Consider the following 57,671-nt stretch of genomic DNA (forward strand, 5'->3'; position numbering starts at 1 on the left):
ATCGTCAGGCTAGTTATATGAAAAACCCCACCAGTGATCTGGTGGGGTTTTTTGCATTGGGCTTCGTGAACGGTTCGCCGCATCAAACACTGGCTGAACGCGTCGGCGGCGAAGCCGCCATCCTACAAGAGAAAATGCACAGGCCGGTCAAACTGTTTATCGTTCATTTCGACAGCTCATCGGTTCCTGCTTCCACTCGTCGCTGGCATGACGACAAGCCGCTGACCAGCCGCTAAGCTCGGTGTAATCAATCTGGCCAGGAGCCGCTCGATGACACCGATTCAGGCGATGTGCAATGCAGGCTTTGTCACGAAATTTCTGCTGATTTCGCTGCTGTTCACACTGAATGCGCAAGCCACTCCGTCGATCGACGGCTTATTTGGGGAAGCGCTGCGCAAGGAAGGTCTCAGTGGCGCGCTATGGTCGATTGTCACCCCTGAACACGGCATCGAGACTGGCGCCATCGGCATCAAGAATGCCGCTACAGGCGAACGCATGATGAATGCCACCCGCACGCAAACCGGTTCGGTGACCAAGGTCGTGCTCGCAATTGGCGTGCTGCACCTGATCACGACCGGCAAACTGTCGCTCGATGCCGACGTTGCTGCGCTGTTGCCGCAGCTAGCGATCGATAACCCATGGGCCGCTAGCGATCCGGTCACGGTGCGGCATCTGATGATGCATACCGCCGGCCTCGAGAACTTTCGCCTGTCGCAGCTTTTCAGCCAGTGCGCACGGCCGACTGCGCCACTCGCCCAGGACATCATGACGCACAACGGCCTGTTGCGCGTACGCACGCGTCCCGGGCGCAATTACGCGTATTCGAATACCGGCTACATCCTGCTGGCGATGGTGATCGAAGCCGTCACCAAGCAGCCCTATGAGCGCTATATGGACCGATCCATTCTGGCGCCACTCAGCATGCGCGACAGTACTTTCGTTTTCCGCACCCAGCAGGGTGCGGATGCCGACCCGAAACTAGCCATGGGCCACCTTGACCGCATGCAGCCGTATCCAGTGACCGCCAGCTTCATGCGCCCGGTCGAACAATTTGCCACTACGGCCCATGACATGGGCCGCTTCATGCAGTTCCTGCTGAGTGATGGCAAGGTTGATGGAGACGTATTTGTCGCACCCGAGCTGCTGGCTGCGCTTGCGCCACCCAAGGGTACCGAAGCAGCCAATCATGGTCTCGATACCGGCCACGGCCTAGCCCTGGCGGTACGTGACCGCAACAGGGTAGTCGGCGCCTGCCACCCCGGCGGCACGGTGGGCTTTCGCAGCATGCTGTGCATCTTTCCCGAGCATGCCAAAGGTTTCTTTGTCGCGTTCAACACCAATAGCGAGACCGCCGATTACGAACGCTTCAACCGCTTGCTGACCGAACGGCTCGCCATGCCGCCCGAGTCTCCCGTTCCCACGATTGCCAACGCTGTCGATCTGGCGCCATGGCGCGGGATATATGTGCCCACGACCAGCGGTATTGCCTCACTGGCCTGGATCGATGTCGTGTTCAACGCCACGCACGTCGGTACGGCCGGCGATGGCCTATTGCTGCGCACGCTCTAGGCAAATCCGGTCACGCTCAGCCCAGTGGGACCAGCCCTGTTCCGCGCCGTAGACCGCATGCGTCCGTCACACGTCCTGTACATCTCGGAAGACGGCCGCCGCATGTTCAGCAACGGCATTCGCAGTCACCGACAGATGCCGCTGATTGCATTCGCCGCGCTGTGGATCAGTTTATTGCTGGGCCTGGCGGGCTTGTCGTACGTGCTGCTGGTCGGCGCCTGGCGCCTGATCGCGAAAGGGCCACGCAGGCCAGCGCCGCTCATGATTGGCAGCGCGCCCTTGTTGCTCATTGTCGCAGCGCTGCCTTTCCTGTCCGCTCAATCATTCATGCAACTTGGCGACCCGACGATCGGCAACATCCTGCTGGCAGTAGCGACTCACCTGATGCCATTCGCCATGCTGGCCGGCATCCTGCTGTGGTTCAGGCAAGCACGACTGGCACGGTCAATCGCCGATCTGCTTGCGCTGGCAGCAGCACTGCAACTGCTGCTGGTCCTGACCTGGTGGGGCGTGCTGCCTTATGTCGCCTGGCACTAAGCCATCAATGAACGAGCGCTACGGCGACGTCGTCACCGGCTCCGCCGCCTGCTGTGCCTTGATCTGCCCGCGGCTGATGCTGTCGCCATCGTTGCGGCGCAGGCGCCAGAAGATCAGCGACGAGATCAGCGTCAGCCCCGCCAGTACGCTGAAGCCATGGTGCAGCGCCTGCGTCACCTGGCCCTGGTTGGTCTGCGACACGCCGCCCAGGAACCAGGCGGTGACGATCGAGCCGGCCGCCAGCCCGAAGCTCATCGACAATTGCTGGAACGAGCTCGAGATGGTGCTGGCCATGCTGGAATCGGGCCCCTCGATGTCGGCATAGGCCAGCGTGTTCATGCTCGAAAATTGCAGCGAGTTGAACAGTCCCTGCATCAGGCTGATCGCGACGACCAGCGGCAGCGGCGTGCTCGCGCTGACCAGGGTGAACAGGGCGATCGTGATGCCGATGCAGACCGTGTTCATCACCAGCACCTGACGGTAGCCGAAGCGGTTCAGCAGCTTGGGCGCGAACATCTTCATGCCCATCGCGCCCAGCGCCGACGGCATCATCAGCAGGCCCGACTGCCATGCCGGCAAGCCCATGCCCAGCTGATACAGCAGCGGCAGCAGGAAGGGCAGGCCGCCGACGCCGAGCCGGGTTACGAAGCCGCCCAGCACTGAGATGCGGAAGGTGCGCACTTTGAGCAGTGTCAGGCGCAGCAGCGGGAATTTGGTGCGGCAGGCATGCCAGGCATAGGTCGCCAGCAGGCCGAACGACAGCAACAGCAGCAGGCCGGCGGTCATGCCGTCCAGCGTGTGCTCGCCGAACACTTCCAGCACCCACGACAGCAGGGCGGTGCCGCTGCTGAACAGGATCAGACCGAGCACGTCGAGCGGACGGCGCTCGTCCGAGCGGTAGTCCGGCATATGGCGCCAGACAAAGTACATCGCGGCCAGTCCGAACGGGATATTGACGAAGAAGATGACGCGCCACGACGCCCAGTGCACGATCAGGCCGCCGATCGTCGGACCCAGCAGCGGGCCGATCAGGGCCGGGATGATCACGAAGTTCATCGCCCCCAGCAACTCGTTCTTGGGGAAGGTGCGTACGATGGCCAGCCGTCCGACCGGCATCATCATCGCGCCTCCCAGCCCCTGCAGCAGGCGCGCCGCCGTCATCATCTGGGCATTCAGCGACAGTCCGCACAGCACCGAAGCCGTGGTAAAGATCGCGATCGCGATGAAGAACACGCGCTTGGTGCCGTAGCGGTCGGCCATCCAGCCGCTGACCGGGATCCCGACCGCCAGGCCGAGGATGTAGCTGGTAACCACCGACTTCAGGCTCAGCGGGGTGACGCCGAGGCTGGCGGCGATGCTGGGAATGGCGGTATTGACGATGGTCGCGTCCAACTGCTCCATGAACAGGGCAGTGGCAACCAGCCAGGGAAGGTAGCGCTTGAGGGTAGGGGACGGGGTCAATCGGGCCTCTTCAAAACAGCGCGCGCAAGCGCGGCGCGAGGCCCGATTGTGTCATACATTGCAAGATGCCCGCGCCAGTGACCGCACCGGCGCACTGCGGCATCAACAGCGGCATCAGACGCGGTATCAGAAGCGGTAGGCCGCTTATCAGAAGCGGTAGGCCGCTTTCGCGATCAGCCAGTTGGCGCCCGCGTTCGGGCTCTTGATGCTGGCGTTCGAGTAGTGCTGGTACTTCAGGCCGAAGTCCCATTTTGCGGTGGTGTAGCCGATGCCCAGGTGGTCGCCGAATTGGAAGGCGGTCGACAGTTCCTTGTCTTCGTTCTTGTACAGGGTCGAGAACAGGTTGACGCCGATGCCGATCTCGCCGTAGAAGCCGAGTTTGTTGTCGTTCTGGTAGCGGAACACCGGGGTGAAGCCGATGACGCCGATGTTCTTGTTACGGCCGCGCACGTTCTCGTACGAGTTCAGGCGCCACAGGGCCAGGTTGCCTTCCCAGTAGCCCGACAGGTGACGGCCATTGCCGGCGAACCATTGCTTGTCCCAGTCGGACTGGAAGGCGATGCGGCCCATGCGCTGCTGCGGGCCCGAGCCGTACTCGACCGAGAACGAATCGATGTAGCCGTTGGCGAAGTTGGATTGGGCGAAAGCCGATGGCGCGCACAGTGCGGCGCACAGCGCGGCCAGCGCGCTCATTTTTTTCGTAGTAATCATGGTTGACCTTGGGATGAGGTTGCAGCAGTCTTGTCAAAACTTCTTGTGCAATGCGCCATTGTACAAGTGTGAACAAACCTTCGCTGACGGCCCTCCAACTGTGCGGGACAGGTATCATAACGCCCGCCGCAACCGACTTTCATCAATGACAATGGCCGAACCAACCATCACCCCGCTGTACCCGCTCACCGCCCCCATGCAGCGCGAAGCCGCGCCCGCCGTGCTGCCGCACGACCCGGTCGCCGACCACATCGCCGCCCACCTGGGCAAGCCGGCGCTGGTGTTCCACGAAACCGCCAAGGACGAGATCCAGGTCGATATCCATGTAATCGAGCCGAGCCCGGCGTATCCCTTCATGCGCCTGGTGACTTCGGGCATGAGCCAGAAGGCGATGACGACTCCCGAAGGCGCGCCGCCGTATGCCGAACTGATGATGAGCTTGCCGGCCAGCTGGAAGCTGGATGAGACCTCGGTGCAGGACGAGCGCTGGTACTGGCCGGTGGCCCTGCTGTGCCATCTGGCGCACTATCCGCACAAGCAGGCGACCTGGCTCGGCCTCGGCCACTCGGTGCCGAACGGCCACCCGGCCAAGCCGTACACGGCGAGTGTGGCTTTTAGCGGCGCCATCGTGCTGCCGCCGGTGTCGGCGCCGGAACCGTTCCACTCGCTGACGGTCGACGGCAAGGACATTTATTTCCACTGCGTGGTGCCGCTGTTCCAGCAAGAACTGGATCTGGCGCGCCGGCGCGGCTTCGCCGAGCTGCTCGATTGCTTCAATGAGAAGGACGTGACCGACGTGGCCAACCCGGCACGCAAGAACACGGTCAAGAAGAAATTCCTCGGCCTGTTCTGAGCCGAAACAATAAAGCCGGGCCGCAGGCCCGGCTGCCCATGATACGAGCTCAGCCCGCAGGCAGGCTCATCTCCACCAGACGCACCCAATAGCTGGCCCCGATCGGCAGCAGGTTGTCGTTGAAGTCATAGCTGGCATTGTGCAGCTGGCACGGCCCCAGTCCGTGGCCGCCGGCGCGGTGCTCGCCTTCGCCATTGCCGATGAACACATAGCAGCCCGGCTTGGCCTGCAGCATGAAGGCGAAGTCCTCGGCGCCCATGGTCGGCTCTACATCGGTATCGACCCGCGCCGCGCCCACGACCGCGCGCATCGCCTCGATCGCGAACGCGGTCTGCTCCGGATGATTCACCAGCGGCGGATAGTTGCGCTTGAAGCCGAACTCGACACTAGCGCCGAAGCCGGTCGCGATTCCCTCAGCCATTTCCTGCATGCGGCGCTGGATCAGGTCCAGCACCCCGGTCGAGAAGGTGCGCACAGTGCCGACCAGCTCGGCTTCGTCGGGAATGATGTTGGTGGCGCTGCCGGCGTGGATCTGGGTGATCGACAACACCGCCGTCTCGAGCGGATTCTTTTCGCGCGAGACGATGGTCTGCCAGGCTTGCGCGATCTGCACCGCCACCATCACCGGATCGATGCCGCGGTGCGGCTGGGCCGCATGCGCGCCCTTGCCGCGCACCGTCACGCGGAACTCGTTACTGGACGCCATCATCGGCCCAGCCACCACGCCGAAGCTGCCCTCGGCGATGCCGGGCCAGTTGTGCATGCCGTACACCGCGTCCATCGGGAAACGCTCGAACAGACCGTCGTCGATCATGCGTTTGGCGCCGCCGCCACCTTCCTCGGCCGGCTGGAAGATCAGGTACACGGTGCCGTCGAAGTTGCGGTGTTGCGACAGATAGTGGGCGGCGCCGAGCAGCATCGCCGTGTGGCCGTCATGACCGCAGGCGTGCATCTTGCCGGCGTGGGTGGAGGCGTGGGCGAAGCCGTTCAGTTCCTGCATCGGCAGCGCATCCATGTCGGCGCGCAGGCCGATCGCGCGCTCGGACGTCCCGTTCTTGACGATGCCGACCACGCCGGTAACGCCCAGGCCGCGCACCACGGGAATGCCCCATGCGGTCAGGCGCTCGGCCACGATCTCGGCGGTGCGGTGTTCTTCGTAGCACAGCTCGGGATGGGCGTGCAGGTCGCGCCGGATGGATTGAATTTCGGCTTGTGTTGCCAGGATAGGTTCCACTAGTTTCATCGCATTCTCCTCGATGTCGACGATTGTCTTGCCACGCTTACATGGCTTGTTTTTAACTATTGTAGCCTTCCTCAAACAGTCTTAACAGAGGAGGGTACGGACCCCGTCGTAATCGTATAAAGTATTGGTTTCACGAAGTTTTTCTCGCAGCTTTTCCCCTGTTTCATAAGAAGATGACCACTACTCTCGTCCGTGCGACCTGCCCCCATGATTGCCCCGATACCTGCGCGCTGCTCGTCAAAGTCGAAGACGGCGTCGCGACCGAAGTCAAAGGCGATCCGGAGCATCCGACCACGGCGGGCGTGCTGTGCACCAAGGTGTCGCGCTACATCGACCGCACCTATCACCCGGACCGCGTGCTGTACCCGATGCGCCGCGTCGGTCGCAAGGGAGAAGGCAAGTTCGAGCGCATCAGCTGGGATGAGGCGCTGGACGAGATCGCCGCGCGCCTGAGCGCCATTGCCGTGCGCGATCCGCAGGCGATCTTGCCTTACAGCTATTGCGGCACCATGGGCCTGGTGCAGGGCGAGTCGATGTCGCTGCGCTTCTTCAACAAGCTGGGCGCCTCGCTGCTGGACCGCACCATCTGCGCCACCGCCGGTGCCACCGGCTACCGCTACACCATCGGAGGTTCGATCGGCACCGACCTGGAAGAGTTCCAGAACGCCAAGCTGATCATCATCTGGGGCGGCAATCCGATCGCCTCCAATCTGCACTTCTGGATGCGCGCCCAGGAAGCCAAGCGCCGCGGCGCCAAGCTGATCGCGATCGATCCGTACCGTTCGCTGACGGCCGAGAAATGCCACCAGCACATCGCGCTGCTGCCGGGCACCGACGCCGCGCTGGCGCTGGGCATGATGCACGTGCTGATCGCGGAAGACCTGATCGACCACGACTACATCGAGAAATACACGCTCGGCTTCGAGCCGCTCAAGGAACGCGTGCGCGAATGGACGCCGGAAAAGACCGCCGAGACTTGCGGCATCACGGTGCAGGAAGTGGTGGAGCTGGCGCGCCTGTACGGCCAGACCGCGAAGAACGGCGAACCGGCCGCGATCCGCGTCAACTACGGCATGCAGCGCGTGCGCGGCGGCGGCATGGGCGTGCGCAACATTACTTGCCTGCCGGCGCTGGTGGGCGCCTGGCGCCATCCTGCCGGCGGCGTGCAGCTGTCGACCTCGGCCTCGTTCCCGACCAACCGCCCGGCGCTGCAGCGTCCGGACCTGCTCGACGGCCGCACCCCGCGCACGATCAACATGACCACCATCGGCGACGATCTGCTCACCGAAGCATCGCCCGAGTTCGGCCCCAAGATCGAAGCCGTGATCGTGTACAACGCCAACCCGCTGGCGATCGCCCCCGATTCGGCCAAGGTGCAGCGCGGCTTCGAGCGCGAAGACCTGTTCACCGTGGTGCTGGAACACTTCCACACCGACAGCGCCGACTACGCCGACATCCTGCTGCCGGCCACCACCCAGCTCGAGCACGTCGATGCGCACCTGGCCTACGGCCACCTGTACATGATGGCGAACAACGCCGCCGTCGCTCCGGTCGGCGAATCGAAACCGAACACCGAATTCTTCCGCCTGCTGGCCGCGCGCATGGGCTACACCGAGCCCTGCTTCAGCGAGAGCGACGACGAGATCGCGGCCCAGGCCTTCAATACCAAGGACACGCGCGCCATCCACTTCGACTGGGAGTCGCTCAAGCGCAGCGGCTGGAAAAAGCTGAACATGCCGGCCGCGCCGTTCGCCGAAGGCGGCTTCACGACCCCATCGGGCAAGTGCGAGTTCTTCTCGGAGCAGATGCTGGCCGACGGCCTCGATCCGGTGCCGGCCTATATCGCCCCGTACGAATCGGTGGCATCGAATCCCGAATTGGCAAAGAAATATCCGCTGGCGATGATTTCTCCGCCGGCACGGAACTTCCTCAACTCAACGTTTGTCAATGTACAGAGCTTGCGTGCAACTGAGGGCGAACCGCACCTCGACATCCACCCAGACGATGCCGCCGCGCGCGGCATCGCCCACGGTGACATGGCGCGCATTTATAACGACCGCGGTTCGTTCCTCGCCCGCGCACGCGTGACCGACAAGGCGCGTGCTGGATTGGTGGTGGGATTGTCGATCTGGTGGAAGAAACTCGCCAGCGACGGCAAGAACGCCAATGAAGTCACCAGCCAGCGTTTGACCGACATGGGCCGGGCGCCCACTTTCTACGACACCCTGGTGCAGGTCGAAAGAGCCGCACCCTTGACGCGAGATGAAACCCTCTAGATTTTCCCAAGCCTTCCGGCCAGTCATGGCCGCCGCAGCTGCGGCCCTGATGTTGTCAAGCTGCTCATCCCTTTCCTACTACACCCAAGCCGCCCAAGGCCAGCTCGAATTGCTGGCCGATGCGCGCCCGATCGACGACTGGATCGCCGATTCGAATACCAACGTCAAGCTGCGCCACCGCCTCGAGGCGGCGCGCCAGATCCGGCGCTACGCGATCCAGGAAATGAAGCTGCCGAACAATGGCAGCTACACCAACTACACCAACCTGAAACGCCCCTACGTGCTGTGGAACGTGGTCGCCACGCCCGAACTGTCATTGAAGCCGATGCAATGGTGCTTCCCGGTCGCCGGCTGCGTGAATTACCGCGGCTACTACAGCAAGGACGCGGCCCAGGCCTACGCCAGACAATTGCGCGCCCAGGGTCACGATGTCGAAGTGGGCGGCGTCAGCGCCTATTCGACGCTGGGCTGGTTCAGCGATCCGCTGGTCTCGACCTTCATCAATTACCCGGACGCCGAACTGGCGCGCCTGATCTTCCACGAACTGGCGCACCAGGTGGTCTACGTGGCCGGCGACTCGCAATTCAACGAATCGTTCGCCAGCGCGGTGGAGCAGGCCGGCGTCGAAGCCTGGCTGGAGCGCTTCGGCAACCCGGCGATGAGCGACGCCTATGAACGCTACAAGACCCGCAAGACCGACTTCCTGGCGCTGCTGGTGCGCTATCGTGGCGAACTGGACCGTACCTACAAGAGCATGATGCCGGATGAGCAGAAGCGCGCGACCAAGGCGCGCCTGTTCATCGCGCTGAAGGACGACTACCAGGTGCTGAAGGCGAACTGGGGCGGCTACGCCGGCTACGACCGCTTCTTCGCCGAGCCGCTCTCGAACGCGCACCTGGCCTCGATCGCGACGTACAACGATTTCGTCCCCGCGTTCCGCAATTTGCTGCGCCGCGAAAAGAGCTGGAACGGCTTCTATGATGCGGTGAATCGCCTCGCCAAGCTTGACAAAGAGGCGAGGCATGACGCCCTCAGGCGCCTCGGTGCCACCACCCTGCCGGGAGCGCTTGTGGTGCAGCGCAGCATCGGAGGTGCCCCATAGCAGCTTCGTAGAGTCCACGTTCCAATCGCCGCGAAAGCGCTTGCGTGCAACAGCGCTGCCCGATAGCATCACACCCAGCGATAGCAAAGGCATAAGCTTCGCGCGCGCGGCGATAACGAAACCCAGGCCGCTCGACGATAACGAAACCGATGCATGGCAACGTGCATCGGCCACAGCGACAGCGAATTCGAGACAGAGGCGAGCGATGGACAAAACTTGGCTGCAGTCGTATCCCCCGGGCGTGCCTGCGGAGATCAACCCGGATCAATACTGCTCCCTGGTGCACCTGCTGGAAGAATCCTTCGGCAAGTATGCGGACCGCAATGCCTATGTGTGCATGGACAAGTTCCTCACCTACGGCGAACTCGACACCTATTCGAAGCGCCTGGCGGCCTGGCTGCAAAGCCGCGGCATGGCGCCCGGCGCGCGCGTCGCGATCATGATGCCGAACGTGCTGCAGTACCCGGTGGCGCTGGCCGCCGTGCTGCGCGCCGGCTACACGGTAGTCAACGTCAACCCGCTGTACACCGCGCGCGAGCTGGAACACCAGCTGAAGGACTCCGGCGCCGAAGCCATCGTCGTGCTGGAAAACTTCGCCCATACGGTGCAGCAGGTGATGGGCAAGACCCCGCTGCGCCACGTGGTGGTGGCGAGCATGGGCGAGATGCTGGGTGCGGTGAAGGGCATGGTGGTCAACTTCGTGGTCCGCAACGTCAAGAAGATGGTGCCCGAGTTCTCGCTGCAGAACATGGTCACCTTCAAGGATGCGCTGGCGCAGGGCGCGCGCATGCCTTTCAAGCCGGCCGGGATCAAGGCCGATGACGTCGCCTTTTTGCAGTACACCGGCGGCACCACCGGCGTGTCGAAAGGCGCCACGCTCACCCATCGCAACGTGATCGCCAATGCGCTGCAGACCGAGGAGTGGTCCAAGCCGGCGCTGGGCGAGGCCGGCGGCGAGCAAGTCACCATCATCTGCGCGCTGCCGCTGTACCACATCTTCGCGCTGACCGCGTGCGCCATGTTCGGCATGCGCACCGGCGCGCTGAACGTCCTGATCGTCAATCCGCGCGACATCCCGGGCTTCGTCAAGGAACTGGCCAAGTACCGCTTCAACATGCTGCCGGCGGTGAACACGCTGTATAACGCGCTGCTCAACAACCCCGACTTCGCCCACCTCGATTTTTCCGCGCTGCGCGTCTGCAATGGCGGCGGCATGGCGGTGCAAAAGCCGGTGGCCGACAAGTGGCGGCAAGTCACGGGGACGGCTATCATCGAGGGTTACGGCCTGTCGGAAACCGCGCCGGTGGCCACCTGCAACCGCTGCGACGTGCAGGACTTCACCGGCAGCATCGGCCTGCCGCTGCCGTCCACCGAGATCGCCATCGTCGACGACGAAGGCCGCCAGCTGGGCATTGGCCAGGTGGGCGAGATCGCGATCCGCGGCCCGCAGGTGATGGCCGGCTACTGGAACCGGCCGGACGAAACGGCCAAGGTGATGACCGCCGACGGCTACTTCCGCTCGGGCGACGTCGGCATCATGGACGCGCAAGGCTACGTGAAGATCGTCGACCGCAAGAAGGACATGATCCTGGTCTCGGGCTTCAACGTCTATCCGAACGAACTGGAAGGCGTGATCGCCGGCCACCCGGGCGTGCTCGAATGCGCGGTGGTGGGCGTGCCGGACGAGCACTCGGGCGAGGCGGTCAAGGTCTTCGTGGTCAGGAAGGACCCGAACCTCACCGCCGAACAGCTGATGGGCTACTGCAAGGAGCAGTTCACCGGCTACAAGAAACCGAAGTACATCGAATTCCGCGACGAGCTGCCGAAGACCAACGTCGGCAAGATCCTGCGGCGCGCGCTGCGCGACGAGAAGCAGGCGGCGGCGCAGGCAAGTTAAGGGGCGCGGTGGCTTCGACGGCGAAAGCCGCCCGCCGGGCGGCTTTCTCGTTTTATTGGAACCAACAAGGAAGGCAATGGAACAGATGGATAAATTTTGGCTCTCGTCGTACGAGAATGGCGTGGCAGCCGACATCGACCCGACCCAGTACCGCTCGCTGACGCATCTGCTGGAAGAGGCGTTCCGCAAGTACGCCGACCGCAAGGCCTACGCCTGCATGGGCAAGTCCATCACGTTCGCCGAACTGGATGCGATGTCGCAGCGCATGGCCGCCTGGCTGCAGGCGCGCGGCCTGCAACCGGGCGCGCGCGTGGCGATCATGCTGCCCAACGTGCTGCAGTATCCGGTGGCGCTGGCCGCCGTGCTGCGCGCCGGCTACGTGATCGTCAACGTCAATCCGCTGTACACGCCGCGCGAACTGCAGCACCAGCTGGTCGATTCGGGCGCCGAGGCGATCGTGGTGCTGGAGAACTTTGCGCACACGCTGGAGCAGGTGATTGGCCAGACGCAGGTGAAGCATACTGTGGTCGCGACCATGGGCGACCTGCTCGGCACCGTGAAAGGCACGCTGGTCAACCTGGTGGTGCGCAAGATCAAGAAGCTGGTGCCGGCGTGGTCGCTGCCCGGTGCGATCGGCTTCAACCAGGTGCTGTCCGAGGGCGCGCGCGAGACCCTCAAACCCGTCATTATCGGCCACGACGACATCGCCTTCCTGCAGTACACCGGCGGCACCACCGGCGTGTCGAAAGGCGCGGTGCTGCTGCACCGCCACGTGATCGCCAACGTGCTGCAGAACGAAGCCTGGTTCGCCCCGACCCTGAGCCGCATGAAGGCCGGCGAGCAGGCGCAGTTCGCGTGCGCGCTGCCGCTGTACCACATCTATGCGCTGACGGTGTGCGCGCTGCTCGGCCTGCGCGTGGGCGGCATGAACCTGTTGATCCCGAACCCGCGCGACATTCCGGGCTTCGTCAAGGAATTGGGTAACTACCGCATCAACATCTTCCCGGCGGTGAACACGCTGTACAACGGCCTGCTGAACAACCTTGACTTCGCCAAGCTCGATTTCTCGGGCCTGATGGTGTGCCCGGGCGGCGGCATGGCGGTGCAGAAGGCGGTGGCCGACAAATGGCTGGCCACCACCGGCATCCCGATCGTCGAGGGTTATGGCTTGTCCGAAACCTCGCCGGTGGTCACCGCCAACCGCTGCGACATCTCCGAATTCACCGGCACCATCGGCTTGCCGCTGCCGTCGACCGAGATCCGCATCCTGGACGAAGCCGGCAACGGCGTCCCGTTCGGCACCGCCGGCGAGATCGCGGTGCGCGGCCCGCAGGTGATGGCGGGCTACTGGCAGCGTGACGACGAGACGGCCAAGGTCATGACCGCGGACGGCTTCTTCAAGACCGGCGACATCGGCATCATGGATGAACGTGGCTATACCAGGATCGTGGACCGCAAGAAGGACATGATCCTGGTGTCGGGCTTCAATGTGTATCCGAACGAGGTCGAGAACGTGGTGGCGGGGCTGCCGGGCGTGCTCGAAGTGGCGTGCGTCGGTGTGCCGGACCAGAACTCGGGCGAGGCGGTGAAGCTGTATATCGTCAAGAAGGATGCGGCGCTGACGGCGGATCAGGTGAAAGCATTCTGCAAGGAGCAGCTGACCGGTTATAAACGGCCGAAGTTCGTGGAGTTCCGCGAGACGCTGCCGAAGACGAATGTGGGCAAGATCCTGCGGCGCGAGCTGCGCGACGAGAAGAAGCCTGCTTGACGCAGGCGTGATGGTTCCGGGGCCGCTTCGACAGCGGCCTTTTTCTCATATGCGCTGCGGGCCGGCCTTGCCGTCGGTGACCCTGAACGAGGCCAGCGTCGCGATCTTCGAGCCGGCATTGCGCACATCGTCCAGCCCCAGGAACCGCGCCGTGGTCTGCTGCGGCGTCACCTCCAGCAGCATGTAGCCGCGCTTGTCGCTGCGTCCGTACAGCATGTGCGGATTGTTGGCCACGTGCGCCAGCGTGCGTTGCTGCGGGCGTGAGCTCGACGTGATCGAGGTGCCGCAAAACTCGCTCGCCACCACCGGATTCCTGTTCGACACGGGACGCACGAAATCGGGCCGCAGTTCGCAGGCATAGAAGGTGTGCACGTCGCCGCCCAGCACCACCGGATTGCGCGCTTTTGAAGCTTGCAGCGACGCCAGCAGGCGCTTGCGCGCCAGCGGATAGCCATCCCAGCCATCGCTCCACACGCGGTTATCGCCTTCCTTGCGCACGGGCGAACTGCTCGACTGCGCCATCAGCGTCTGCTGCGCCAGGATGTTCCACTGCGCGCGCGACGAACGCAGGCCGGCGTCGAGCCATGCTTCCTGCTCCCCGCCCAGCATGCTGCGCTTGGGATCGCGCAGCGCCGCGCACTCGCGCGCATAGAACGCGTTCGAGCCGCCGCGATTGGTCTTGCTGCAGGCCTGCACCGCGCGGTACTGGCGGTCGTCCAGCACGTGGATGCGCGCCAGCCGTCCCCAGTCGTAGCGCTGGTGCAGGCGCATCGCCGCGAAGCTGTCGCGCCGCACGTTCGGCAGCCGCAGCGGCATGTGTTCGTAGAAGGCCTGGTACGCCGCCGCGCGCCGCGCCGCGAAGTCGTCCGCCAGCCGTTCGTCGCGCAGGCTGGCGTAGTCGTTGGCGACTTCGTGGTCGTCCCAGGTCACGATCCACGGCGCGGCGCGGTGCGCGGCCTGCAGGTCGGAGTCGCTCTTGTACTGGGCGTAGCGGCGCCGGTAGTCGCCCAGCGTGAAAGATTCGTGGCTGCGCACCGCGCGCGCCGGATGGCGCAGCTGGTACGGTCCCCATTCGTAGATGTAGTCGCCGAGGAAGGCGACCAGGTCGGGCGCGCTGGCGGCGATGTGGCGGTGCGCGCCATAGCTGCCGAATTCCCAGTGCTGGCACGAGGCCACCGCCACGCGCAGGCGCGCAACCTCGGCGCCCGCCGCGGGCGCGGTGCGCGTGCGGCCGACCGGACTGACCGCGTCGCCCAGCATGAAGCGGTACCAGTACCAGCGGTCCGGCCGCAATCCCTTGACGTCGACGTGCACGCTGTGCGCCAGCGCGGGCACGGCGCTGGCGGTGCCTTGCGCGGCGATGCGGCGGAAGGCTTCATCCTCGGCCACTTCCCAGCGCACCGCCAGCGCCAGGGCTGACGGCGGCGCGGCGTCGAGCGGATCGGCGAGGACGCGCGTCCACAGGATCACCGAATCGGGCAGGGGAGAGCCGGACGCCACGCCCAGGCTGAACGGATAGGCGGGGCCGGCGACGGCGTGGTGCGCCAGCGTGGCGCCGCCCAGCGCAGCCGAGAAACGCGCGCCCTGCAGCAGGAACAGCCGGCGCGACGCGTCGGTCATGAGGTGAGGCTTTAGCGGTGCGCGACCAGCGACTCCAGCGGCGGCAGCTGGCGCGGCTTGCGGTCCGGGCCGGTGGCGACATAGGTCAGCGTCGCTTCGGTCACCTTGACCACGTCGGCGGCCAGGCGGTTGCGCTCGGCGTAGACCTCGACGAATACGGTGATCGAGGTGTTGCCGACCTTGGTGATGTCGGCGTAGAACGACAGCAGGTCGCCGACGAACACCGGGTTCTTGAACAGGAAAGAGTTGACGGCGATGGTGGCCACGCGGCCGTTCGCGCGGCGGGTGGCCGGCAGCGAGCCGGCCAGGTCGACCTGGGCCATGATCCAGCCGCCGAACACGTCGCCGTAGACATTCGCATCGCTCGGCGCCGGCATGACGCGCAGCTCGGGCATCTTGCCTGCGGGAAGACGGACGGCGGTAGGGGAGGTTGTTTCGTTTTCTGGCATGGTCATCGTGAAATCTCGGTAAAAGCTACAATCGACCCGAATTGAACCATAAATCACGAACCTCCGTCATGCGCCGCAACTCCAGCTCAGTACCACTCCCCCCCGACAGCAAAAACGTTCCCCGCAACGACTGGGCTACTTTGAAGACCCTGTTCCCGTATTTGTGGGTCTACAAATGGCGCGTCATGGCCGCGATGGCGGCACTGGTCGGCGCCAAACTGGCCAACGTCGGCGTGCCGCTGGTGCTCAAGAAACTGATCGACGGGCTCGCGATCGACCCGGCCCATCCGCATGCGCTGCTGGTGCTGCCGGTCGGCGTGCTGGTGGCCTACGGCCTGCTGCGCCTGTCCACCACCGTGTTCACCGAATTGCGCGAATTCCTGTTCGCGCGCGTCACGCAGCGCGCGGTGCGCACCATCGCCTTGAAAGTGTTTCGCCACCTGCACGCGCTGTCGCTGCGCTTTCACCTGAACCGCCAGACCGGCGGCATGACGCGCGATATCGAACGCGGCACGCGGGGCGTGAATTCGCTGATCTCGTACTCGCTGTTCAACATCCTGCCGACGCTGGTCGAGATCACGCTGGTACTCACTTACCTGGTGATCAACTACGACATCTGGTTCAGCGTCATCACGGCGGTGGCGCTGGTGTCGTACATCACCTTCACGGTGGTGGTCACCGAATGGCGCACCCACTTCCGGCGCACCATGAACGAGCTGGAATCGAAAGCCAGCACCAAGGCGATCGACTCGCTGCTCAACTACGAGACCGTCAAGTATTTCGGCAACGAGGACTACGAAGCCAAGCGCTACGACGAAGGGCTGAAGAACTACGAGAACGCCGGCGTGCGCTCGCAGACTTCGCTGTCGGTGCTCAACACCGGCCAGTCGCTGATCATCGCCACCGCCGTGACGCTGATCCTGTGGCGCGCCACCGAAGGCGTGATCGCCGGCACCATGAGCCTGGGCGACCTGGTGCTGGTGAATACCTTCATGATCCAGCTGTACCTGCCGCTGAACTTCCTGGGCGTGATCTACCGCGAGATCAAGCAAAGTCTGGCCGACATGGAGCGCCTGTTCGGATTACTGGACCAGAACCGCGAAGTGGCCGACAGCGACAAGGCCCAGCCGCTGGTCACGCGTGGCGCCCAGGTCGAGTTCTCGCACGTCGAGTTCAGCTACGAATCCAAGCGTCAGATCCTGTTCGACGTCGACTTCACGATTCCGGCCGGGACCACCACCGCGGTGGTCGGCCACAGCGGTTCGGGCAAGTCGACCCTGTCACGTTTGCTGTTCCGTTTCTATGATGTGAATGGCGGCGCGATCCGCATCGACGGCCAGGACCTGCGCGACGTCACCCAGCAATCGCTGCGCGCCGCGATCGGCATCGTGCCGCAGGATACGGTGCTGTTCAACGACACCATCGAATACAACATCGCCTATGGCCGGCCGGGCGCCAGCCACGCGGACATCGTGGCGGCAGCGCGCGCGGCATCGATCCACGACTTCATCGAGAGCCTGCCGGATGGGTATCAGAGCATGGTCGGCGAGCGTGGGCTGAAATTGTCGGGCGGCGAGAAACAGCGCGTGGCGATCGCGCGCACGCTGCTCAAGGATCCGGCGATCCTGATTTTCGACGAAGCCACGTCGGCGCTCGATTCACGCGCGGAGCAGGCGATCCAGGCCGAGCTCAAAGAAATCGCGAAGAATCGCACTACCTTGGTGATCGCGCACCGCCTGTCGACCATCGCGGATGCGCAGCAGATCATCGTGCTCGATCATGGCCGCATCGTGGAGCGCGGCACGCACGGGTCGCTGCTGGCCGCGCGCGGTCTGTATGCGCAGATGTGGGAACGGCAGCTGGCGCGGCCGGATGAAGAGGTGGCGTCGCCGCCGGTGGAGTTGGGGGTGCAGCAGGATTGATGGGTTTTGCACGCGCAGGTTGAACGCGTCGGCGGAGCCGCCAACGCGTTCAACCAGTATCAGATCAGTAGGTATAAAACATCCGCTGAATCTCTTTGGTGCTGCTTGTCTTCGTCAACGCCAGCATCAATAAAATGCGCGCCTTCTGCGGGCTAAGCGTATCGGCCACCACGAAGTCCAGCTGATCGTCATTCGCCTCGCCATTGCGCGCCACGATCCCCTGGCCGACACGGCTCGAACGCACAATGACCACACCCTTGTCACGCGCCGCCACCAGCGCCGGTTTGGTATTGGCCGGCAAACTGCCATTACCCACCCCTGCGTGCACTAGGCCTTTAGCCCCGGCTGCCACCAGCGCATTCACCGCCACCGGCCCGACGTTGGCATACGCATACGCCACATCCACCTGCGGCAGCGCATCCAGCTTGGCAATATCGAACTCGGTATCCACGGTGTGCTTGCGCGTGACGTCGCGATAGAAGAACGGCTTGCCGCCCTGGATCACGCCGATCATCCCCAGCTCCGCGGTACGGAAGGTATCCGCCGTGGTGGTATTGGACTTGGTGACGTCGCGCGCCGCATGGATCTGGTCATTCATCGCCACCAGCACGCCATGCCCGGCGGCTGCCGGATCGCCCGCCAACCGCACCGCGTTGTACAGGTTGATCGGACCATCCGCCGACAGGGCAGTGGACGGCCGCATCGAACCGACCACCACCACTGGCTTCCTGCTCTTGACCACCAGGTTGAGGAAGTACGCCGTCTCTTCCAGCGTGTCGGTGCCGTGGGTGATCACGATGCCGTCCACGTTCGATTGGCCCAGCAGCACGTTGACGCGCTTGGCCAGTGTCAGCCACTCTTCGTTGCTGATGTTCTCGCTGGCGATCTGGAACACCTGCTCGCCGGTGACGTTGGCCACCTTCGACATCTCGGGCACCGCCGCGATCAGCGATTGCACGCCCACGGTGGCGGCGGTGTAGCCGACCGTGGTGGTGCTGGTGGCGCCGGTGCCGGCGATGGTTCCGCCGGTGGCGAGAATGGTCACCTTCGGCAGCTTGGCCGTCTGGGCCTGCACGGCCGCCGCGCACAACAACAAAAAGCCAAACAACGCTGCGCGCGTGCGGGCGGTTTTCTGGAACAGCATATACATCGTCTCCTTGGTACTTCCTTCAACTGGGCGGGCCTACCCGAGCCTTACGGCTTCTTGTACACCACGCCCTCTTTCATCACGAACCTGACCTGCTCGAGCACTTTCACATCGGCCAGCGGATCGCCATCGACCGCAATGATATCCGCCGCGAAGCCCGGCGCGATAGCACCCAGCCGTTTCGGCTGGTCGAGCAGCAGCGCGGCATTCACGGTGGCGGCGCGGATCGCGTCGAGCGGCTTCATGCCGGCTTCCACCATGTAGCCGAACTCCTTCGCGTTCTCGCCATGCGGGAACACGCCGGCATCGGTGCCGAACGCGATCTTCACCCCGGCTTTGTACGCCCGGCCCGCCGTGGCCTGCAGTTGCGGTCCGATCGCCGCGGCCTTCGGGCGCACCAGGGCGGAATAATAATTCGGATCCTTGGCCTTGTCCGCCACGTAGCGGCCGGCCGAGATGGTCGGCACGTACCAGTGGCCGGTCTTCTTGAACAGCGCCAGCACCTCGTCGTCCATCATGGTGCCGTGCTCGATCGAATCGACGCCGGCGCGCAGCGCGCGCTTCATGCCTTCGGCGCCGTGCGCATGGGCGGCGACGCGGAAACCGTAGTCCTTGGCGGTCTCCACCACCGCGCGCAGCTCGTCCTCGGTGTACTGCGAGTTCTGGCCGTTGGCGGCCTGGCTCAGCACCCCGCCGGTAGCGGTGATCTTGATCAGGTCCGCGCCTTCCTTGTAGCGGGCGCGCACGGCCTGGCGCGCTTCTTCCGGGCTGTCGACCACGCCTTCCTGCGGGCCCGGCGGCCCGATCTTCTCGCTCAGGAAGTGCGACAGATTGTTGGTCGGATCGGCGTGCCCGCCGGTGGTGGCGATCGATTTGCCGGCGGTGAACATGCGCGGCCCCGGCACTTCGCCGGCGGCGATCGCGCGTTTCAAGGCGATGTTCAGGCCATCGGCCGCGCCCAGGTCGCGCACCGTGGTAAAGCCGGCCATCAGGGTGCGCTCGGCATACTTGACCGAACGATACGCCATGTCGGCCGGGTCGGCGGTGAGGCGGTCGCGGTACGAGGCCACCACCGGCTGGGTTTCGCTGGTCAGGTGCACGTGCATGTCGATCAGGCCCGGCAGGCAGGTGTGGCGCGAGAGGTCAATGTTGCCGGCGGCCCCGGTCATGGGGCCGACCGACTTGATGCTGCCATCCTCGATCACGATGCTGACCCGTTCGCGCCAGGCGCCGGTCTGCACGTCGAGCAGGCGTCCGCAATCGACCGTCTGGGTGGCGGCATGTGCGGCCGGGATTCCGTACAGGGCCAGCAGGCTGGCGGCAACCATCTGTTTCATCTCTCGCTCCTCGTTGTGAAAAACTGTATGACGACTCATGAAAAAAGGCCTTCCATCGCGGGAAGGCCTTCGGGGTCTTGCAGGCGCCGCCGCGTCAGCGCAGCGGTGCGACGGCCGGTTCCTTGTTCGGTTCTCCCAGGTCGCCTTCCCACTTGGCGACGACGGCGGTGGCGATGCCGTTGCCGATCACGTTGGTGGCCGAACGCGCCATGTCCAGGAAGTGGTCGATCGCCAGCAGCAGCAGCAGGCCGGCTTCCGGGATCTTGAACTGCGACAGGGTGGCGGCGATCACGACCAGCGAAGCGCGCGGCACGCCGGCCATGCCCTTCGAGGTCAGCATCAGCACCAGCATCATGGTGATCTGGGTCGACATCGACAGTTCGATGCCATAGGCCTGGGCGATGAACACCGCGGCGAAGGTGCAGTACATCATCGAGCCGTCGAGGTTGAACGAGTAGCCGATCGGCAGCACGAACGAGGCCAGGCGGTTCTTGACGCCGAAACGCTCCAGCGCTTCCAGGGTTTTCGGGAATGCCGCTTCCGACGAGGCGGTCGAGAAGGCCAGCAGGGTCGGGCCGCGCAGCTCGGAAATCAAACGCATGATGCGCGGGCCGATGAAGGCCATGCCGATGCCGATCAGGACCACCCACAACAGCGCGATGCCGAAATAGAACTGGGCCATGAAGATGCCGTAGGTCGACAGCACGCCCAGGCCGCTCTTGGCGATGATGCCGGCCACCGCCGCGAAGACCGCGATCGGCGCGAAGTTCATCACGTAGCCGGTGAGTTTGAGCATGACGTGGGCGACGCCGTCGATGGCGTCGATCAGCGGCGTGGCGCGCGCGCCCACCGCCGCGGCGGCGGTGCCGAAGAACACCGAGAACACCACGATCTGCAGGATCTCGTTTTTCGCCATGCCGTCGGCGATCGAGACCGGCACCAGGTGGGTGATGAAGTCCTTCATCGTCAGGCTGGTGGTGGTGATGCCCGATTCGGCGCCGATCGGCGGCATCATGCCGGCCGCGAACAGTGCGTCGCCCGGACGGAAGATGTTGACCAGGACCAGGCCCAGCGACAGCGAGATGATCGAGGCGATCACGAACCAGCCCAGCGCCTTGACGCCGATGCGGCCGACTTCCTTGGCGTCGCCCATCTTGGCGATGCCGACCACCAGGGTCGCGAACACCAGCGGCGCGATGATCATCTTGATCAGGCGGAGGAACAGGGTGGTGATCAGGGACATCGTGTCCGAGAAGCTCTGGGCGCCGGCGGTGTCGGTATTGGCGTTGACCAGATAGCCGGCCACGATACCGATCACGAGCGCGATCATGATGTAGGTGGTCAGGCGATTTCGATTGTTCATAACTGCTTCCTGTCTCGTGGACCTGTGCAGAGCCAGCGGCAACGGATGGCGCTGTCGCTGACAGGTTGTATGGGCAAATCAGCTGGCTCTTGGAGGGACCGAAGCGATACGAAGCACGTCATTCGTGGCGGTTCGCGGCCAGTTCGTTCTGAAGATTATGGCAAGTTTCGCAGTATCCTAGGCAGTGTTAGTGCTGTCAAGCATGCTTACAAGTCAGTCGTGGCGGTGTCGTTACGGTCGCTCCGGCGCCCTGTCCGGGCGGCTCGCGGGTAAAATGGCGCATTCGTTTTTCGAGAGCCGCCATGTCCACCATCGAGACCCCAGACACCATCACCATCACCCGCCCCGACGACTGGCACCTGCACCTGCGCGACGGCGCGGCGATGGCCAGCGTACTGCCGCACAGCGCGCGCCAGTTCGGCCGCGCGATCGTGATGCCGAACCTGAAGCCTCCCGTCACCACCGCCGCCATGGCGCAGGCCTACCGCGAGCGCATCCTGGCCGCGCTGCCGGAAGGGCTGAGCGGTCCGGCGCCCCGGTTCGAGCCGCTGATGACGCTGTACCTGACCGACAACACCGATCCGGACGAGATCCGCCGCGCTCAGGACACGGGCTTCATCCACGCCGTGAAACTGTACCCGGCCGGCGCCACTACCAATTCGGATGCCGGCGTGACCGACCTGAAAAAGTGCTACAAGACGCTGGAAGTGATGCAGGAAGTCGGCATGCCGCTGCTGGTGCACGGCGAAGTCACCGACCACGACATCGACCTGTTCGACCGCGAAGCGGTGTTCATCGAGCGCGTGATGCGCCCGCTGCGCCGCGACATGCCGGCCCTGAACGTGGTGTTCGAGCACATCACCACCAAGGACGCGGCCCAGTACGTGGCCGAAGCGGAAGGCCCGATCGCGGCCACCATCACCGCCCACCACCTGCTGTACAACCGCAACGAGATCTTCCGCGGCGGCATCCGTCCGCACTTCTACTGCCTGCCGGTGCTCAAGCGCGAAGAGCACCGCCTGGCGCTGGTGACCGCCGCGACCAGCGGCGACGAGCGCTTCTTCCTGGGCACCGACTCGGCGCCGCACGCGGTGCACACCAAGTACGCCGCCTGCGGCTGCGCCGGCTGCTACACCGCGCTGCACGCGATGGAAATGTATACCGAAGCGTTCGCGCAGGCGGGCGCGCTGGACAAGCTGGAAGCCTTCGCCAGCTTCAACGGCCCGGCCTTCTACGGCCTGCCGCGCAACGCCGGCACCATCACCCTCGAGCGCAAGCCGTGGACGCTGCCGGAGTCGGTGCCGATGGGCGAACACCAGCTGGTGCCGCTCAACGCCGGCGAAACCATTAACTGGAAGATGGTCTGATCGAGGCGCAGTTGCCCAATCCTTTGCCGTACATCGACTGGGCGCAGCTGTGGTACGACGCGGTGCGCCCGGCCTTCGAGCGCGCCGCCCCCTCCGAAGACGATTTTATCGAGGCCTTCAACAGGGCGGCGGCGCAGCTCGACCTGCGCAACCATCTGGGTGCGCCGCTGCGTTTCGTGCCGCAGGACGCGCTGCCGGAAGGGATGGCCTACGAGGCCTTCATCAGTGCGACTGGAAACGTCCCGACCCGCGATAATCTGCATGACTTCTTCAACGCCCTGGTCTGGCAAAGCTACCCGCTGGTCAAGCGCGCGCTGAACGCGCTGCAGGCGGCGCAGATTGCGCTCGACGGCGTCGGCAAGTCGCGCGGACCGGCGCGCGATGCCGCCACCATCCTCGACGAGAATGGCGCGCTGCTGGTGGTGCGGGGCAGCGATGCCGGGCGCGCCCTGGTGGACGACCTGCGTGCGCACCGCTGGTTATCAGCGCTGTACGAGAAGCGCGCCATGTTCGGCGCCGATGCCGAGGTCTGGCTGTTCGGCCACGCGCTGATGGAAAAGCTGGTGGCGCCGCGCAAGGCGATCACCGCGCACGTGCGCGTGCTGTTCGCGGGCGACGATTACTTCGCACTGGAACACGATGCGCGCCGCGCCTGGCTCGATCGCAGCGTGGCGGACACGCTGGCGCGCGACGGCTTGCATGCGGCCGATGTCACGCCGCTGCAGGTGCTGGGCGTGCCGGGCTGGTGGCCGGGGCAGGACGAAGCGTTTTATCTGGATACGACTGTATTCCGTCCCAAGCGGACGGCTTGATGGGAGAAATGGATGGCTGAAGCGGTACGCTGGGGGATCATCGGCACGGGCAAGATCGCCCGCGCCTTCGCCAATGCGCTCAAGGAGGTGCCGGGCGCGGTGCTGGCCGGCGTGGCGTCGCGCAGCCAGGACAAGGCCGAGGCCTTCGGCGCCGAATTCGGCGCCGGCGCCAGCTACGGTTCGTACGAAGCGCTGGTGCAGGCGAACGATGTCGACCTGGTGTACGTCGGCACGCCGCACCCGCAGCATGCCGAGAATGCCCTGATGGCGCTACGCGCCGGCAAGGGCGTGCTGTGCGAGAAGCCGTTCACCATGAACCTGCGCGAAGCCGAGCAGGTGGCGACGCTGGCGCGTTCCAAGCGCCTGTTCCTGATGGAGGCGATGTGGACGCGCTACCTGCCGGCCTACCTCGAGGTCAAGCGCATCCTGGCCTCCGGCGAAATCGGCACCGCGCGCCAGATCGTGGCCGATTTCGGCTTTGCTGCCGCCTTCGGACCCGAGCACCGCGTGTTCAACCCGGAACTGGGCGGCGGCGCGCTGCTTGACCTGGGCATCTATCCGCTGTCGGTGGCGGCCGGCCTGCTCGGCCCCGTGTCCGAGATCCGGGCCCAGGCCGTGATGGGCCCGACCGGGGTCGACGTGCAGACCGGCTTCACGCTCAAGCACGCGGGCGGCGGCATGTCGGTGTGCAGCTGCTCGTTCCTGGCGCGCTCGCCAGCCGAGCTGACCGTGGCGGGCGAACTGGGACAGGTGCGCATGAACACCATGTTCCACCGCGCCACCTCGGTCACCGTCAAGCTCGCCGACGGCAGCGAGCGCACGATCGAGACGCCGTACCTGGGCAACGGCTACGTGCACGAAATCGTCGAAGCCCAGCGCTGCTGGCGCGAAGGGCTGCTGGAAAGCCCGGCCATGCCGGTCGGGGAAACGCTGGCGCTGATGGGCGTGATGGACGAGATCCGGCGCCAGATCGGTTTGACGTACGAGGCAGACCGCCCACGTTAACAAGGAGCAGGCCATGAAGCTGGGAACCGTGACACCGATCCTGCGCATCTTCGACGAAGCCAAAACCAGGGAGTTCTACCTCGGCTTTCTCGGCTTCATGGTCGACTGGGAACATCGTTTCGAGCCGGGTCTCCCTTTGTATCTGCAGGTGTCGCGCGGCGCTTGCGTGCTGCACCTGAGCGAACACCACGGCGACTGCTGTCCCGGCGCTGCGCTGCGCATCGACGTCGACGACATCGACGCTCTGCACGCTGAGCTGGCCGGCAAGCAGTATGGCTACGCGCGGCCGGGGATCGACGACACACCGTGGGGATCGCGCGAGGTGAGCGTGAAGGATCCATTCGGGAACCGGTTGACTTTCACGCAAGCGGATGCAGCTGCCTGAATAACCGGTCCTGGGCCGACACCGCCTGGCAGACGAGTCATGGCAGGATGTGACGGCAGGATGGCATTGCCGCCAACGACGGCCCTTCCTAGAATGACGTCATCCCCACCCGAGAGGCGACGATGGACACCACCCTGCACATTGGATTCCTGCTGTTTCCGAACGTGACCCAGCTCGACCTCACCGGTCCGGCCCAGGTGCTCAGCCGCGTGCCCGGCGCCAGGACCCACCTGGTGTGGAAGACATTGGACGCGGTACCGACCGACGTCGGCTTCAGCATCAACCCGACCACTACCTTCGCCGATTGCCCGCAGCTCGACGTGCTGTGCGTGCCGGGCGGCTTCGGTGTCGAAGCGCTGTTCGAGGATGACGAGACGCTCGGCTTCCTGCGCCGCCAGGCGGAGCACGCGCGCTACGTGACCTCGGTCTGCAACGGCTCGCTGGTGCTGGGCGTGGCCGGGCTGCTGCGCGGCTATCGCTCGGCCTGTCACTGGATGTGGCTGCCCTTGCTGGCGCGTTTCGGCGCCGAGCCGGTGGCCGAGCGCATCGTACGCGACCGCAACCGGATCTCGGGCGGCGGCGTCACGGCGGGGATCGACTTCGGTTTCGCGCTGGCGGCCGAACTGGCGGGCGAGCAAGCGGCGCGCACCATCCAGCTGGCGCTGGAATACGATCCGCAGCCGCCGTTCGACGCCGGTTCGCCGCAAAATGCCGGGCCTGAGATCGCGGCGCGCCTGCGCGCGTTGCAAGGCGAGCGCTTGCAGCGGGTGACGGCGACGCTCGATCGTGTTGCAAGGGCAGATGGACAGAGAGCCTCGACGGCGCCGGGTTGACCAAAGCCGACTAAGTGCGGCGCGTTTATGGTCTTTGTACCGCTGCATCCAGACGCTTGAACAGCGCCTGATGCAGGCTGCGCGTGTGCGCCGTCATGTGGCGCCGCGCGTGTTCGATTTCCTTCAGCTCGCGTTGCGCCAGCGCGTCCTGGCCGTTGGCGAGCGCCCACAGCGCCAGTTCGGCCCGCGCCTCGATGCCGCCGAAGCGCTCCACCACCGATTCGTACTTCGCACCGGCCTGGTCCTGGCGGCCGACTGCCGCGTACGCGCCGGCCAGCACCAGGCCGACGTCATCGGGACGGAATCCCGGCTGCTTCTCCTGGAGCGGCTCCAGCAACCCGATCGCATTCGCCGGCTGGCCATTGGCCACATGCGCGCGCGCCGCGCCCAGGATCACTTCCGCGTCGCCCGCGAACGGGCCGCGCAGGCAGGCCTCGTACTGCTCCACCGCCTGCGCCGTCTGGCCTGCCGCCAGCAGGGCGCCGGCCAGGCGCATCTGGTTGTGGGCGGTGGGGGGCAGGTCGAATTCGCGCTGGGCATCGCGCACGTCGCGGCCAGGGTCGAGGTTCTTCTGGATCGCGCGCGCGGCGATGCGGCCGCGGCGCTCGAGGCGCGACGAGGGCAGGTATTCGACCACGAAGTACACCAGGCTGCCCAGGAGCGGGAACGAGAACAGGATCAGCAGCCAGTACATCTGGCGGCCGGTGCGCAGGGCGTGGATGGCGAAGAGGAGGGCGATGAAGAAGTGAAGTCCGAGTCCGATGAAGGGCATGGCCGTGCGAGGTTCGTTGTTGTCGGGAGGCGACCGGCTATGAAGGCCGCATTGGCCGCAACGATACCGTCAATCGGGGGCGGGATTTCTATTGAATTGTCACTGACGCGGCTTATCTAGTCGGGTGCCGCCACGTCCACGATCGTCTGGCCCGCGAGCGCGCGGATGCGCGGCTCGACGTAGTAGCCGCCGGCTTCCACATAAGTCAGGCAGCAGCGGCGGCACACGCTGCATTGCTGGACCTGACAGCGGTTGTACGGGAAGTGCTGCAGGGCGACCGGCGCCTCGGGCGACCAGTAGTGGGTGCCGGCCGGATGGTATTCGGCGTAGGTCGGCTCGGCATACGGATCGCCGGCCAGCGTGCCGACCGCGCGCATCTGCACCTGCGGGAACGCGGTCGGCACGCGCGTCCATTCGCGATACGTGTCGATGCCGCAGTCGCACGCCTGCGTGACCTGCGCCGAGGCGGCGGCAAGCAAGGTCAGTTCATCGAGGTCCGGCTTGTGGTCAGTCGTCATGTCGTCAAACCTTCAGGAATTCCTCGCGCCCGCCCAGCCAGCGCGCCAGGTGCGCTTCGACCACTGCCATCCGCTCCGGCGTCTCGCCCTCCAGCAGGTACTGGGCTACGTCGCGCGCGCGGTCGACCAGCCACTGGTCGGTTTCCAGGTCGGCGAAGCGCAGCATCGCCTGGCCCGATTGGCGCGCGCCGAGGAATTCGCCGGGGCCGCGGATCTCCAGGTCGCGCCGCGCGATCTCGAAGCCGTCGGTGGTTTCGCGCATCGTCATCAGGCGCTGCTTGGCGACTTGCCCCAGCGGCGACTGGTACAGCAGCAGGCACACCGAGGCCGCCGAGCCGCGACCGACGCGTCCACGCAGCTGGTGCAGCTGCGACAAACCGAAGCGCTCAGCGTGTTCGATCACCATCAGCGAGGCGTTCGGCACGTCGACCCCGACCTCGATCACGGTGGTGGCCACCAGCACGTGCACCTGGCCCGCCGTAAAGGCATCCATCACTTCCTGTTTCTCGGCCGGCTTCATGCGGCCGTGCACCAGGCCCACCTGCAGATCGGGCAGCGATTCGGCCAGCGTTTCATAAGTCTCGGTCGCGGTCTGCAGCTGCAGCGCTTCGGATTCCTCGATCAGCGGGCAGACCCAGTACACCTGGCGTCCTTCCAGCGCCGCCGCGTAGACGCGCTCGATCACTTCGTCGCGCCGCATCTGGTCGATGGCGCGCGTGACGATCGGGCTACGCCCCGGCGGCAGCTCGTCGATCACCGACACTTCGAGGTCGGCGTAATACGTCATCGCCAGCGTGCGCGGGATCGGCGTGGCTGACATCATCAGCTGGTGCGGCACCAGGCCGTCGCTGCCCTTGTTGCGCAGCGTGAGGCGCTGGCCGACGCCGAAGCGGTGCTGTTCGTCGACGATCACCAGGCCCAGTTTCGCGAACTGCACCGTGTCCTGGATCAGCGCGTGGGTGCCGATCACCAGATGCGCTTCACCTGACTCGATCAGTTCATTCGACGCGGTCTTTTCCTTTTTCTTCAGACTGCCCGTGAGCCAGGCGACCTTCACGCCGAGCGGCTCCATCCAGGCCGCGATCTTCCTGAAGTGCTGCTCGGCCAGGATCTCGGTCGGTGCCATCAGCGCGGCCTGGTAGCCGCTGTCGATCGCCTGCGCCGCGGCCAGCGCCGAAACCACGGTCTTGCCGCTGCCGACGTCGCCCTGCAGCAGGCGCTGCATCGGATAACCCTCGCGCAGGTCGGCGCGGATCTCTTCCACCACGCGGCCCTGGGCGCCGGTGAGCTTGAACGGCAGCGCCGCCAGGAATGCTTCGGACAAGGCGCCGACCGCGCGCAGATGCGGCGCACCTTTTTCGCGGCGTGCGCGCTGCGCCCGTTTCAGGGACAGCTGCTGCGCCAGCAGTTCGTCGAACTTCATGCGCTCCCAGGCCGGATGCGACTTCTCGCTCAGCGCGTATTCGTCGACGTCGGCCGGCGGATAGTGCAGCAGCTTCACCGCCGGCTCGAAGTCGATCAGTTCCAGGCGCTTGCGGATCGCGGGCGGCACCGTATCGGTCCAGTCGATGCGTTTCATGGCGTCGGCGATCGCACGGCGCAAAATCGTTTGCGACAGGCCTTCGCCAGCCGGGTACACGGGCGTGAGCGAAGAGGGCAGGGGCGCACCTTCGTTGACCACCTTATAGGTCGGATGGACCATCTCGGCGCCGAAGAAGCCGTGCTTGAGGTCGCCGCGCGCGCGGATGCGCACGCCTTCCGCCATCTGCTTGGTCTGGCTGCCGTAGAAATTCATGAAGCGCAGCAGCAGGTCGCCGGAGTCGTCCTGGATCGTCACCAATAACTGACGCCGTGGCTTGTAGCTGATCTCGTTCTTGACCACGACGCCTTCGACCTGCCAGGTCTGGCCGCCGCGCATGCAGGCTTCGCGAATGGTGACGATACGCGTCTCGTCCTCGTAGCGCATCGGCAGGTGCAATACCAGGTCCATGTCGCTGCGCAGTCCGATGCGGGCGAGCTTGCTTTCGAGGGTTTTGGGTGGGTTTGTGGTCTTGGAGGCGGGCATATCGCGGCAAAAAGGCGCTTGCTGACGTAAAATAGAGGGTTCGCCGTATGCGCTGGAGCCTGTATTGTAAAGCTGGCAGCGCTTCTTTGCTAAGAATTGAGAATCATGTACTCGCTTTCCGATTTCGACTTCGAGCTGCCGCCCGAGCGCATCGCGCAACTGCCGCTGCCCGACCGCAGCGCTTCACGCCTCCTGCAACTCGACGGTGACCGGATCACCGACCGCCATTTCGCCGACATCGTCGACCAGCTGCAAGCCGGCGACCTGCTGGTGATGAACAACACGCGCGTGCTCAAGGCGCGCTTCTTCGGCGTCAAGGAGACCGGCGGCCAGGTCGAGGTGCTGGTCGAGCGCGTGCTCGACAACCGCACCGTGCTGGCCCAGGTGCGCGCTTCCAAGTCGCCCAAGCCCGGCAACCGCATCCGCCTGGCCGACGCTTTCGACGTCACCACCGGCGAGCGCGCCGGCGAATTCTTCACGCTGCATTTCGACGGCGACGTGTTCGAGCTGATCGAGGCCCACGGCCGCCTGCCGCTGCCGCCGTACATCGAGCACACGGCCGACGAATTCGACGAGCAGCGCTACCAGACCGTGTACTCGAAAGAGCCGGGCGCGGTCGCCGCGCCGACCGCCGGCCTGCACTTCGACCAGCCGCTGCTGGACAAGCTGGCCGCCAAGGGCGTCAACTTCGCTTATGTGACGCTGCACGTCGGCGCCGGCACCTTCCAGCCGGTGCGGGTCGAAGACCTGTCCGAACACAACATGCACACCGAGTGGTACACCATCGCGCAAGAGACGGTGGATGCGGTGCGCGCGGCGAAAGCGGCCGGGCGCGACGTGGTCGCCGTCGGCACTACCAGCTTGCGCGCGCTGGAATCGGCGTCGCAGTCGGGCGAACTGGTGGCCGGCAGCGCCGACACGGCCCTCTTCATCACGCCGGGCTACACCTTCAAGACGGTGAGCCGCCTGGTGACCAACTTCCACCTGCCCAAGTCGACGCTCTTGATGCTGGTGTCGGCCTTCGCCGGCTATGCGCCGATCCGCAAGGCGTACGCGCACGCGATCGCCAACGAATACCGCTTCTTCAGCTATGGCGACGCCATGCTGTTGACCACGCAGTCACGCTGAACCTCACGCTAAAGAACACGATGCTCGAATTTACCCTCCTTAAAAAAGATACCAGCGGCCTGTCGCACGCGCGCCGCGGCCGCCTCAAACTGAATCACGGCACCATCGAAACCCCGATCTTCATGCCGGTCGGGACCTACGGCTCGGTCAAGGCGATGGACCCGGTCGAACTGAAGGAAGTCGGCTCGCAGATCATCCTGGGCAACACCTTCCACCTGTGGCTGCGTCCCGGCGTGGACGTGATGAACAAGTTCGGCGGCCTGCACAAGTTCATGGGCTGGGACAAGCCGATCCTGACCGACTCGGGCGGCTTCCAGGTGTTTTCGCTGGGCGCGATGCGCAAGATCACCGAGGAGGGCGTCAAGTTCGCGTCGCCGATCGACGGTTCGCGCCAGTTCCTGTCGCCCGAAATCTCGATGCAGATCCAGCGCGCGCTGAACTCGGACATCGTGATGCAGTTCGACGAATGCACCCCGTACGAGATCGACGGCCGTCCGGCCACCGCCGAAGAAGCGGCCAAGTCGATGCGCATGTCGCTGCGCTGGGCCCAGCGCTCGATGAACGAGTTCAAGGGCGGCGAAAACCCGAACGCGCTGTTCGGCATCGTCCAGGGCGGCATGTACGAGCACCTGCGTGACGAGTCGCTGGCCGGCCTGGAAGACATCAATTTCCCGGGCCTGGCGATCGGCGGCCTGTCGGTGGGCGAGCCGAAAGAGGACATGAAGCGCATCCTGGCCCACGTCGGCCCGCGCCTGCCCGAGAACAAGCCGCACTACCTGATGGGCGTCGGCACGCCGGAAGACCTGGTCGATGGCGTGGCGAACGGCGTCGACATGTTCGACTGCGTGATGCCGACCCGGAACGCGCGCAACGGCTGGCTGTTCACCCGCTTCGGCGACGTCAAGATCAAGAACGCACGCTACAAGGAAGACCAGGCGCCGCTGGACGAGAGCTGCGACTGCTACTGCTGCAAGAACTTCTCGCGCGCCTACCTGCACCACCTGCACCGCTCGAACGAGATCCTGGGTGCGCGCCTGAACACGATCCACAACCTGCATTACTACCTGAAGCTGATGCAGGAGATGCGCGATGCGATCGATGTGGATGGGTTCAACGAATTCCGCATCAAGTTCAATGCCGACCGCGCGCGCGGGGTGTAAGTGCCTACATACTGCTGAGCTGGCATGACGACACGCCGGCCAGGTGCTTGATCGATCGATCCGCTATCCCCGCTCCTGCGGGGATAGTGCTTTCTGGACCACGGTGCGCGATGGGTTGGTACTCGCTCACCGCCAATCCCACGCCGATGCCGTCTTTACGCGCCCGGCATGAAATGTTCGCCAAGTCTTGTAATTCCAATTAGCAAGACAAACCTGGGTCCAGATTTGGCTTGCGGCGACTTGCCGATGCTAGAATACACCGCTTCTTTTTTTAACTTCACAATCGGAGTTCTTGTGTTCATTTCCAATGCGTACGCGCAAACTGCCGCTGCAGCCGATCCTGGCCTGATGGGCAGCCTGACTACTTTCCTGCCGCTGATCCTGATGTTCGTGGTCATGTACTTCCTCATGATCCGCCCGCAGCAGAAACGCCAGCGCGAACTGAAAGCGATGATGGACGCACTGACCAAGGGCGACGAAGTCGTCACCGCCGGTGGCATCGTCGGCCGTGTGTCGAAAGTGACTGACAGCTACGTCACCCTGGAAATCGCAGCCGGTACCGAAATCACCGTGCAAAAGAACGCGGTGACCACCCTGCTGCCGAAAGGCACGCTGAAAGCCCTGTAAGCCAGCCGTGCGGCGCCTGCGCCGCACCGCCTAACCCGAACGCCGGAACACTATGAATCGCTATCCCGTCTGGAAATACCTACTGATCGTCTTCGCGCTCCTGATCGGCGCGTTGTACACGGTGCCTAACTACTTCGGCGAAACGCCGGCGTTGCAGGTAACCTCTGGTCGGTCGACTGTCAACGTCACCAGTGCCACCACCACCCTGGTCGAGGATGCGCTCAAGCGTGCCGGCGTTCCGTCCACCGGCGTCAGCTTGCAAGGCAGCGGCCACAATACGTCCGTGAGCGCCCGCTTCGCCGGTACCGAAGAGCAGTTCAGGGCCAAGACCGCCCTCGAGCGCGAACTGAACCGCGACCCGACCAATCCCGATTACATCGTCACCGTCAACCTGGTGACCAATACCCCGGCCTGGATGCAGAAGATCGGCGCCGCGCCGATGAGCCTGGGCCTGGACTTGCGCGGTGGCGTGCACTTCCTGCTGCAGGTCAACACCAAGGAGGTGTTCGAGAACAAGATCAAGGCCCTGCAGGCGGCCGTGCGCAGCAACCTGCGCGAAAAAGACGTGCGCCATGCCGGCATCGAACGCGTGGGCGACACCATCGAAGTGCGCTTCCGCGACGCCGCCACCCGCACTGCCGCGCGCAACGTGCTGGCCGCGCAATCGCAAGAGCTGGCCTTCGCCGACGCTGCCGACGGCGCCGACCAGAAGCTGGTCATCACCCTCAAGCCGGAGGCGCTCAAGCGCACCGTCGAAGACGGCGTGAAGCAGAACATCGTCACCCTGTCCAAGCGTATCAATGAATTGGGCACCACCGAGCCGATCATCCAGCAGCAGGGCGCCGACCGCATCGTGGTCCAGCTGCCGGGCGTGCAGGACGTGGCGCGCGCCAAGGACATCATCGGCCGCACCGCGACGCTCGAACTGCGCATGGTCGACAACAGCGTGACCCCGGGCACCGAACTGTCGGCCGCCATCCCGCTGAACTCGGAACTGTTCACCGAAGGCCGCGGCGCCCCGATCGTGGTCTCGAAAGACATCGTCCTGACCGGTGACTACATCTCGAGCGCGGTCGCCAGCTTCGACTCGAACCAGCAGCCGGCCGTGTCGCTCGACCTGAACGGCGACGGCGGCCGCCGCATGCGCCTGACTACCCGGGAAAACATCGGCAAGCGCATGGCGATCCTGCTCAAAGAGAAGGGCAAGTACAGCGTCCTGTCGGCGCCGGTGATCCAGGGCGAATTCGGTTCGACCTTCCAGATCACCAATATGGGCACCTCGCAGGACGCCAACGAACTGGCGCTGCTGCTGCGCTCGGGCGCGCTGTCGGCGCCGATGGAATTCGTTGAAGAACGCGTGATCGGCCCGCAGCTGGGCGCCGAGAACATCTCGCGCGGCATCCACTCGACCGTGTGGGGCTTCGTGGCGATCGCGGTCTTCATGATCATCTACTACCACCTGTTCGGCGTGTTCTCGGCGCTGGCGCTGGCGGCCAACGTGCTGTTCCTGCTGGCCCTGCTGTCGCTGCTGCAGATCACCCTGACCCTGCCGGGTATCGCGGCAATCGCGCTGGCCCTCGGTATCGCGATCGACTCCAACGTGCTGGTCAACGAGCGTATTCGTGAAGAATTGCGCGCCGGCGCCGCGCCGCAGGCAGCGATCTCGGCCGGCTTCAAGCACGCCTGGGACACCATCGTCGACTCCAACGTGACCACCCTGATCGTCGGCCTGGCGCTGCTGATCTTCGGTTCCGGTCCGGTGCGCGGCTTCGCCGTGGTGCACTGCCTGGGCATCCTGACTTCGATGTTCTCGGCGGTCTTCGTGGCCCGTGGCTTCGCCAACCTGTGGTACGGCCGCAAGAAAAAACTGACCAAGATCTCGATCGGTACGGTCTGGCAGCCGGGCATGTCGCCTAACAAGCCTCAGCAGTAATCAGCGAATACAAGATCGGACTGAAGACATGGAATTTTTCAAGATTAAACGGGATATCCCGTTCATGCGCCACGCGTTGATCCTCAACGTGATCTCGGTGCTGACGTTCGTCGCTGCGGTGTTCTTCCTGTTCCACAAGGGATTGAACCTGTCGGTGGAATTCACCGGCGGCACCGTGATGGAACTGCACTACCCGCATCCGGCGGACCAGGAAAAGATCCGCACCACGCTGCGCGGCATGGGCTACTCGCACCCTGAAGTGGCCAGCTTCGGCACCGCCCAGGACATCATGCTGCGCCTGCCGATCGTGGAAGGTACGCCGGCGGCCAGCGCCTCCGGCGCCGTGTTCAACGCCATCTGCGCGTCGGAAAGCGGCACGCCGAAGGTCACCCAGATCACCACCGCCAAGGGCGAAGTGGTGAACCGCAGCAGCTGCGTCGCCGCCGGCGACAAAGAACTGCTGAGCCTGCAACGGGTTGAATTCGTCGGCCCGTCGGTCGGCGACGAGCTGGCCCAGAACGGCCTGAACGCGCTGATCATGGTGGTGGTCGGCGTGGTGATCTACCTGGCGATCCGCTTCGAGTGGAAATTCGCGGTGGCGGCGATCGTCGCCAACCTGCACGACGTGGTCATCATCCTGGGCTTCTTCGCCTTCTTCCAGTGGGAATTCTCGCTGACGGTGCTGGCGGCAATCCTGGCTGTGCTGGGCTACTCGGTCAACGAATCGGTGGTCATCTTCGACCGTATCCGTGAAATGTTCCGCAAGCAGCGCAAGATGACGGTGCCGCAAGTCATCGACCACGCGATCACCAGCACCATCTCGCGGACCATCATCACCCACGGCTCGACCCAGATGATGGTGCTGTCGATGCTGTTCTTCGGCGGCTACGCGCTGCACTACTTCGCGATCGCGCTGACCATCGGCATCTGCTTCGGCATCTATTCGTCGGTGTTCGTGGCGGCGGCGATGGCGATGTGGCTGGGCGTCAAGCGCGAAGACCTGATCAAGCCGGTCAAGGAAAAGGACGAGACCGACGGCGCCGTGGTGTAAGACACTGCGGTTTGCCTCGAAAATGCCGCCCGGCTCTGCCGTGGCGGCATTTTTATTTGAAAACGATGTTTTGGAGAAGTTGCCCGGATTGTGTGTGGCAACGTACAGAGTGCCGGGCAGAGTGGCCCTATAGTGGACTCGTCTCTTTCAGGACATCCCTAGTTTTGGACTTCAGCCCGCTCCCCTTAACGGAGCGGGTTTTTTTTGCCCGTTTTTTTGCTCATTGAGGCAAATCAGGCGTCACACAAAAAAGTAGCGACATTGTGAAATGGCGCACGGAGCGCCTGTCACACCAGGCCTAAGATGGACCTGTCTCTTTCAGGACATCCCTAGTTTTGGACTTCAGCCCGCTTCGGCAACGAAGCGGGTTTTTTTTTGCCCCGATATTTGCACGAACGGGGCGCAGGCCGGATCACCGGCCCGGCTGTTCACATCCGCCACGGATGGTTGCGGTCGCCCTCGATGGCGCCGTCGAGATAGGTCGCGGCGCTGATCAGCGCCAGATGAGTAAACGCCTGTGGGAAGTTGCCCAGCAATTCAGCCTTGCTGGTGAACTCTTCCGCATACAGCCCCAGGTGGTTGCCGTAGGCCAGCAGCTTTTCCATATGGGTGCGCGCCTGCTCGATGCGTCCGGCGCGTGCCAGGCACTCCACGTACCAGAACGAGCAGGCCGCGAACGCGCCTTCGCGCCCGTCCAGTCCATCGTCGCGGTCGTAGCGCATCACCAGCGCGTCGTCGCTGAGTTCGGCGCCGATCGCATCCAGCGTCCTGAGCCAGGCCGGATCGGTGGAACCGACGAAGCGCACCAGTGGCATCATCAGCATCGCGCCGTCCAGCTCGCGCGAACCCTTGCTGCGCACGAAGTGGCCGGCTTCCTCGTCCCAGAAGTTGTCCCAGATATCGGTCGAGATCGCATTGCGGGCCGCGATCCAGCGGTCGAACGGCGCCGCCAGCGAACGCTTGCCGGCGAGCCGGATCGCGCGGTCCACTGCCACCCAGCACATCAGGCGCGAATGCAGATGTTCCTTCGGTTCTTCGCGCCCTTCCCAGATGCCGGCATCGGGGCGCTGCCAGTTCTCGCACACGAAGTCGACCACGCGGCATACCCCCACCCAGTCGGCGTGCGAAATCGCTTCGCCGTATTTGTTATTCAGGTAGATCGAGTCGAGCAGGGCGCCGAAGATGTCCAGCTGCAGCTGGCTGGAAGCGGCGTTGCCGATCCGTACCGGCTGCGAGCCGGCATAGCCGGCCATGTGCTCGAGATCGGTCTCCTGCATGGCCGGGCTGCCGTCGAGGGAATACATGATGCGCAGGTGGCCGTCGTCCGGGGCGCCGCAGCCGGCCAGGTCGGAGGCCCAGCGGGTGAAGGCCTTGGCTTCGTCGGTGTAGCCGAGCCGGATCAGGGCGTACACCGTGAACGAGGCGTCGCGGATCCAGGTGGCGCGGTAGTCCCAGTTGCGCGAGCCGCCCGGCACTTCGGGCAGGCCGAAGGTGGCGGCGGCCACGATCGAGCCGTGGCGGTACGAGGTCATCATCTTGAGCACCAGTGCCGAGCGCGTCACCGCGCCGCGCCAGCGGCCCTTATAGGTGGAGCGTGCGGCCCAGCGCTGCCAGCGCGCGATGATGTCCTCGACCAGTTCGTCCCGTCCCTGCTGGTCGGGCAAGTCGTCGCCGTCCTCGTCGAGTATTACGTCGAGTACCTGGCCCGCGTGCAGCTCGAAGGAGGCGCGTGCGCCGCCCTCGTGGGCGCTGAACTCGACCGGCGCGCTCAGGCGCAGGCGCGGCGCGCCCGGGGCCGAGAACACCACCTGGCCGTCGCCCACCTCCACCTGCGGCTGCTTGCGCGCATAGTCCAGGCGCGGCTGGCAATCGAGGGCGAAGCGCACGCTGCCGCGCAGTACGCGCACCCGGCGCAGCAGGCGCGGCGCGCCATGGCCGAGCTCTTCCGGACCGCTCATCAGGTCGGTGATCTCGGCGCCGACCTCGTCGCCCATCCAGTGGGTGAGCAAGACGTTGGTGTCCGGCACGTAGGTCTGCACCACGCGCGCATTCTCGATCTCGGGCGCGAGCGTGAAGTGGCCACCCTGTTCGGGGTCGAGCAGGGCGGCGAAAACGCTCGGGCTGTCGAAGTCGGGCCAGCACAGGAAATCGATCGCGCCGTCATTGGCCACCAGCGCCATGGTGGCTAGGTTGCCGATCACGCCGTGGTCGGCGATGGTGCGCAGCGGACGCGGCGGGGTGACGGCGGGTGTCGCGGTAGGGGAATGTTCAGCCATTGTCTTCGAACCCCGGATACAGCGACATGCCGCCGTCGAGCAGCACCGAGGCGCCGGTCATGTAATCGGCCTGGTCCGAGGCCATGAACAGCGCCAGCGCCGCCACGTCGTCGGTGTCGCCGATGCGGCCGTAGGGAATCAGTTCCAGCAGTTTCTTACCGGCCTCGCCCTCGGTGGCGTCTTCATTGATCGGGGTGCGGATCGCGCCCGGCGCGATGCCATTGACGCGGATCCGGTCGCCCGCCACTTCCTGCGCCAGGGTGCGCATCAGCATGGCGATGCCGCCTTTCGAGGCGGCGTAGTTGGCGTGGCCGGCCCAGGGGATGATCTCGTGGACCGAGCTCATGCACAGGATGACGCCGTTGGCGCGCATCTGGCCGCGGTTGCCCTGCTTGCGGAAGCGCCGGATCGCTTCGCGCGCGCACAGGAACTGGCCGGTCAGGTTGACGTCGATTACCTTCTGCCAGTCGGCCAGGCTCATCTCGGCGATCGGCGCGTCCTTCTGGATGCCGGCGTTGGCGACCAGGATGTCGATGCCGCCGAAGGCGTCGTCGGTTTCCTGGAACAGGCGCGCGACGTCGTCTTCCTCGGCGGTATTGCCCTGCACCGCGCGCGCCTGGCCGCCGGCGTCATGGATGGCTTGCACGACCTCGTCGGCCTGCTCCTGGTTGCTGTTGTAGTTGACCACCACCCGCGCACCGGCGCGGGCAAAGGCGATGCAGACGGCGCGCCCGATGCCGGAGTCGCCTCCGGTGACCAGGGCCACACGTCCGTTCAGGTTCAGATGCATGTTCTTCCTTTCCATGGCTAGCGCCGCGCCAGCTGGCAGCGCGGACGGAATATGGAACGACGTTAACATGAAAGCCGGATGCGAACGGCACGGCAGGCGGGCAGGCAGCCACTGGCACCGAAAGCGAGAAATTGGACCGGAGAATGGATGTTAGTGTGAAGCAGCGCACCGAGTGCGTGCGGTGCGGCTCGTAAGATGGACCTGTCTCTTTCAGGACATCCCTAGTTTTGGACTTTGCCCGCTCGCTGAGCGGGCATTTTTTTTTATGCGAGATGCGCTTACATCAGCGCCGAGCTCAGGCTTTTCACTTCCTCGCCCGATTCTTCCAGCACCTGCTTCAGGGTACCTTCGCCGATCACGAAGTCGATCGTCGCGGCGGCATTCTGGGTGGTCGCGCCCGGCGGCGTGAACAGCGGCGACGGGAACGGCGCCAGGTCGTTGGCCAGCAGCAAGGTGTCGCCCAGCGTTTCCGGCGGCAGCGCGCGCATGCCCTTCCACATGGCTTCGATCGCATCCATCACCGGACCCGGCACGCCCAGCTTGTGCAGCACGCCGCGCCCGATCGCCGCTTCGCCATGGTCGAGCCAGGCGTCCAGATTATCGTCCAGCAGGCCCGGCATCGACTCGGCGCGCGACAGCAAATAAAAGCCGCCCACTTCGTGCACGATGCCGGCGAACAGCGCGGTCTCGGGATCGACGAAGGACACGCGGCGCGCGATCACCTGTGCCAGCGCCGCCACGTGGGCCGAGTGCGCCCACAGCGCGTCGGCCTTCTGGCGCAGGCCGGGATCGCGGATCTCGCTGGCCAGCTGGCGCACGGCGACCGCCGCCGCCAGCGCGCCCAGGGTACGGAAACCGACGCGCTGGACGGCGGCGCGCACATTGGTGACGTCGTTGCCGGTGCGGTTATAAGCCACCGAGTTGGCGATCGCGACCGTGCGCGCGGCCAGCAGCGGCTCGGCCTGGACCAGGCGCGCGGCGGCGTCGATGTGGCAATCGGGTTGGCCCAGGGCACGCTGCAGCGTGAGCGTGGCGTGCACGCTGGTCGGGAAGGCAAGCTCGCCGCGGCCGGCTTCGGCAGCGACGGTGTCGAGAGCGGAGAGTTGGTCCATGGAAAAATTATACCTTCAACACAACATTCGACCGCTAAAAATATTGCTGTAGGGCATTAAGCAAGCGCGGGTGTGGCTGAATCGCGTCTTTACACTTCGGCGAAGATGGCGTCGCAGCCTTCCTTCTGTTCTTCCAGCTCTTCCAGTTCGTCGACCAGGCCCAGGTCGGCCAGTTCTTCCACCGCGTTCATGAAGCTGTTGAGCTTGGCGGCACCGATCAGGCGATAGATTTCGCCGTCTTCGTTGCGCACGCCGATCAGCATCGGTTCCTGTTTGACTTCGTCGAGCGGGGCGACGTCGAGCAGGATATTGCCCGTGATGTGCTTGTCGAAGTGGGCCGGCTTCAGGCCGTCGATCAGGGATGTTTTCAAGATGGTTCCTTCAGGTGGATGGTAATGGAGCTTGGTCGGTACCGGCGCCGTCTTGGCCGTCATGGCTGGCGATGCGCGCACGCAGCAGGGCCAGCGCGGCTTCGAGCGTTTCGAAGTCGGCGTCGCTGTAGGCAGTGAACAGTTCTTTTCCCCGTGCAATTACTTTCGGGAACACGTCGCGGAATACCGCATCGCCCGCAGGCGTCAGGCGCACGAAGAACGAACGCTTGTCGTCGGTGCTGCGCTCGCGCAGCACCAGGCCTTTCTGTTCCAGGCGCTCGATGACGCCGGTCAGGGTGCCCTTGGTGATCAGGGTGCGTTCGCCCAGTTCCTTGTAGCTCATGCCGGTGGTATTGCCGAGCGTGGCGATGATATCGAATTGCGCATGGGTCAGGCCGTTGTTGCGCACCGCATTGCCGGAGACGCGCTCGAAGCCCTGCATGCACTCGGCCAGCAACCGCACGCTTTTTAGATATCGTTCTCCCATGGGCGTGGATTATAGCCGCCTGTCGCGTGGCGCGTTGCCAGCCTCGCAAGCGGCGCACCCAACCGTCCGGGATATGCGTAAAGCATCCCGGACTGCCGCAGGTTGTTCTCCGGTATGATGACGGACCACTTATTGCGCGGGCCGCCGGCCCGCTTCGCCTGCCATGTTCCTGAGCACCACCGATGCACGCAGCTGACCTCGCCGTCCTGGCTCAGGAACGGCCGCTGCGCATCGTGCTGGTCAACGCCGGCGAGCCGGACACGCTGACCTGGTCCGGCCTGTACCAGCCGCTGCGCCTGGCGGCCAAGGTGCTGGGCCCGGAGCGGCTGCACGTCGACGTGCGCAGTCCCGACAAGTTCACCGGCGACCCCGGCCGCCACTGGCACCTGGTGCTGCTGGCGGCCGACGAATCCGAAGCCGGCCTGCGTCCCGCCAACAGCCGCGCCCTGATCGAGCGCTGCCGCGCCGCGCCGTTCTGGGGCGGAGTCGGCGCCGGCGTGCTGTGGCTGGCCGACGCCGGCGCCCTGCAGGGCGCGCGTGCGGCGCTGCCGTGGGCGCTGTATCCGGACGTGAATGCCCAGGCCGAGCAGGCGCTGCTCAGCCCGCACCTGTACGAGATCGACGCCAACCGCCTGACCTGCTGCGGCGGCGCCGCCAGCGTCGATTTCGCGCTGACCCTGGTCGACCTGCTGTTCGGCGCCACCGCCCAGGCGCAGGTGAAAGAGATTCTATGCGTGGACCGGGTGCGCGGCCCGGACGAGCGCCAGCGGGTGGCGCTGCAGGCGCGTTTCGGGATGCTGCAGCCGAAGCTGACCGAGGCGGTGGCGCTGATGGAAGCGAACATCGAAGAGCCGCTCTCGACCGACGACATCGCGCAGCTGGCCGGCATTTCACGGCGCCAGCTGGAGCGCCTGTTCAAGCAGTACCTGGGCAGCCTGCCGTCGCGCTACTACCTGGAATTGCGTCTACGCCGCGCGCGGCAATTGCTGCTCGATACCAACCACTCGATCGTGCAGGTGGGGCTGATGTGCGGCTTCTCGTCGGGTTCGCATTTTTCGACCGCGTTCGGGGCCTTGTTCGGGAATACGCCGCGGGAAGAGCGACAGCGCAAGCTGGCGCAATAGCAGCGTACGCTCTATCCACAAACCTCAACGCCGTCATCTCCGCGCAGGCGGGGACCCAATTCCCGCGCTTAGTGAGAACGCATGCGCTAATGGGTGTGCGAGCAAACTTGGGTCCCCGCCTGCGCGGGGGATGACGGTCTTGAGGGTAGCGGTGAAATAGTGAGGCTGTGTTTACGCTGCCGCCGCCGTCCAAAAATGAAAAACCCCGTCGCACTTCTAAAAGAACTTGTCAGAAAGCGTTCCTATAATGGCCCATCGTGCGGGCCCCATGCCCGCTCTCCTTTATCCTGTAGCTCACACTGTTTTTCGATGAGGAAGAAGCCATGAACGCAAAGCTTGATTCGGGTGTCACCACGCGGCCTGTCACTCGCCAGACCTTCGACGAGGTCCTGGTGCCGACCTACGCCCCGGCCGAGATGATCCCCGTCCGAGCTTCCGGCCTCGACGTGTGGGACCAGCAGGGCAAGCATTACCTCGATTTCACCTCGGGCATCGCCGTCTCGAGCCTGGGCCACGCCAACCCGAAGCTGGTCGCAGCCCTCACCGAGCAGGCCAACACCGTCTGGCACCTCGGCAACGGCTACACCAACGAGCCGGTGCTGCGCCTGGCCTCGGCCCTGATCGACGCCACCTTCGCCGAACGCGCCTTCTTCTGCAATTCGGGCGCCGAAGCCAATGAAGCGGCCCTGAAACTGGCGCGCAAGTATGCGCACACCAAGTTCGGCCCGCACAAGTCGCGCATCGTGTCGTGCCTGTCGTCGTTCCACGGCCGCACCCTGTTCACGGTGTCGGTCGGCGGCCAGCCGAAGTACACCGAAGGCTTCGAGCCGCTGCCGCCGGGCCTGAACCACATCACCTACAACGACATCGACGCCGCGCGCGCCGCCATCACCGATGACGTGGCTGCCGTGATCGTCGAGCCGATCCAGGGCGAGGGCGGTGTCATCCCGGGCAATCCGGACTACCTGAAGGCGCTGCGCGAGCTGTGCGACCAGACCGGCGCGCTGCTGGTGTTCGACGAAGTGCAGTCGGGCGTGGGCCGCACCGGCACCCTGTATGCCTACGAACAGATGGGCGTGCAGCCGGATATCCTGACCTCGGCCAAGGCGCTCGGCAACGGCTACCCGATCGGCGCCATGCTGACCACCACCGAGATCGCGCAGCACTTCAACGTCGGCGCCCACGGCACCACCTACGGCGGCAACCCGCTGGCGGCGACCGTCGGCCTGGCCGTGGTCGAGACCATCAACCAGCCGGCCTTCCTGGCACGCGTCAAGGAAGCCAGCAGCAAGATCTTCTCCAACCTGAATCAGCTGACGCTCGACTACCCGCAGGTGTTCGGCCAGGCGCGCGGCATGGGCTTGCTCATCGGCCTGCCGATGGCGGACGGCTTCAAGGGCCGCGCCAAGGACTTCACCAAGGCCTGCGAAAAACTCGGCCTGATGCTCTTGATCGCGGGCGCCGACGTGGTGCGCCTGGCGCCGGCCCTGATCGTCTCGGACGAGCAGATCGCCGAAGCCGACCGCCTGATGCGCGCCGCTGTGGCGGAATTCGCCAACGCCTGATCCAACCCGGTTGCGCGTCCGGCCTGCCCATCCGGGCGCCGGGCGCGCGACTGCATCCAGGGAGTCCCCATGTATGTAGTCCGTCCGGTGGAGCGCGCCGATATCGGCACCCTCGAGGCCATGGCCGCGGTATCGATGCCGGGCGTGCACACGCTGCCGCGCACGCGCGAAGGCGTGCACGCGGCGGTCGAGCGCTCGATCGCCTCGTTCGCGGCCAAGGTCGACATCCCGAGCGAAGAATCCTACCTGTTCGTGCTGGAAGACCTGCGACGACGAGAAGTGGTCGGCACCGCCATCATCCACGCTTCCGCCGGTTCCAACGGCACCTACTTCGCCTTCCGCAACGACGTCATCCAGCAGGTCTCGCGCGACCTGAACATCAGCCACAGCGTGCACGCGCTGACGCTGTGCTCCGAACTCACCGCCTACTCCCAGCTGTCGGGCTTTTTCCTGACCCACCGCGAACGCGCCGGCGTCGAAGCCGCGCTGCTGTCGCGCGCGCGCCTGCTGTACGCGATGCTGGCGCCGCACCGCTTCGGCGACCGCTTCTTCGTGCCGCTGGCCGGCCGCCTGGATCACGAAGGCCAGTCGCCGTTCTGGAATGCGCTGGGCCGCAAGTTCTTCAAGATGGACTTCCTTGAGGCCGAACGCCTGATCGAGGGCGCGCGCAACCGTACCCTGATCGTCGAACTGATGCCGCACTACCCGGTGTATGTGCCGCTGCTGCCGGGCGACGCCCAGGCCGCGCTGGGCCAGATCCATCCGAGCGGCCAGCTGGCCTTCGACCTGCTCACGCAAGAAGGCTTCGAGGCCGACGAGTACATCGACATCTTCGACGGCGGCCCGATCCTGCAGGCGCACAAGAACGCGCTACGCTCGTTCTGCGGTTCGCAGCGGCTGAAGGTGGCCAATGGCGGCGCGCCTGTTGAAGATGGCCAGGAGCTGGTCGACTATGCGGTGGCCAGCACCGCCCAGTCGTTCCGCGCCGTCACCGTGCGCTGTGCGCCACTCGAATGCGCGCAGAACGTCCACCTGCCGCGCGAAGCCCAGCAGGCGCTGGGTGTGACGCCGGGCGACGAGGTGGTGTGCTTGCGCATCGGTTCCAACGAGGGAGATGCAGCATGCTTGTAATCCGCGCCGCCAAACTGTCCGACCTGGACGCCCTGATCGAGATGGCGCGCCAGGCCGGCAGCGGCATGACCACGCTGAAACCCGATCCCGAGATGCTGGGCCAGCGCCTGGCCACGTCCGAAGCCTCGTTCGCCGAAACCATCGCGCCCGAAGCGCGCGATTACATGTTCGTGCTCGAGCACACCGCCCAAGGTAGGGAAAATGCGAGCATCGCCGGCGTGTGCGCCATCAAGAGCGCGGTCGGCCTGACCGAGCCGTTCTACAACTACCGCATCGGCACCCTGGTGCACTGCAGCCGCGAGCTGGACGTGTTCACGCGGATGGAGACGCTGTACCTGTCGAACGACCTCACCGGCTCGACCGAACTGTGCTCGCTGTTCCTGCTGCCGCAGTACCGCGCCGGCTTCAACGGCAAGTGGCTGTCCAAGAGCCGCTTCCTGTTCATCGCCCAGTTCCAGCACCTGTTCACCGAAAAGATCATCGCCGAGATGCGCGGCTACCAGGCCGAGGATGGCACGTCGCCGTTCTACGAAGGCCTGGGCCGCCACTTCTTCAAGATGGATTTCAACCACGTCGACGGCCTGACCGCGATCGGCAAGAAGTCCTTCATCGCCGAGCTGATGCCGCGCCAGCCGCTGTACGTCGACTACCTGCCGCAGGCGGCGATCGACGTTATCGGCCAGGTGCACACCTCGACCCAGCCGGCGCGCCGCCTGCTGGAGCAGGAAGGCATGCACTACGAAGGCTACGTCGACATCTTCGACGCCGGTCCGGTGCTGCAGGGCCGCGCGTCCGAGCTGCGCGCGGTGCGCGACAGCGTGCTGGCAACAGCGGTGCTGGCCGAAGAAGGTATCGAGCATGAAGAGACCGAACACGTGCTGATCGCGAATACCCGCCTCGACGACTTCAGGATGATCCTCACCCGCGCCGTGGCCGGCGCCACCCGCGTCGCGCTCACCGCGCAGGAGCTGCAGCAGCTGCACTGCGCGCCGGGCGACGACGTGCGGACCCTGACTCTGATTACAAGGAAAAGCGCCCATGGCTAATCTGTCGAACGCATTGTCCAACTACATCGCCGGCGAATGGCTCGCCGGCAGCGGCCCGGAACTGGTCACCGTCGATCCATCGACCGGACGCCAGACCTGGACCAGCAACGCATCGAATGCCGATGACGTGGCGCGCGCCGCGCAAGCCGCACATGACGCCTTCGAAGCCTGGGCGCTGGCGCCACTGGAAGAGCGCATCGCGGTCTGCACGCGTTTTCGCGACCTGCTGAAAGAAAACGCCGAGGAACTGGCCGCCACCATCGCCGAAGAAGTCGGCAAACCGCTGTGGGAAGCGCGCACCGAAGTGACCACCATGGCGGCCAAGGTCGACATCTCGGTCCAGTCCTACGGCGCGCGTACCGGCGAGAACATGAACAAGGTCGCCGACGGCAACGCCGTGCTGCGCCACCGTCCGCACGGCGTGTTCGCCGTCTACGGTCCGTACAACTTCCCCGGCCACCTGCCGAACGGCCACATCGTGCCGGCCCTGATCGCCGGGAACACACTGCTGTTCAAGCCGAGCGAATACGCGCCGCGTACCGCGGTGAAGACCGTGCAGCTGTGGGAACGCGCCGGCCTGCCGAAGGGCGTGCTGAATCTGGTCAACGGCGGACGCGACACCGGCATCGCCCTCGGCCAGAATCCGCTGATCGACGGCGTGCTGTTCACCGGCAGCAGCCAGACCGGCGCCGCGCTGCACAAGCAGTTCGGCGGCCAGCCGGGCAAGATGCTGGCGCTGGAAATGGGCGGCAACAATCCGCTCGTCGTTTGGGACGTGACTGATATCGACGCCGCCGTGCACCACACCGTGATGTCGGCCTTTATCTCGGCCGGCCAGCGCTGCACCTGTGCGCGCCGGCTGGTGGTGCAGGACAACGAAGCAGGGCAGGCCTTCCTGAAACGCCTGGTCGAAGTCGCGGCCGGCCTGCAGGTCGGCGCTTCGAACGCCGAGCCGCAGCCGTTCATGGGCCCGGTGGTCTCGAGCGCCGTGGCAGCGCGCCTGGTGCAGGCGCAGGCCGAGATGGCACAGAAGGGCGGCAAGGTGCTGCTGCAGATGCGCCAGCTCGACCCCAACGCCGGCTTCGTCACCGCCGGCATCGTCGACACCACCGATGCGCAGGGCATCCCCGACGAGGAATGGTTCGGCCCTCTGCTGCAGGTCATCCGCGTCAACGATTTCGACGCCGCCCTGCGCGTGGCCAACGCCACCGAATTCGGCCTGGCCGCGGCGCTGCTGTCGCCCGACGAAAGCCTGTGGCAGCGCTTCGCCGTGCGCGCCCGCGCCGGCATCGTCAACTGGAACCGCCCGACCACCGGCGCGGCCAGCTCGGCGCCGTTCGGCGGCGTCGGCAAGTCGGGCAACCACCGCCCCAGCGCCTATTACGCGGCCGACTACTGCGCCTATCCGGTGGCCTCGATCGAGACCGCGGAACTGGCCATGCCGGCCAAGCTGTCGCCGGGCCTGTCGTTCCCGCAAGGAGCCGCATGATGTTGAACGCGCGCGAATTCAACTTCGACGGCCTGGTCGGCCCGTCGCACAACTACGCCGGCCTTTCGTTCGGCAACGTCGCCTCGTTCAACAACGTGAGGAGCAGCGCCAATCCGCGCCAGGCCGCGCTGCAGGGTCTGGCCAAGATGCGCGAGCTGGCCGCGCGCGGCTTCGCCCAGGCGGTGATGCCGCCGCAGGGCCGTCCGAACTTCCGCCTGCTGCGCCGGGTCGGCTTTTCGGGCAGCGACGCCGACGTACTGGCGCGCGCTTACCGTGAAGCGCCGGTGATCCTGGCCTGTGCCTATTCGGCGGCGCCGATGTGGACCGCGAACGCCGCCACCGTCAGCCCGTCGGCCGACTCGCAGGACGGGCGCGTGCACTTCACCGCCGCCAACCTGAACAACAAGCTGCACCGCTCCGAGGAGCACGTGCAGGCCACGCGCACGTTGCGCGCGATCTTCCACGACAGCGAACGCTTCGTGGTGCACGATCCGCTGCCGCCGGTGCCGGCCTTCAGCGACGAGGGCGCCGCCAATCACACCCGCTTCGCACAAAGCTACGGCGCGGCCGGGGTCGAGTTCTTTGTGTACGGCAGGGTCGAGTTCGATCCGGCGGCGCCGGGCCCGAAAAAATACCCGGCGCGCCAGACCCTGGAAGCGTCGCAGGCGGTGGCACGCCTGCACGGGCTGGATCCGGCGCGCACCGTGTTCGCGGCCCAGAATCCGGAAGTGATCGACCAGGGCGTGTTCCACAACGACGTGATCTCGGTCGGCAACGGCAACGTGCTGTTCTATCACGACCAGGCTTTCTTCGACGAAGCCGAAACCATTGAGGCGCTGCGCCGTTCGCTGGGCGGCGTCGGCGCCGAACTGCAAGCGGTGCGGGTGGCGAGCGGCCAGGTACCGGTGGCCGACGCCGTGGCCAGCTACCTGTTCAACAGCCAGCTGCTGTCCAAACCGGACGGCCGCATGGCGCTGGTGGTGCCGCACGAATGCCGCGAGAACGCGGCGGTGTCGCGCTACCTGGCCGGCCTGGTGGCGAGCGGCGGCCCGATCGACGAGCTGGTCGAGTTCGACCTGCGCCAGAGCATGCGCAACGGCGGCGGGCCGGCCTGCCTGCGCCTGCGCGTGGTGTTGACCGACGCTGAAGCCGCGGCCATGCACCAGGGCGTGATCATGACCGAGACCCTGTATGCCCAGCTGGTGGCCTGGGTCGAGCGCCATTACCGCGACCGCATCGAGCCCAAAGACCTGATGGACCCGCAGCTGGCGATCGAATGCGCCGCCGCACTGGAAGAATTGACGCGCATCCTCGGCTTGCCGGGGCTGTACGATTTGTGATGTAGATTGGTTTTTGTTGGTTCATTTGCTGTAGTACCCGGGCGGGACACCCCCGCCCACATAAAGCAGGGCAGCGCCAGGCCACGAGCCCGGGCGCGCCAGGCACACAAACTTTGGAGAAGCAAGAGATGAAAGACATGCCCAACGATCTGCGCGAACAGACGCTCGCCCTGGTCAATGCCAACCAGACCGGCGCCGCAGCGAATGCGCCGGTGAACGCCCTCATCGGCGCCTGGCTCGGTTCGCTCGACGACGAAGACCTGGCCGGCACCGCGCCGCACAGCCTGGCCCCGGTGCTGCAGGAAGGCTTCGCCCAGCTGGCCCAGCGCACCGGCCCGGCGGCGCAGATCGTCACCACGCGCTATTCCGATGGCCGCGGCGGCGTGGCCACCGCCTTGCTGATCCTGAACGACGACCGTCCTTACCTGGTCGATTCCTTCGTCATGGCCCTGCGCCACGAGCGCATTGTCGCCGCCGGCGTGATGAACGCCGTGCTGCCGGTGCGCCGCGACGCGAGCGGCATGGTGGTGGCGGTCGGCGAAGCCGGCAGCCCGCTGGAGTCGATCGTCCTGTGCCTGCTGAACGACGAACTGCAGTTCGAAGAACTCGATAAACTCACCGCGCGCCTGCGCATGGTCGCCAACGACGCCGCCATCGTGCAGCGCGACGCCGTCGCCATGGGCGACCGCCTGACCGCGGTAGCCGCCTCGGTGGCCGCCAGCGGCACCCCGGAAGGGCAGGAGGCCGCCGCCTTCCTGGCCTGGGCCAAGAACGAAGGCTTCGAGCCGTTCGGCTACGCCTACTACCATTCCAAGCCGGGCGCCACCGAACTGGAACGCGACATCCCGAGCCGCATCGGCGTGCTGCAGGACACCTCGCACCCGGTCTACGGCACCTGCCTGGCCAGCATCCCGGGCGACTGCGACACCCTGTCGCGCCGCGGCGAGACCCTCACCATCGTCAAGGCCGACGTGCGCGGCACCCTGCACCGCGACCAGCCGCTCGACTTCATCGGCGTGCGCGACACCGATGCGCAAGGCCGCATCCTGGGCGAACACTGCTTCATCGGCCTGTTCACCCGCGCCGCCGCTTTGACCCCGCTGGCGCGCCTGCCGTTCGCGCGCGGCCGCGTGGCCAAGGTGCTGAGCATCGCCGGCGTGCGCCAGGAAGGCTTCCGCGCCGAGAAGTTCGTCGAGATCCTGGAGTCCCTGCCGCGCACCGAGGCGCTGGAAGCCGAGCCGGAATGGCTGGCCGAAGTCTGCAGCTCGGTGGTGTCGCTGTACAAGCAGCCGCGCGCCAAGGTGTTCGCGCGCCGCGACGTCTATCGCCGCCACCTGAACGTGCTGGTGTACCTGCCGCGCGAGCGCTTCAGCGCCGCCGTGGCCGCGAGCCTGGCCCAGGCCCTGAAGGAAAGCTCGGGTGCGACCGACGTCGACGTCCAGACCCTGGTGGCCGACGGCCCGCTGGCGCGCGTGTACCTGATCGCGCACGCCGCGCGCTATCCGCTCGACCTGGAAACCGACATCCAGCGTCCGCTGATCGGCGTGCTCGATGGCTGGCATGACCGCTTCGCCACCCTGATCAATGCGGTCGACGACAGCCGCGAACGCAGCCTGCTGCGCAAGATCGTGCCGCGCCTGCCGGTGAACTTCGTCACCACCACCGCGCCGGAAACCGCGTTCCGCGACGTGCACGCGCTGCTCAACAAATCGAGCGCCGACCGCGTCACTGCCCGCATCGAACTCGATGATGCGGCCGGCCCGTCGATCCGCCTCTACTCGAGCGAAACCGTGCCGTCGCTGTCGCGCATCCTGCCGGCACTGCAGAACGCCGGCATCGCGGTCGACCGCGAACAGACCTTCGGCCACACCGGCATGGATGGCGTGCGCCGCTACGTGACCGCGCTGAGCGTGGATGCCGACAGCGCGGCCAAGCTGGGCAAACCGGGCATTGCGCGCGTCGCCGAAGAGCTGTTCACCGCGCTGTTCAACGACGAAGCCGAAGACGGCCGCATGAACGGCCTGAGCGTCGAAGGCGGCCTGTCGGTGCGCGAAGTGCAGCTGGTGCGCGCCTACATCAGCTACTGGCGCCAGCTGGGCTCGAAGTTCTCGGTGCGCTACATGGCCGAGACCCTGCGCACCCAGCCCGAACTGGTCAAGGAATTCGTCGAAGGCTTCCTGCACCGCTTCGACCCGAAGCGTAGCGACGCCGAGCGCGAAGAGGGCACCGCCAAGCTGGCCGCGCTCAAGGCGCGCCTGCCGGCCGTGAACCACGCCGACACCGAAGAAATCATGGCCGCGCTGGTCGAGCTGGCACTGGCCACCATGCGCACCAACTACTTCCAGAACGCCGGCGAGAAGATCATCTTCAAGTTCGACACCAGCAACCTGGTGCTGGCGCCGGAACCGCGTCCATACCGCGAGATCTACGTGTTCTCGCGCCGCTTCGAAGGCGTGCACCTGCGCGGCGGCCCGGTGGCGCGCGGCGGCCTGCGCTGGTCGGACCGCATGGAAGACTACCGCACCGAGGTGCTGGGCCTGGTGAAGGCGCAGATGGTCAAGAACGCGGTCATCGTGCCGGCCGGCTCGAAGGGCGGTTTCGTCTGCAAGCAGATGCCTGCCGGCGCCGCGCGTGACGTGGTAGCGGCCGAGGGCGAGGCAGTGTATCGCCTGTTCATCGCCAGCCTGCTGGAAGTGACCGACAACCGCGTGCGCGGCGAGATCGTCGCGCCGGCCAACACCACCCGCTATGACCAGGACGATCCGTACCTGGTGGTGGCGGCCGACAAGGGCACCGCGACCTTCTCCGACATCGCCAACAGCATCGCCGTCGAACGCGGCTTCTGGCTGGGCGACGCCTTTGCGTCGGGCGGCTCGAACGGCTACGACCACAAGAAGATGGGCATCACCGCCAAGGGCGCGTTCGAAGCGGTCAAGCGCCACTTCTACGAACTGGGCCACGACATGGCCAACAACCCGATCACCGTGGTCGGCGTGGGCGACATGTCGGGCGACGTGTTCGGCAACGGCGTGCTGCTGTCGCGCCAGCTCAAACTCCTGGCGGCCTTCGACCACCGCCACATCTTCCTGGATCCGACCCCGGACGTCGAAGTGTCGTTCAAGGAGCGCGAGCGCATGTTCGCGCTGCCACGCTCGTCGTGGGAAGACTACGACAAGAGCCTGATCTCGCAGGGCGGCGGCGTGTACCCGCGTAATGCCCGTTCGATCGAGCTGTCGCCGGAAATCCGCCAGGCGCTGGATATCCAGGAAACCTCGCTGCCGCCGCAGGAACTGATGCACCGCATCGTCAAGGCGCCGGTCGACCTGTTCTACAACGGCGGTATCGGCACCTACATCAAGGCCTCGACCGAGACCCACGCGCAAGTCAAGGACCGCGCCAACGACGGCATCCGCGTCGACGGCAACGAGCTGCGCTGCAAGGTGGTGGCCGAGGGCGGCAACCTGGGCGCGACCCAGGCCGGCCGTATCGAATTCGCGCTGGCCGGTGGCCGCATCTTCACCGATGCGATCGACAACTCGGCCGGCGTGGATTGCTCGGACCACGAAGTCAACGTCAAGATCTGGCTCGACACCGAAGTCAACGCCGGCAAGCTGCCGGAAGCCGACCGTAACCGCATCCTGAACGAGATGACCCAGGATATCGAAGAGCTGGTCCTGCGCGACAACACGCTGCAGACCCACCTCCTGACGCGCGAAGTGCAGGCGCAAGCCAATGGCGCGGTGGTGGACGGCTACGCCGCATTGATCACCAACCTGGAAAGCGAAGGCGCGGTGTCGCGCGAGCTCGAGCAACTGCCGAGCGATGCCGAACTGCAGCGCCGCAAGACGCTGGGCCTGGGCCTGACGGCGCCGGAACTGGCGGTGGTGATCGCCAACGTCAAGAACCGCTTCAAGCGCACGCTGTCGGCGCTGGAACTGACGGAAGAGTCGTGGGCCGACGCACTGCTGCGTCCTTACTTCCCTGCGCAGCTGGTCGCCACCCGCGATCCGCTCGACCATCCGCTGGCCAACGCCATCCTGGCCACCGTGCTGGCCAACGAGGCAGTCAACCGCTGCGGCCCGTTGATGCTGCGCGACCTGGCGCTGGAACACCGCATCGACGAGACCGAAGTGGTGAAAGCGTGGGCGCAAGCCTGGGCTTCGCTGCACCTGGCGCCGGTGTTCGACGCGCTCGACGCCGACGCGCTGGTGGTGCCGCGCGACGTCTCGGTGTCGGCCGATAACCGCACCCGCGCCATGTTGCGCGCGCTGATCGAAGGCGTGCTGTCGCTGCCGGCCGGCTCGAACGGCATGAGCGAACTGTCGACGCTGTTCGAGCAGGCTGACGAAAGCGCGGCGCAGCAGTTCCGCTCCGAGGCGGACGGCCACACCGGCCTGCCGACCGGCTTTGCTGCAGCATGGAAGGCGGTCGAGATCATCGAATCGCAGGCGTCCTTCCTGTTCGCGGCGGTGTCGGTGCAGCGTCCGAACGGCATGACGCTGCTGCAGTTCCTGCAGGTCGGCACCGTGCTGCGCCAGAAGGTCGGCATCGATACGCTGGAACGCGGCCTGAAGCTGCCGGCGCAGAGCAAATCGCAGGAACAGCTGCGCAACTACGCGCTGCAGTCGCTGCGCCGCGCCCAGCAACGCCTGCTGCTGCAGGTGATCGAGCAGGCTGGCGCTAACGGTGACATGGACGCGGCGGTCAGCGAGGTGATGGCGGCGCGCGGCCTGACCGGCTTCACCCAGCCGGCCGACCTGGAACAGGCGATGCTGGACGTGTGGGCGCTGTCGGAAGGCCTGAGCCCAGAGCGTCTGGCGGCGTAAGCCATGAGCGCGCCATCTTCTGGAGCACTGCCGGAAGCGGTGCGCGCGCTGGCCGAAGCCGATTTCGGCGCGGTCGCGCAGCGCTTCCGCGACGCCGGCTTCGTGGTCGGGCTGCCGGCGTCGGGTATCCTGACCGTCAAGTCTTCAACGCCTGACCCGGCGCGCGCCAGCGTGCTGGTGTCGGTCGGCGTGCATGGCGACGAGACCGGGCCGATCGAGATGGTGGCGCATCTTGTGGAAGCCTTGTCGCAGTCGCCGGCGGCGCTGGCGGTGGACCTGATGCTGTGCGTCGGGAACATCGACGCCATCCGTCTCGGCAAGCGTTTCGTCGATGCGGACCTGAACCGGATGTTCCGTGCCCAGCGCGGTTCGCTGGCCGGGACCTTCGAGGCTGGGCGCGCCGACGTATTGATCGAGGCGACGCGTGCCTTTTTTGACGGCAGAGGTCCGGCGCGCTGGCACTTCGACCTGCATACGGCGATCCGGCCGTCGCACTATCCGATGTTCGCGATCGTGCCGGAATTGATCGCCGATGCGGCGCGCGAGCGCTTGATCGCGTGGCTGGGCGAGGCCGGGATCCAGGCCATCATCATGAATCCGGAATCGGCGGGGACGTACAGCTACTTCACCTCCGAACACCTGGGCGCGGCCGGCAGTACGGTCGAACTGGGGAAGGTGGGGGTGCTGGGGCAGAACGACCTGTCGCAGTTCGCTGCCGCCTCCAGCGCGCTGGGTCGCCTGCTGCGCGGCGAGCCTGCGCAGCCTGCACATGAGGCGCCGCACGTGTTCGATACGGCGCAGTCGATCATCAAGCTGTCGGATGCGTTCAGCATGACGGTCGGGCGCGAGACCTGGAATTTCACGGCGCTCAAAAAAGGCGACGTGATCGCGTCGGATGGCGAGACGGTGTATACCGTCCAGCATGACGAAGAGCTGGTGGTGTTCCCGAATCCCGACGTGCGCGTCGGCCTGCGCGCCGGCATCATGGTGGTGCGTACCGCGTAATCCCCCGAAAATCGGAGCGTGCGCGGCACGTTCCGGCTCACCGCGCTAGACTGGTCCTCCTTGTTTTGGAGGCACCATGAGCAAACTGTTTTCTCCCTATACTCTCGGCTCGCTCGAGCTCACCAACCGCATCGCCATCGCCCCGATGTGCCAGTATTCGGCCGCCGACGGCCTGCCCACCGACTGGCACACCATCCACCTCGGCAACCTGGCCCTGTCTGGCGCCGCCCTCCTGATCATCGAAGCCACCGCCGTCACGCCCGAAGGACGCATCTCGCCCGACGATCTGGGCCTGTGGTCCGACGCCCACTTCCAGGCCCTGCGGCCGGTAGTCCAGGCCATCCGTAACCACTCGCCGATCAAGGTCGCGGTGCAGCTGGCGCACGCCGGCCGCAAGGCCTCGAGCGAGGTGCCTTGGGAAGGCGGCGCGAATATCCCGCCGGATCAGCCGCGCGGCTGGCAGACCGTGGCGCCTTCCAGCCTGCCGCACGCCGACGGCGAGACCGTGCCGCTGGCGCTGGACCAGGAAGGTCTGCAGCGCATCAAGGACGGCTTCGTCGACGCCGCGCGCCGCGCTCACGCGCTGGGCCTGGATGCGATCGAACTGCACGGCGCCCACGGCTACCTGCTGCACCAGTTCCTGTCGCCGCTGGCCAACTGCCGCGAGGACGACTACGGCGGTTCGCTCGAGAACCGCATGCGCTATCCGCTTGAAGTCTTTAGCGCGGTGCGCGCCGCGGTGCCGCGCGAGATGACGGTGGGGATGCGCATCTCGGCCACCGACTGGGTCGAGGGCGGCTGGGACATCGAGCAAAGCGTGCGCTTCGCCCATGAGCTCAAGCGCCTGGGCTGCGACTTCATCCACGTCTCCAGCGGCGGCGTGTCGCCGGCGCAGCAGATCCCGGTGGGCCCGGGCTACCAGATCGACTTCGCCGCGCGCATCAAGAAAGACACCGGTCTGCCGACCATCGGCGTCGGCCTGATCACCGAAGCGCAGCAGGCCGAGGAGATCCTGCAGCAGGACCAGGCCGATATGGTCGGCCTGGCGCGCGCCATGCTGTACGACCCGCGCTGGCCCTGGCATGCGGCGGCCGAACTGGGCGACCAGGTGTTCGCGCCGCCCCAGTACTGGCGCTCGCAGCCGCGCGAATACAAGGCGCTGTTCGGCGACACCCGCCTGGGCCAGCGCTGACGCCCTGTTACAGCAGGTGGTCCAGCAAGTCCGGACCGAACACCTCGCGGTGCAGGCGCCCGGCCGGCACGCCTGCCGCCAGCAGCGCATGCCACTGCGCCTGCATGAACGGCAGCGGGCCGCACAGGTAGACGTCGGTCTCGCCGCGCGGCCACGACGGCAGGCGCGCCAGCTCCATCTTGCCGGGCAAGGCGCCCGCGCCGGCATCTTCGTCATGGAAGGTCACCACCTGCAGATGCGGCATGCGCGCCTGCGCTGCCGCGATGTCTTCCTGGTGCGGGTGAAACGCGCTGCTGCGCGCCGCGTGGGCAAAGATCACGCGCCGGTCCGGATGCACGCGCGCGATGCGGTTCAGCGCCGCGATCATCGGCGTGATGCCGACGCCGGCCGACAGCAGCACCACCGGTTCATCCGATTCGGTGTCCGGCAGGAAGTCGCCGAACGGGTGGCTCACCTGCAGCAGGGTGCCCACCTTCACGTTCTGGTGCAGCCAGTTCGACACCGCGCCGGCCGGGTTGGCGCCAATGCCATCCTCGCGCTTGACCGAGATGCGCAGGCTGTCCTTGCCCGGCGCATCCGACACGCTGTACTGGCGCAGCTGGCGCCGGCCGTCTTCAAAGATCGCTTCCACGCTCACGTACTGGCCGGCCCTGAACGGCGGCAGCGCGCCGCCGTCGGCCGCCACCATGCGGATCGCGATCACGTTCTCGCTCTCGCAGGTGACCTCGACCACGCGCATCGCGCGCAGCTGGCCTGGTTCGATGCCGGCGTCGGCATACATCTTCGCTTCCGCATCGATCAGCACCCGCGCCAGCGAACCATACGCTTCTTCCCACGCCTTCAATAACGGCTCGGTCGCGGCCTCGCCCAGCACTTCGCGGATCGCGCCCAGCAGGTGGAAGCCGACGATCGGATAGTGGTCGGGGCGCAGGCCGACCGACGCGTGCTTGTGCGCGATGCGGCTGGCCACCGGTGCCAGCGCCGCCATATTGTCGATATTCGCCGCATACGCGAACAGTGCCGAGGCCAGCGACTGCTGCTGCACGCCGCTGGCCTGGTTGCCCATGTTGAAGAGATAGGTGAGCTCCGGATGCGCCACGAACATATTGCGGTAGAAGGTCGTGGTGATGGCCTGGCCGTGCTGGCGCAGGACCGGGACCGAGGCGTCGATGTAGGGGCGGGAAGTGGCGGAGATCATGGTTTTCCTCTTATAGATGCACTTAAACTGCATGTTTAATCGTTTAAAAAATGCCCAGGATTGGGCGCGGGCGGCGACGGTTTGTGAACAGTAACTTGTGCTCATCAGTGATTCGACACGGCCATTCTATCAAAGTGGTATACCGAATACTCATTTAAATAAACTATTTTATTGCGTGATGGCATATGCCCCTATAATCGCAGCTTTCCTGCGGCTGCCGAGCCGCCGTTCAACCGTCGAAGGACTCGCCGTGAATCTGACCCTGGGCCAAAAACTGCTTCGTACCAAACCGGCAGAACGCCATCAAGACGGGGCGGGTTCCAGCACGCATGCGGACGCACCCGGGTTGCAACGCTCGCTCGGCCTGTTCCCGCTGACGATGATCGGCGTCGGCGCCACCATCGGCACCGGCATCTTCTTCACCATGGTCGAAGCGGTGCCGAAAGCCGGTCCCGCGGTCGTGCTGTCGTTCCTGATCGCGGCCATCACCGCCGGTCTGACCGCGCTGTGCTACGCCGAACTGGCGGGGCGCGTGCCGGCTTCCGGCTCCTCGTATTCCTTCGCCTATGCCACCGTGGGCGAGTTCGCGGCCTTCGTGGTCGCGGCCTGCCTGCTGCTCGAATATGGTCTGGCGGCCAGCGCGACCTCGATCGGCTGGTCCGACTACCTGAACAACTTCCTGCTCAATGCCTTCAACTGGCAGATACCGGAACAACTGCGCTCGCCGATGTTTGTTTCGGACCACCATAGCGTCCACTTCAATCCCGGCCACATCAACCTGCCGCCGATCATCCTGGTGATCATGTGCGGCTTCCTGCTGGTGCGCGGCGCCAAGGAGTCGGCCACCACCAACGCGATCATGGTGCTGGTCAAGCTGGCGATCCTGGTGTTCTTCGCGGCGATCGCCTTCACCGGCTTCGACGCCAACAACTTCCAGCCCTTCTTCAATATGGACGAGAGCAAGGGCTACGCCGGCATGGCCGGCGTGACCGCCGCCGCCGGCACCGTGTTCTTCTCCTTCATCGGCCTGGACACCATCGCCACCGCCGGCGAAGAAGTGAAGGACCCGCGCCGCAACGTGCCGATCGGGATCCTGGCGGCTTTGCTGATCGTGACCGTGTTCTACATGCTGGTGGCGGTGGCCGCGATGGGCGCCCAGCCGGCGCACCTGTTCGAAGGCCAGCAGGCCGGCCTGTCGGTGATCCTGCAGAACGTGACGGGCCAGGCATGGCCGGCGCTGGTGCTGTCGGCCGGCGCGGTGGTGTCCGTGTTCTCGGTGACCCTGGTGACGATCTACGGCCAGACCCGCATCCTGTACGCGATCAGCCGCGACGGCCTGATTCCGCAGACCTTCCAGAAGGTGAACGCGCGCACCGGCGCTCCGGTCAGCAATACCGTCATCGTCTGCATCGTGGTCGGCCTGGTGGCCGGTACGGTGGACGCCACCTTCCTGTGGGACATGGTGAGCATGGGCACGCTGACCGCCTTCATGGTGGTGTCGATCGCGGTGCCGGTGATCCGTCACAAGCAGGGCGCGAATGCGCCGAAAGGCTTCCGCGTGCCGTTCGGTCCGTACGTGATCCCGGGCCTGTCGGTGTTCGCCTGCCTGTACATCATGAAGGACCTGTCCGAGACCACCTTCCGCGTGTTCTTCATCTGGATGGCGGTGGCGGTGGCGGCTTACTTTGTGTACGGCATGCGCAACAGCCGCTTGAACAAGCCACGTTAAGACGATGGAAAAGGTTGCGCTTCAAAAGTTCGACCTGCGGCGCGATCGCTTCGCGCTGTTCGACCGCATGGACAGCCCG

Annotated in this window: 47 protein-coding genes (1 of these 47 running past the window's edge); 30 read left to right on the forward strand and 17 right to left on the reverse strand. The window is 65.4% G+C overall.

Translation table 11 applies throughout. The annotated features are described in order from the left end of the window. The 3 genes from RTQ83_RS15720 to RTQ83_RS15730 all read left to right on the forward strand — a co-directional run. The coding region (locus tag RTQ83_RS15720) for a hypothetical protein (RefSeq protein ID WP_312516484.1) at positions 1 to 236 on the forward strand (236 nt) is incomplete at its 5' end. A gap of 34 nt (positions 237 to 270) precedes the next feature. Next, the gene (locus tag RTQ83_RS15725; protein WP_312516486.1) at positions 271 to 1,569 is read left to right on the forward strand and encodes a serine hydrolase domain-containing protein; all 1,299 of its coding nucleotides are present in this window, start codon (positions 271 to 273) and stop codon (positions 1,567 to 1,569) included. Positions 1,570 to 1,626: 57 nt separating this feature from the next. Further along, complete coding sequence (locus RTQ83_RS15730) at positions 1,627 to 2,106, forward strand: hypothetical protein (RefSeq protein ID WP_312516488.1); 480 nt, start codon at positions 1,627 to 1,629, stop codon at positions 2,104 to 2,106. A gap of 18 nt (positions 2,107 to 2,124) precedes the next feature. Here RTQ83_RS15730 and RTQ83_RS15735 read toward each other — a convergent pair whose 3' ends face one another. After that, positions 2,125 to 3,567 (reverse strand): MFS transporter, encoded by a 1,443-nt coding sequence (locus RTQ83_RS15735; protein WP_312516490.1) that lies wholly within the window; start codon positions 3,565 to 3,567, stop codon positions 2,125 to 2,127. Between the two features lie 147 nt (positions 3,568 to 3,714). After that, positions 3,715 to 4,278, reverse strand: a complete 564-nt coding sequence (locus RTQ83_RS15740; protein WP_312516492.1) for an acyloxyacyl hydrolase — start codon at positions 4,276 to 4,278, stop codon at positions 3,715 to 3,717. 151 nt (positions 4,279 to 4,429) lie between these two features. Here RTQ83_RS15740 and RTQ83_RS15745 point away from each other — a divergent pair, with 151 nt between their 5' ends. Continuing rightward, positions 4,430 to 5,131, forward strand: a complete 702-nt coding sequence (locus RTQ83_RS15745) for a suppressor of fused domain protein (RefSeq protein WP_312516494.1) — start codon at positions 4,430 to 4,432, stop codon at positions 5,129 to 5,131. Positions 5,132 to 5,180: 49 nt separating this feature from the next. Here the strand turns inward: RTQ83_RS15745 and RTQ83_RS15750 are convergent, their stop codons facing one another. Further along, positions 5,181 to 6,374: a M20 aminoacylase family protein gene (locus RTQ83_RS15750; protein ID WP_312516496.1), complete on the reverse strand. Its 1,194-nt coding sequence runs from the start codon at positions 6,372 to 6,374 to the stop codon at positions 5,181 to 5,183. Positions 6,375 to 6,547: 173 nt separating this feature from the next. Here RTQ83_RS15750 and RTQ83_RS15755 point away from each other — a divergent pair, with 173 nt between their 5' ends. The 4 genes from RTQ83_RS15755 (at position 6,548) to RTQ83_RS15770 (ending at position 13,417) form a co-directional block, all read left to right on the forward strand. Beyond that, a complete protein-coding gene (locus RTQ83_RS15755; RefSeq protein WP_312516498.1) occupies positions 6,548 to 8,650 on the forward strand; it encodes a molybdopterin oxidoreductase family protein in 2,103 nt (700 codons plus the stop codon). Between the two features lie 25 nt (positions 8,651 to 8,675). Then, positions 8,676 to 9,752, forward strand: coding sequence for an aminopeptidase (locus RTQ83_RS15760; protein ID WP_312516500.1), 1,077 nt, complete (start codon positions 8,676 to 8,678; stop codon positions 9,750 to 9,752). A gap of 205 nt (positions 9,753 to 9,957) precedes the next feature. Then, positions 9,958 to 11,649 carry a long-chain-fatty-acid--CoA ligase gene (locus tag RTQ83_RS15765; protein WP_312516502.1) on the forward strand — a complete coding sequence of 564 codons (1,692 nt, stop codon included), beginning with the start codon at positions 9,958 to 9,960 and terminating at the stop codon, positions 11,647 to 11,649. 85 nt (positions 11,650 to 11,734) lie between these two features. Next, on the forward strand, positions 11,735 to 13,417 hold the full coding sequence (locus tag RTQ83_RS15770) for a long-chain-fatty-acid--CoA ligase (RefSeq protein WP_312516504.1): 1,683 nt from the start codon (positions 11,735 to 11,737) through the stop codon (positions 13,415 to 13,417). 45 nt (positions 13,418 to 13,462) lie between these two features. Here RTQ83_RS15770 and RTQ83_RS15775 read toward each other — a convergent pair whose 3' ends face one another. Together RTQ83_RS15775 and RTQ83_RS15780 are read right to left on the reverse strand one after the other, a co-directional pair. Then, positions 13,463 to 15,037 carry an alkaline phosphatase D family protein gene (locus RTQ83_RS15775; protein ID WP_312516506.1) on the reverse strand — a complete coding sequence of 525 codons (1,575 nt, stop codon included), beginning with the start codon at positions 15,035 to 15,037 and terminating at the stop codon, positions 13,463 to 13,465. 11 nt (positions 15,038 to 15,048) lie between these two features. Further along, a complete protein-coding gene (locus tag RTQ83_RS15780) occupies positions 15,049 to 15,492 on the reverse strand; it encodes an acyl-CoA thioesterase (protein ID WP_312516508.1) in 444 nt (147 codons plus the stop codon). 62 nt (positions 15,493 to 15,554) lie between these two features. Here RTQ83_RS15780 and RTQ83_RS15785 point away from each other — a divergent pair, with 62 nt between their 5' ends. Then, complete coding sequence (locus RTQ83_RS15785) at positions 15,555 to 17,408, forward strand: ABC transporter ATP-binding protein/permease (protein ID WP_312516510.1); 1,854 nt, start codon at positions 15,555 to 15,557, stop codon at positions 17,406 to 17,408. Between the two features lie 64 nt (positions 17,409 to 17,472). Here RTQ83_RS15785 and RTQ83_RS15790 read toward each other — a convergent pair whose 3' ends face one another. The 3 genes from RTQ83_RS15790 to RTQ83_RS15800 all read right to left on the reverse strand — a co-directional run bounded on the left by RTQ83_RS15790 (position 17,473) and on the right by RTQ83_RS15800 (position 21,255). Further along, complete coding sequence (locus RTQ83_RS15790; protein WP_312516512.1) at positions 17,473 to 18,552, reverse strand: type II asparaginase; 1,080 nt, start codon at positions 18,550 to 18,552, stop codon at positions 17,473 to 17,475. A gap of 50 nt (positions 18,553 to 18,602) precedes the next feature. Then, on the reverse strand, positions 18,603 to 19,892 hold the full coding sequence (locus RTQ83_RS15795) for an amidohydrolase family protein (protein ID WP_312516514.1): 1,290 nt from the start codon (positions 19,890 to 19,892) through the stop codon (positions 18,603 to 18,605). Positions 19,893 to 19,986: 94 nt separating this feature from the next. Beyond that, entirely contained in the window at positions 19,987 to 21,255 is a 1,269-nt protein-coding gene (locus RTQ83_RS15800; protein WP_312516516.1) for a dicarboxylate/amino acid:cation symporter, read from the reverse strand. Positions 21,256 to 21,557: 302 nt separating this feature from the next. Between RTQ83_RS15800 and pyrC the strand changes: the two genes are divergently transcribed. The 5 genes from pyrC (at position 21,558) to RTQ83_RS15825 (ending at position 25,657) form a co-directional block, all read left to right on the forward strand. Next, on the forward strand, positions 21,558 to 22,622 hold the full coding sequence (gene pyrC / locus RTQ83_RS15805; RefSeq protein WP_312516518.1) for a dihydroorotase: 1,065 nt from the start codon (positions 21,558 to 21,560) through the stop codon (positions 22,620 to 22,622). A gap of 11 nt (positions 22,623 to 22,633) precedes the next feature. After that, positions 22,634 to 23,434 (forward strand): DUF3025 domain-containing protein, encoded by an 801-nt coding sequence (locus tag RTQ83_RS15810; RefSeq protein ID WP_312516520.1) that lies wholly within the window; start codon positions 22,634 to 22,636, stop codon positions 23,432 to 23,434. A 12-nt stretch (positions 23,435 to 23,446) separates the two neighbouring features. Then, the gene (locus RTQ83_RS15815; protein ID WP_312516522.1) at positions 23,447 to 24,439 is read left to right on the forward strand and encodes a Gfo/Idh/MocA family oxidoreductase; all 993 of its coding nucleotides are present in this window, start codon (positions 23,447 to 23,449) and stop codon (positions 24,437 to 24,439) included. A 13-nt stretch (positions 24,440 to 24,452) separates the two neighbouring features. After that, on the forward strand, positions 24,453 to 24,824 hold the full coding sequence (locus RTQ83_RS15820) for a glyoxalase superfamily protein (RefSeq protein WP_312516524.1): 372 nt from the start codon (positions 24,453 to 24,455) through the stop codon (positions 24,822 to 24,824). A 122-nt stretch (positions 24,825 to 24,946) separates the two neighbouring features. Further along, positions 24,947 to 25,657 carry a DJ-1/PfpI family protein gene (locus RTQ83_RS15825; protein WP_312516526.1) on the forward strand — a complete coding sequence of 237 codons (711 nt, stop codon included), beginning with the start codon at positions 24,947 to 24,949 and terminating at the stop codon, positions 25,655 to 25,657. A gap of 25 nt (positions 25,658 to 25,682) precedes the next feature. Here RTQ83_RS15825 and RTQ83_RS15830 read toward each other — a convergent pair whose 3' ends face one another. The 3 genes from RTQ83_RS15830 to recG all read right to left on the reverse strand — a co-directional run bounded on the left by RTQ83_RS15830 (position 25,683) and on the right by recG (position 29,012). After that, positions 25,683 to 26,429 (reverse strand): tetratricopeptide repeat protein, encoded by a 747-nt coding sequence (locus tag RTQ83_RS15830; protein ID WP_312516528.1) that lies wholly within the window; start codon positions 26,427 to 26,429, stop codon positions 25,683 to 25,685. A 116-nt stretch (positions 26,430 to 26,545) separates the two neighbouring features. Beyond that, the gene (locus RTQ83_RS15835) at positions 26,546 to 26,947 is read right to left on the reverse strand and encodes a hypothetical protein (protein ID WP_312516530.1); all 402 of its coding nucleotides are present in this window, start codon (positions 26,945 to 26,947) and stop codon (positions 26,546 to 26,548) included. Positions 26,948 to 26,951: 4 nt separating this feature from the next. After that, positions 26,952 to 29,012, reverse strand: coding sequence for an ATP-dependent DNA helicase RecG (recG, locus tag RTQ83_RS15840; RefSeq protein ID WP_312516532.1), 2,061 nt, complete (start codon positions 29,010 to 29,012; stop codon positions 26,952 to 26,954). Positions 29,013 to 29,117: 105 nt separating this feature from the next. Between recG and queA the strand changes: the two genes are divergently transcribed. The 5 genes from queA to secF all read left to right on the forward strand — a co-directional run bounded on the left by queA (position 29,118) and on the right by secF (position 34,911). Then, complete coding sequence (queA, locus tag RTQ83_RS15845) at positions 29,118 to 30,140, forward strand: tRNA preQ1(34) S-adenosylmethionine ribosyltransferase-isomerase QueA (protein ID WP_312516534.1); 1,023 nt, start codon at positions 29,118 to 29,120, stop codon at positions 30,138 to 30,140. A gap of 20 nt (positions 30,141 to 30,160) precedes the next feature. Next, positions 30,161 to 31,300, forward strand: a complete 1,140-nt coding sequence (gene tgt, locus RTQ83_RS15850) for a tRNA guanosine(34) transglycosylase Tgt (protein WP_312516536.1) — start codon at positions 30,161 to 30,163, stop codon at positions 31,298 to 31,300. Between the two features lie 294 nt (positions 31,301 to 31,594). Next, positions 31,595 to 31,927 (forward strand): preprotein translocase subunit YajC, encoded by a 333-nt coding sequence (gene yajC, locus RTQ83_RS15855; RefSeq protein WP_312516538.1) that lies wholly within the window; start codon positions 31,595 to 31,597, stop codon positions 31,925 to 31,927. Between the two features lie 52 nt (positions 31,928 to 31,979). Further along, the gene (secD, locus tag RTQ83_RS15860) at positions 31,980 to 33,860 is read left to right on the forward strand and encodes a protein translocase subunit SecD (RefSeq protein ID WP_312516540.1); all 1,881 of its coding nucleotides are present in this window, start codon (positions 31,980 to 31,982) and stop codon (positions 33,858 to 33,860) included. A 28-nt stretch (positions 33,861 to 33,888) separates the two neighbouring features. Beyond that, positions 33,889 to 34,911, forward strand: coding sequence for a protein translocase subunit SecF (gene secF / locus RTQ83_RS15865; protein ID WP_312516543.1), 1,023 nt, complete (start codon positions 33,889 to 33,891; stop codon positions 34,909 to 34,911). Positions 34,912 to 35,339: 428 nt separating this feature from the next. Here secF and RTQ83_RS15870 read toward each other — a convergent pair whose 3' ends face one another. The 5 genes from RTQ83_RS15870 to RTQ83_RS15890 form a co-directional block, all read right to left on the reverse strand. Continuing rightward, the gene (locus tag RTQ83_RS15870) at positions 35,340 to 37,187 is read right to left on the reverse strand and encodes a glycoside hydrolase family 15 protein (RefSeq protein WP_312516545.1); all 1,848 of its coding nucleotides are present in this window, start codon (positions 37,185 to 37,187) and stop codon (positions 35,340 to 35,342) included. Further along, entirely contained in the window at positions 37,180 to 37,977 is a 798-nt protein-coding gene (gene fabG, locus RTQ83_RS15875; RefSeq protein WP_312516547.1) for a 3-oxoacyl-ACP reductase FabG, read from the reverse strand. The genes RTQ83_RS15870 and fabG overlap by 8 nt, the downstream gene beginning before the upstream one ends. Before the next feature lie 278 nt (positions 37,978 to 38,255). Next, on the reverse strand, positions 38,256 to 39,089 hold the full coding sequence (locus RTQ83_RS15880) for an HDOD domain-containing protein (protein WP_312516549.1): 834 nt from the start codon (positions 39,087 to 39,089) through the stop codon (positions 38,256 to 38,258). An 89-nt stretch (positions 39,090 to 39,178) separates the two neighbouring features. Continuing rightward, positions 39,179 to 39,460: a hypothetical protein gene (locus tag RTQ83_RS15885; RefSeq protein WP_312516551.1), complete on the reverse strand. Its 282-nt coding sequence runs from the start codon at positions 39,458 to 39,460 to the stop codon at positions 39,179 to 39,181. Between the two features lie 10 nt (positions 39,461 to 39,470). Beyond that, entirely contained in the window at positions 39,471 to 39,947 is a 477-nt protein-coding gene (locus RTQ83_RS15890; protein WP_312516553.1) for a MarR family transcriptional regulator, read from the reverse strand. Positions 39,948 to 40,129: 182 nt separating this feature from the next. On the opposite strand from RTQ83_RS15890, the gene RTQ83_RS15895 reads away from it, so the two are divergent. From RTQ83_RS15895 to RTQ83_RS15935, 9 genes are all read left to right on the forward strand, one after another. Next, entirely contained in the window at positions 40,130 to 41,071 is a 942-nt protein-coding gene (locus tag RTQ83_RS15895; protein ID WP_312516555.1) for a helix-turn-helix domain-containing protein, read from the forward strand. A 323-nt stretch (positions 41,072 to 41,394) separates the two neighbouring features. Further along, complete coding sequence (astC, locus tag RTQ83_RS15900; protein ID WP_312516557.1) at positions 41,395 to 42,636, forward strand: acetylornithine/succinylornithine family transaminase; 1,242 nt, start codon at positions 41,395 to 41,397, stop codon at positions 42,634 to 42,636. Positions 42,637 to 42,705: 69 nt separating this feature from the next. Next, positions 42,706 to 43,767 (forward strand): arginine N-succinyltransferase, encoded by a 1,062-nt coding sequence (locus RTQ83_RS15905; protein WP_312516559.1) that lies wholly within the window; start codon positions 42,706 to 42,708, stop codon positions 43,765 to 43,767. Continuing rightward, entirely contained in the window at positions 43,758 to 44,813 is a 1,056-nt protein-coding gene (gene astA / locus RTQ83_RS15910) for an arginine N-succinyltransferase (protein WP_312516561.1), read from the forward strand. Before RTQ83_RS15905 ends, astA begins: the two co-directional genes overlap by 10 nt. Further along, complete coding sequence (gene astD, locus RTQ83_RS15915; RefSeq protein WP_312516563.1) at positions 44,806 to 46,302, forward strand: succinylglutamate-semialdehyde dehydrogenase; 1,497 nt, start codon at positions 44,806 to 44,808, stop codon at positions 46,300 to 46,302. Before astA ends, astD begins: the two co-directional genes overlap by 8 nt. 2 nt (positions 46,303 to 46,304) lie before the next feature. After that, positions 46,305 to 47,642: an N-succinylarginine dihydrolase gene (astB, locus tag RTQ83_RS15920; RefSeq protein WP_312516634.1), complete on the forward strand. Its 1,338-nt coding sequence runs from the start codon at positions 46,305 to 46,307 to the stop codon at positions 47,640 to 47,642. Positions 47,643 to 47,770: 128 nt separating this feature from the next. Beyond that, complete coding sequence (locus RTQ83_RS15925; protein ID WP_312516565.1) at positions 47,771 to 52,468, forward strand: NAD-glutamate dehydrogenase domain-containing protein; 4,698 nt, start codon at positions 47,771 to 47,773, stop codon at positions 52,466 to 52,468. 3 nt (positions 52,469 to 52,471) lie between these two features. Continuing rightward, positions 52,472 to 53,473 carry a succinylglutamate desuccinylase gene (locus RTQ83_RS15930; protein ID WP_312516567.1) on the forward strand — a complete coding sequence of 334 codons (1,002 nt, stop codon included), beginning with the start codon at positions 52,472 to 52,474 and terminating at the stop codon, positions 53,471 to 53,473. A 76-nt stretch (positions 53,474 to 53,549) separates the two neighbouring features. Then, complete coding sequence (locus RTQ83_RS15935; protein WP_312516569.1) at positions 53,550 to 54,665, forward strand: NADH:flavin oxidoreductase/NADH oxidase; 1,116 nt, start codon at positions 53,550 to 53,552, stop codon at positions 54,663 to 54,665. A gap of 7 nt (positions 54,666 to 54,672) precedes the next feature. Here RTQ83_RS15935 and RTQ83_RS15940 read toward each other — a convergent pair whose 3' ends face one another. Further along, entirely contained in the window at positions 54,673 to 55,863 is a 1,191-nt protein-coding gene (locus tag RTQ83_RS15940) for a globin domain-containing protein (RefSeq protein WP_312516571.1), read from the reverse strand. A 250-nt stretch (positions 55,864 to 56,113) separates the two neighbouring features. Between RTQ83_RS15940 and RTQ83_RS15945 the strand changes: the two genes are divergently transcribed. Both RTQ83_RS15945 and RTQ83_RS15950 read left to right on the forward strand, forming a co-directional pair. Beyond that, positions 56,114 to 57,592, forward strand: a complete 1,479-nt coding sequence (locus tag RTQ83_RS15945; protein WP_312516573.1) for an APC family permease — start codon at positions 56,114 to 56,116, stop codon at positions 57,590 to 57,592. 4 nt (positions 57,593 to 57,596) lie between these two features. Beyond that, positions 57,597 to 57,671, forward strand: the 5' end (the start) of a protein-coding gene (locus RTQ83_RS15950) for a CatA-like O-acetyltransferase (RefSeq protein ID WP_312516575.1). 609 nt of this gene lie beyond the right edge of the window; only the first 75 of its 684 coding nucleotides appear in the window; its start codon is at positions 57,597 to 57,599; its stop codon lies beyond the right edge, outside the window.

The organism is Massilia sp., assembly GCF_031995545.1.
GTDB lineage: Bacteria > Pseudomonadota > Gammaproteobacteria > Burkholderiales > Burkholderiaceae_D > Telluria.

Bases quoted from the DNA above. Each gene is read 5' to 3' on its own strand.
- RTQ83_RS15725 (WP_312516486.1), top strand. From the start codon at position 271: ATGACACCGATTCAGGCGATGTGCAATGCAGGCTTTGTCACGAAATTT.
- RTQ83_RS15730 (WP_312516488.1), top strand. From the start codon at position 1,627: ATGCGTCCGTCACACGTCCTGTACATCTCGGAAGACGGCCGCCGCATG.
- RTQ83_RS15740 (WP_312516492.1), bottom strand. From the start codon at position 4,278: ATGATTACTACGAAAAAAATGAGCGCGCTGGCCGCGCTGTGCGCCGCA.
- RTQ83_RS15745 (WP_312516494.1), top strand. From the start codon at position 4,430: ATGGCCGAACCAACCATCACCCCGCTGTACCCGCTCACCGCCCCCATG.
- RTQ83_RS15750 (WP_312516496.1), bottom strand. From the start codon at position 6,374: ATGAAACTAGTGGAACCTATCCTGGCAACACAAGCCGAAATTCAATCC.
- RTQ83_RS15755 (WP_312516498.1), top strand. From the start codon at position 6,548: ATGACCACTACTCTCGTCCGTGCGACCTGCCCCCATGATTGCCCCGAT.
- RTQ83_RS15760 (WP_312516500.1), top strand. From the start codon at position 8,676: ATGGCCGCCGCAGCTGCGGCCCTGATGTTGTCAAGCTGCTCATCCCTT.
- RTQ83_RS15765 (WP_312516502.1), top strand. From the start codon at position 9,958: ATGGACAAAACTTGGCTGCAGTCGTATCCCCCGGGCGTGCCTGCGGAG.
- RTQ83_RS15770 (WP_312516504.1), top strand. From the start codon at position 11,735: ATGGATAAATTTTGGCTCTCGTCGTACGAGAATGGCGTGGCAGCCGAC.
- RTQ83_RS15775 (WP_312516506.1), bottom strand. From the start codon at position 15,037: ATGACCGACGCGTCGCGCCGGCTGTTCCTGCTGCAGGGCGCGCGTTTC.
- RTQ83_RS15780 (WP_312516508.1), bottom strand. From the start codon at position 15,492: ATGACCATGCCAGAAAACGAAACAACCTCCCCTACCGCCGTCCGTCTT.
- RTQ83_RS15785 (WP_312516510.1), top strand. From the start codon at position 15,555: ATGCGCCGCAACTCCAGCTCAGTACCACTCCCCCCCGACAGCAAAAAC.
- RTQ83_RS15790 (WP_312516512.1), bottom strand. From the start codon at position 18,552: ATGCTGTTCCAGAAAACCGCCCGCACGCGCGCAGCGTTGTTTGGCTTT.
- RTQ83_RS15795 (WP_312516514.1), bottom strand. From the start codon at position 19,892: ATGAAACAGATGGTTGCCGCCAGCCTGCTGGCCCTGTACGGAATCCCG.
- RTQ83_RS15800 (WP_312516516.1), bottom strand. From the start codon at position 21,255: ATGAACAATCGAAATCGCCTGACCACCTACATCATGATCGCGCTCGTG.
- pyrC (WP_312516518.1), top strand. From the start codon at position 21,558: ATGTCCACCATCGAGACCCCAGACACCATCACCATCACCCGCCCCGAC.
- RTQ83_RS15815 (WP_312516522.1), top strand. From the start codon at position 23,447: ATGGCTGAAGCGGTACGCTGGGGGATCATCGGCACGGGCAAGATCGCC.
- RTQ83_RS15820 (WP_312516524.1), top strand. From the start codon at position 24,453: ATGAAGCTGGGAACCGTGACACCGATCCTGCGCATCTTCGACGAAGCC.
- RTQ83_RS15825 (WP_312516526.1), top strand. From the start codon at position 24,947: ATGGACACCACCCTGCACATTGGATTCCTGCTGTTTCCGAACGTGACC.
- RTQ83_RS15830 (WP_312516528.1), bottom strand. From the start codon at position 26,429: ATGCCCTTCATCGGACTCGGACTTCACTTCTTCATCGCCCTCCTCTTC.
- RTQ83_RS15835 (WP_312516530.1), bottom strand. From the start codon at position 26,947: ATGACGACTGACCACAAGCCGGACCTCGATGAACTGACCTTGCTTGCC.
- recG (WP_312516532.1), bottom strand. From the start codon at position 29,012: ATGCCCGCCTCCAAGACCACAAACCCACCCAAAACCCTCGAAAGCAAG.
- queA (WP_312516534.1), top strand. From the start codon at position 29,118: ATGTACTCGCTTTCCGATTTCGACTTCGAGCTGCCGCCCGAGCGCATC.
- tgt (WP_312516536.1), top strand. From the start codon at position 30,161: ATGCTCGAATTTACCCTCCTTAAAAAAGATACCAGCGGCCTGTCGCAC.
- secD (WP_312516540.1), top strand. From the start codon at position 31,980: ATGAATCGCTATCCCGTCTGGAAATACCTACTGATCGTCTTCGCGCTC.
- secF (WP_312516543.1), top strand. From the start codon at position 33,889: ATGGAATTTTTCAAGATTAAACGGGATATCCCGTTCATGCGCCACGCG.
- RTQ83_RS15870 (WP_312516545.1), bottom strand. From the start codon at position 37,187: ATGGCTGAACATTCCCCTACCGCGACACCCGCCGTCACCCCGCCGCGT.
- fabG (WP_312516547.1), bottom strand. From the start codon at position 37,977: ATGCATCTGAACCTGAACGGACGTGTGGCCCTGGTCACCGGAGGCGAC.
- RTQ83_RS15880 (WP_312516549.1), bottom strand. From the start codon at position 39,089: ATGGACCAACTCTCCGCTCTCGACACCGTCGCTGCCGAAGCCGGCCGC.
- RTQ83_RS15890 (WP_312516553.1), bottom strand. From the start codon at position 39,947: ATGGGAGAACGATATCTAAAAAGCGTGCGGTTGCTGGCCGAGTGCATG.
- RTQ83_RS15895 (WP_312516555.1), top strand. From the start codon at position 40,130: ATGCACGCAGCTGACCTCGCCGTCCTGGCTCAGGAACGGCCGCTGCGC.
- astC (WP_312516557.1), top strand. From the start codon at position 41,395: ATGAACGCAAAGCTTGATTCGGGTGTCACCACGCGGCCTGTCACTCGC.
- RTQ83_RS15905 (WP_312516559.1), top strand. From the start codon at position 42,706: ATGTATGTAGTCCGTCCGGTGGAGCGCGCCGATATCGGCACCCTCGAG.
- astA (WP_312516561.1), top strand. From the start codon at position 43,758: ATGCTTGTAATCCGCGCCGCCAAACTGTCCGACCTGGACGCCCTGATC.
- astD (WP_312516563.1), top strand. From the start codon at position 44,806: ATGGCTAATCTGTCGAACGCATTGTCCAACTACATCGCCGGCGAATGG.
- RTQ83_RS15925 (WP_312516565.1), top strand. From the start codon at position 47,771: ATGAAAGACATGCCCAACGATCTGCGCGAACAGACGCTCGCCCTGGTC.
- RTQ83_RS15930 (WP_312516567.1), top strand. From the start codon at position 52,472: ATGAGCGCGCCATCTTCTGGAGCACTGCCGGAAGCGGTGCGCGCGCTG.
- RTQ83_RS15935 (WP_312516569.1), top strand. From the start codon at position 53,550: ATGAGCAAACTGTTTTCTCCCTATACTCTCGGCTCGCTCGAGCTCACC.
- RTQ83_RS15940 (WP_312516571.1), bottom strand. From the start codon at position 55,863: ATGATCTCCGCCACTTCCCGCCCCTACATCGACGCCTCGGTCCCGGTC.